Below are 56839 nucleotides of genomic sequence, written 5' to 3'. Positions count from 1 at the left end.
CAGATCCCGGACGGCCTCGGCGCTCATGAGCGAGACGATCCGGTGCGGGCCGCTCTGCAACTCCACCTGCGCCATCACCCCGTCGACCACGAGGTCGGTGACGATCCCGACGAACCGGTTCCGCGCCGAACTCTTCGTGCCGGAGGGGTCGTCGAGCTGCGCGCTGCGCCCCCGGATGTGCGCGGCGAGCTCGCGCCCGTCCACGACCGTGCGGCCGGAGGTGTCGGTCGACCGGGTGAAGGTCCCGCCGTCGACCATCCGCCGGACCGTGTCGTCGCTGACGCCGAGGTACCGCGCGGCGTCGCGGATGCGGAGCTTCGTCATGGTGATCGCACCATACCGGTGTGTGGAACTCTCAGTCTGGGCGACGGGTTCGTCGGGTGCCCGCCCAGCCGCTGCGGCTACCGTCGCCACCGTGACTGCACCACGGACCGGCACCATCAGCGTCCCCCGCTCGACGGGGATCGCGCCGGTCCGTAGCCGCTTCCGTGGGCTCGCGGGGAGCATCGCGACCGGCGTCGTCCGCACGCCGGAACTCACGATCGGCGCGTTGGGCGTCCTCGTGTGCGCGGCCTTCGCCTGGGTGCCGTCGCTCTGGTACGACGAGGCCGCGACCGTCACCAGCGCCCAGCGCACCTGGGCGCAGCTCTGGGCCGAGCTGCACAACGTCGATGCCGTGCACGGGCTGTACTACGCGCTCATGCACGTGTGGTTCTGGCTCGTCGGATACACGCCGTTCACCCTGCGCTTCCCGAGCGCCCTCGCGATCGGGGTGGCCGCCGGACTCGTCGTGGCACTCGGCCGACGACTCGGCGGCCGTCGGCTCGGCATCACGGCCGGACTCGTGTTCCTCGCGCTCCCCCGCGTCCAGTGGGCGGGTTCCGAGGGGCGGCCGTACGCCACCATCACGACCCTCGCCGTCTGCCTGACCCTCGTCGGGCTCACCGCCGTCCGCCGGACCCGCACCGGACGCAGTCTGCACTGGTGGGTGGCGTATGGGGCCCTCGCGCTCGTCGCCGTGACGTTCAACGTGTACCTGTCGCTCGCCGTCGTCGCGCACGCGGTCACCCTGCTCTGGACGATGCTCGTCCGCCGCGTGGAGGGCCGCCGCGCCACCGTCTCCCGGGGTGCACGCGTCCCGGGGCCGCCGCTCGTCACCGGTGGCGCCGTCCTGCGGTGGGCCGTCGCCGCCGCCATCGCGGCCGTGACCGTCTCGCCCGTGGTCGTCGAGATCGCGTCGCAGTCGAAGCAGGTCGCGTGGATCGCCGGCATCGGGCAGCGCACGGGCGCGCAGGTGTTCGCCACCGCCTGGTTCGGTGCCGTCGACCTGTACGCCGCGGTCGCGTGGGCCCTCATGGTGATCGGCGTCGCGGTCGCACTGTTCGAGGCGCACCGCCGCTCCGCGACCGTCCGTTCGCTCGTCCGCGCCCAGGCCGTCCGTGTCGCCGTCCCCCTCGTGGTGATCCCGACCGCCGCCCTGGTGCTCGCCACGGCGATGGGCAAGCACCTCTACTCCCCGAAGTACGCGACGCTGAGCCTGCCGTTCGTCGCCCTGCTCATCGCGCTGGCGCTGACGCTCGTCCGTCCGAAGGCGCTCCTCGCGGGCGCGGTGGCCGCCGCCCTCGTGCTGTCGGTGCCGACCGCCGTCGCCGTCAAGGAACCGCTCGCGAAGCAGGAGTCGACGTGGGCCCGCGCGGCCTCGATCATCGCCGCCGAGCGCAACAGCAACCGTGCCGACGCCGACGAGGGCGTCGTGTTCGGCAGTGTCTACGGCCACCCCGGCACCACGGCGGACATCATCCGGGTCTCGTACCCGGCGGCCTTCTCCGGGATGACCGACCTCGGCGTCCGCAAGGTCGGGGCCGACACCGGTGTCCTGTGGAACCAGACCGGGGAGCTCGCCACGAGCATCCCGAGCCGCCTCGACGACATCGACACGGTGTGGTTCGTCGGCGGGACCGTCACGGCGCGGAACATCGAACCGGAGACCGCGTCGGTGCTCGCCGCGAACGGGTTCACGGCGAAGCAGCACTGGAAGACGGGCACGGTCGTCATCACGGAGTACGTCCGCAGCTGACCGCGCGCCCGCGACCGCGCCCGACGGTCGTGCGCTCCCGGCGGCTAGTGCAGCACCCGCGCGCCGTGCACCGGGCCCGCGGCGCGCACCGCGACCACGCCCGCGGCGCTGAGCTCCACCTGCACCTCGAGCGCAGTGTCGCGGTCGGCGACGAGGAACGCCACCGTCGGCCCGCTGCCCGACACCAGTCCGGCGAGCGCACCCGCCTTCTCCCCGATCTCGAGGGTCGCCGCGAGCGCGGGCTGGAGGCGCATGGCCGGCGCCTGCAGGTCGTTGTGCAGGCAGTCCGCGAGCAGGTCGGGATCGCCGGCGCGGAGGGCCTGGAGCACGTTCGCCTCCACCACCGGGGTCTTCGGCGCCGGCGCGATGTCGGCGCGGTAGCGCTCGCGGTGTTCGTCGAGCGCCCGGTACACCGCCGGGGTGGAGAGCCCGTCGTCGCTCAGCGCGAGCACCCAGTGGAACTCGCCCTTGGCCAGGGCCGGGCTGAGCTCGTCGCCGCGCCCGGTGCCGACCGCGGTCCCGCCGGCGAAGGCGAACGGCACGTCGGCCCCGAGCTGCGCGGCGAGTCGCAGGAGTTCCTCACGCCCGAGGGCGGTCCCCCAGAGGGTGTCCACGGCGAGGAGCGTCGCCGCTGCGTCGGCCGATCCGCCGCCCATGCCGCCCGCCACCGGGACCTGCTTGTCGATCGTCAGCCGGACGCCCCCGCGGTAACCGGCTGCGTCGGCCACGAGCCGCGCAGCGCGGATGGCGAGGTTCGACTCGTCCACCGGCACGGCACTGGTGTCGATCGGGCCGGTGAACGCGACCGAGAAGTCGTCCGCGGGCTCGGCGGAGACGTCCTCGTACAGCGAGACCGCCTGGTACGCCGTCGCGACGTCGTGGTAGCCGTCGTCCTGCAGCGCACCGACCGACAGGTAGACGTTGATCTTCCCGGGGGCGCGCGTCCGCACACGGGTCGGTGCGGCCAGCGTGGTCATGCCTCCAACCTATCCCGACGCGGCAGCGGAGACGTCCGGTGCGACGGTGGAGCCGTCCGAAGCGACAGTGGAGCCGTCCGATGCGGCAGCCGCGAAGCCCCGGGCCAGGTCGGCGAGGATGTCGTCCACGTGCTCGAGGCCGATCGACAACCGGATCAGCCCGTCACCGACACCGGCGGCAGCCCGCTCCGCCGAGGTCATCTGCACGTGGGTGGTCGACGCGGGGTGCACGACGAGCGACCGGACGTCACCGATGTTCGACACGTGGTCGAACAGCTCGAGCGCCGCGACGAACCGGCGCCCCGCTTCCACGCCCCCGGCGAGGTCGAACGCCAGCACGGCGGACGGTCCCGCGGGCACGTACCGCTGCTGCAGGTGGTGCCAGGGCGACGAGGGCAGTCCCGCGTAGTGCACGTGCTCGACCTGCTCGTGGGCGTCCAGCCACGACGCCACGGTGGCGGCGTTCGACACGTGCCGGTCCATCCGGAGCGAGAGCGTCTGGATGCCCTGCAGCACGAGGAACGCGTTGAACGGGGCGATCGCCGGACCGAGGTCGGCGGAGAGCTTCGAACGGGTGCGCTGGATGAACGCGCGCCGCCCGAACTTCTCCGCGAAGTTCGTGTTCGCGAACCCGGACTGCTCGGTCGTCGCGAGCTGCGGGTAGGAGTCCGCGTGCGATGCCCAGTCGAAGTTCCCGCTGTCCACGATGAGTCCCGCGATCGCGCTGCCGTGTCCCGCGAGGTACTTCGTCGCCGAGTGCACGACGATGTCCGCGCCGTGCTCGATCGGCCGGACGAGGTACGGCGTCGCGATGGTGTTGTCGACGATGAGCGGAACACCGGCGTCGTGCGCCACACCGGCCACCCCGGCGAAGTCGAGGACGTCGCCGCGCGGGTTCGGGATCGACTCCCCGAAGAACGCCTTCGTCGACGGCAGCACGGCTGCCGCCCACTCGTCGAGGTCCGTCGGGTCCTGCACGAACGTGAACGAGATGCCGAGGTCCCGCAGGGTCGACGCGAACAGCGTGTAGGTCGCGCCGTACAGCGACGCGCTCGACACGACGTGGTCGCCGGCCCGCGCGAGACCGAGCACCGCCAGCGACGTCGCGGCCTGCCCCGACGCGAGCGCGAGTGCGCCGACGCCGCCCTCGAGGTCCGCGATCCGGCGTTCCAGTGCGGCCGCCGACGGGTTGTTCACGCGCGAGTACGTGTGGCCGGGTGCGTCGAGCATGAACCGCGCCGCGGCGTCCTCCCCCGACGGGTACACGAACGCGGCGGTCTGGGCGATCGGCGGCACGTTGGCGCCGAACCCCGGGTCGGCCGTGAACCCGGCACGGATCTGGCGGGTCTCGAACGCCCAGTCGTCCTCGGTGCTCACGAGACGGTCCCGGCTCCGGCCGGCACCACCGAGGGCCGGACGAGCGGGATGACCTGTTCCCCGAAGCGGTCCATCTCCTCGAGCTGCGGCGAGAACTGCAGCAGCAGCGTGTCCACACCGGCGTCCTCGAACTCACGGATCCGCGCGGCCACCTGTGCGGGCGTCCCGACGAACCCCGGGCGGAGACCGCGGTTCGACACCGAGTAGTCCTCGAGCGACGGCACGTGCTCGAGCTGCGACTTCGAGATGAAGTCCTGGTACGACTCGTACGCCTTGCCGTGCTGCACGTCGGTGATGCGCGCCAGCTCGGCCTGCGCCTCCTCCTCGGTCTCACGCACGATGACGTACGCCGCCATGCCGAACGCCTCGAACGGCGGCAGCCCCGCGTCGACGCGCCGCTGCTTCATCTCGGCGATCTTCGTGCGGAGTTCCTCGACGGTGCCGCCGTGCGTGACGTAGGCGTCGGCGTACCGCGTGATCGAGGACTTGCCGGCCTCGCTCTCCCCGCCCGCGTAGATGCGCGGCGTGACGCGCGGCTTCGGCTCGAGGTGGGCGTTCTCGACGTCGTAGTACTCGCCGTGGAACGAGTACGGCGTCTCGCGCCAGAGGCCCTTCATGATCTCCACGAACTCCGCGGTGCGTCGGTAGCGGTCGTCGTGCTCGGAGAAGATCCCGCCGTACTGCTTGGCCTCCTCCGCCCACCAGGCGCTCACCACGTTGAAGGTGAACCGGCCGCCGGAGATGTCGTCGATCGTCGCCGCCTGCTTCGCCGTCACGGCCGGCAGGTGGTAGCCCGGGCGCATCGCGGCCATGATCTCGAGACGCTCGGTCGTCGCCGCGATCCCGGCGGCGAGCGCCCACGCCTCGAGGCTCGGCGCCGCCGTGCCCTTGATGTCGTTGAGGTTGAGCTCCGGCACCAGCGTCAGGTCGAAGCCGATGCGCTCGGCGCGCTGCGCCAGACGCTTCACGTAGTCGAAGGTGACCGGCATGTGCTCGTTCTCGACGTTGCGCAGCCAGCCGCCGAAGAGCGGGGTCCAGTATCCGAATCGCACGGGGTGAGTTCCTTGGGGAGGTGGGGAGGGACGGACGGGAGGCACGGGGCGGGCCCGCACCGCGCCTCCAGTCCGGTGGTTCTTGTGTTCTCAGGCCGTGAGCTGCGCCGCGTACTGCGTCTCCAGCAGGCCACCGAGGTACCGCGCGATGGAGCGCGGGCCGGAGGCCGGCGCGGTCTCCTCGACGGCGGGGTTGTAGTTCGTGTTCGTGTTGATGTCGTAGACGACCGTGCGGCCGTCCGTGGTCTCCATGACCTCGACGCCCGCGATCTGGATGCGCTGGTCCGCGAGGAACGTGCGGAGCTGCTGGACGAGCGGGTGCTCGGCCGTGACCTCGGTGCGGACCTCGAACGCGTTCGGCCGGCTCGTCCCGGGTACGTCGCAGACGGCTCCCGCGATGACCTGCGGGATCTCGCACGCGTCGGCGGGGCAGAGCTCGAAGCTGCCGGCGCTCGTGTCCACGCGGACGGCGTAGACGAACTCGCCGCCGACGAACTCGACGCGGGTGATGAACGGCTCGCGGGCGGTGAGGTACTCCTGCAGCAGGGTGATGCCGTCGACCGGCTCCTCGAACTCGGGGCTGTCGACGTAGGCGCCGAACTCCGCGAGGGAGTCGAAGCGGCGAACGCCGAGGCCCTTGCCGCCCTGGTTGTGCTTCGTGATGAACGGGACGTCCCGGCCACCGGTGAAGTCCGCGGCCGCCTGCTTGAGCGTCGTCGTCCCGAAGACGGCCGTGGTGCGCGGCACGTCGAAGCCGGCGCCCGCGAGCAGCCCGTGCTGGGCGACCTTCGACACCTCGAGCTCGAGGACGTGACTGCCGCCCACGACCTGGCGTCCGGCGCGCTCGAGCCAGCCGAGGACCGCGCGGGTGTACTCCTTGCTGTGCTCGTGCCCGCGGGTGTGCGAGCTCGCCGACATGCGCGACCAGTACACACCGGGTGCGGGCTCGGCGCCGAGGTCGATCTGGCCCTCGGTGAGGAGGATCTCCTCGACGGGCACCCCCTCGGCCTCGAAGGCAGCGGCGAGCGGCGGGAACCACTCGGGGTTCTCGTGGATGACGTAGACGCGCGGGGTGCTCACCTCGCCACCCTAGGCACGTGACACCGGGAGGTGCCAGGTGTGTGACGCGGGGTTGCGTCAGCGGGCGAAGGTCTGCTGGCCGACGACGACGTTTCAGCGTTCGTATTTCAGTATTGTGGGCCGATGCGGCTCATCTTCCTCGACGAATCCGCCCGCGATCGGGCCTTCTCCTTCATGGGTGCGCTCATCGCGGACGCGGCCGCCGTGCGGTCGATCGAGAGCGGACTCGACGGCATCGCTCGTCTCGTCGAGGCCCACAGCTGCGGCGGTTTCGACAGTACTTCCGAGTTCCACGCAGTCGACATGTTCCACGGCAAGAACGACTGGAAGGACGTTCCACCCGGCTGGCGGGCCAAAGCGTGCGTGCTCGCGTCGAAGGTGATCGCGCGGTCTACTGCCACCTTCGTGTTCCGAGGGATCGACCTCGACGGGCACCGAGCCCGCTACCGGGAACACGCCTACCCCGTACACCTGCTCACGCTCGCCCAGATCCTGGAGGCGGTCGACGGTCAACTGCGTCGACTCGACCCGATCGAGCAACTCGGACTCGTCCTCGCCGACGACCACCACACTGCGGACGGCGCGCGACGAAGTCTGCGCGATTTCAAGGTGGAGCGAGCGCCTGGCTACACGAATCGTCCACTGACTCGAATCGCGGACACGCTCTACTTCGGACCGTCGCACGAGAGCCGGATGCTGCAGGCGGCGGATCTGGCGACGTTCTTCTTCAATCGCGAACGCACCGTCGAAGAACGCGACCACCGTTCCGCGACAACGGTGCGCACGATCACCGGGCACATTCGACGCATCACCGTGAGCGAGTACGTCTGGGACCCCAGGAAGACACAACGCCCCGCTCGAGGGCGGGGCGCTGGCTGGGTGCGGGAGGCCCGAGAGCGTCCTGCCCCTCGATGATAGCGGAGAGTCAGTGTCTCGGACTAGGACCGAGGCCCGACCGTGAAGGTCTGCTGGCCGACGACGCCGAGGAGCTCGAGCTTCTGCGCGTCCTCGCTGCCCGCGGGGGCCGTGAACAGCAGCAGCGCCTGCGTCTGACTGGTCGTGTGCAGCACCTGGCAGTCCACGGTGATGCGGCCGAGCTCGGGGTGCACGAACGTCTTGTGGTCCTCCCACCGGCCGGCCACCTCGTGCAGGGACCACAGCGCACGGAACTCCTCGCTGTTCGCCTCGAGGTCGGCGATGAGCTCGGCCGCCCTCCGGTCGCTCGGCCCCGCCGCTCCGACCGCTGCGCGGAGGGACGCCACCTGCGCGCGTGCGAGACGGTCGTGCTGCTCCGGCGCGTACTTCGCTCGCTCGTACGCGGTCATGAACCAGCGCCAGGGCTGGTAGCGCTGGTTCCCGGGCAGCCCCGTCGTCGTGCCGAGGAGCGCCGCCCCCAGTCGGTTCTCGACGAGGGTCTCGCCGAGGTCGTTCACGACGATCGCCGGGGTGTCCTCGAGCCGGTCGAGTACCCGGAGGATCGCGGGCTCGACGTGGTCCGCCCGGTGCACCCGCGCCGGGGCGTTGTGCCCGGCCAGGCGGAACAGGTGGTCGCGCTCGTCGAGACTGCAGCGGAGCGCCCGGGCGATCGCCGCCACCATCTGCTCCGACGGCTGCGGGCCGCGCTGCTGCTCGAGGCGGGTGTAGTAGTCGGCGGACATGCCCGCGAGGGCGGCGACCTCCTCGCGCCGGAGGCCCGGGGTGCGCCGGCGCTGCCCGGACCCGAGGCCGACGTCCTCGGGGCGCAGCAGTTCGCGGCGACGGCGGAGGAAGTCGGCGAGCGCGGGGCGGTCCATGTCCCTCATCGTGCACCGCGGCCGACGTCCGTGCCAGGGATCGGCGGTCCCCCGATGACCGCGCTCTGGTTCGGGCCATGGTGCCGGTGGATCGTGGACGTCATGGACATCACGAACTCCACCGTCTTCATCCCCGGCGCGACCTCGGGCATCGGCCTCGGCCTCGCACAGCGCCTGCAGGCAGCGGGCAGCACCGTCGTCATCGGCGGCCGGCGCCGCGCGCTGCTCGATTCCCTCCACGACGAGTACGGCTTCGGTACCGTCGAGCTCGACGTGACCGACCCCGCGTCGATCACCGCGGCGGCAGCGTCGGTGATCGAGTCCCACCCGTCGCTCGACACCCTCGTCACGATGTCGGGGATCATGCGTGCCGAGGACCTCCGCTCGTCGGCGCACCTCGACGACGCGCTCGCGACCATCGAGACGAACCTGCTCGGCACCATCCGGCTCATCGATGCGTTCCTGCCGCATCTGCTCGGTCGCCCGGCGTCGACGATCATCACCGTGTCGTCGGGGCTCGCCTACATGCCCCTCGCCGCGACCCCGACGTACAGCGCCACGAAGGCAGCGGTCCACTCGTACACGCAGTCGCTCCGGCAGCAGCTGGCCGGGTCGCCCGTGTCCGTGCTCGAACTCGTCCCGCCGGCGGTCGCCACCGACCTGATGGGCGAAGGGGTCGACTTCGGCGGGATGCCGCTCGAGGACTTCCTGTCCGAGGTGGTGTCACTCCTCGAGGCCGGCGCGTCGCCGGAGATCCTCGTGCAGAACGTGCTGCCGCTGCGGTGGTCGGAGCGCGACGGGACGCAGCAGCAGCTCATCGGGGCGCTGGCGTCGCGCGGGCACTGAGACGCGGGCCGCGGCGCCCGGGGCCGGCCCGGTCAGAGCCCTGCGAGCCACCCCTGCAGCTCCGCCTTTGCGTCGGGCATCCGGCCCGGACCGACGAGGCGCTCGCGCTGCGTCGCGATCCGGACGGTGTCGGCACGGGAACCGTCCTCGGTGGTGACGAGCACGGACTCACGGTCGGGGAACGTCCAACGGGCCGACGGGCGCTTCCCACCGCGGCGCTCGGACGTCGGAGCGAACCCGAAGGCAGCGGAGAACACGGGCACGATCCGGTCGAGCACCGCCTCGCGCTCCCCCGGCACCTGCCGCGACGCCGAGACCGCGAACGTGCCGTCCGAGCGTTGTCCGGGGATCCGCAGGCCACGGGACTGCTCGTAGCCGATCGTGACGCCCTGGGCCCACCACGGCTCCACGCCCTCGTCGACGAGCCACGCCGCGATGGCCGGGTGTCCGATCGTCCGTCCGCCGATCCCGTCGATGCGCTCGTACCAGTCGTCCGGCGACCTGCCCGTGGCAGCGAGCACCCGGTCGGCGGCCATCCCCTGCGAGTGCGATCGCACCGTCCCGTCGGTCATGCCGACATCGTAGGGGCGGTGCGATCGCATCACGCTCGCCATCAGTTCAGGTGCCGGGCAGCGGTCGTCGCGAGCTACTCCGCGGCGGCGAGGACCGTCCGGCCGAGGCGCACGAAGTCCTCGGCGCTGAGCGCTTCCCCACGAGCGGTCGGGTCGACCCCGGCAGCGGTGAGGAGCTCCGAGGCACGAGCGCTGCCCGCGAGGACCCCGGAGAGGCTCTGGCGGAGCATCTTGCGGCGCTGCTGGAACGCACCGTCGACGAGGGCGAACACCTGCGCCCGGAGGGCTTCGTCGCCCGGGGGCTCGTGCCGGTCGAACCCGACGAGGACGCTGTCGACGTTCGGCACCGGCCAGAACACCTGCCGGCTGACCTGTCCGGCGATCGACCACGAGCCGTACCAGGCGGCCTTCACACTGGGCGCTCCGTAGACCTTGCTGCCCGGGCCGGCGGCGATCCGGTACCCGACCTCGGCCTGCACCATCACGAGTGCCCGCTCGATCGAGGGGAAGGTCGCGAGGAGGTGCAGCAGCACGGGCACGGAGACGTTGTAGGGCAGGTTCGCGACGACGTGCGTCGGCGCTTCCGGCAGGTCCGTCGCGGTGATCGCGAGCGCGTCCTGGTGTACCACCTCGAGCCGTGCGTCCGGCTGCATCGCCGACACCGTCGCGGGCAGTTGCGCGGCGAGGCGCCCGTCGATCTCCACGGCGGTCACGGACGCGCCGGTCTCGGTCAGCCCGAGGGTCAGCGAGCCGAGCCCGGGACCGATCTCGAGCACGCGGGAGTCCGTGGCCACCCGCCCGGATGCCACGATGCGTCGCACGGTGTTGGCGTCGTGCACGAAGTTCTGGCCGAGCTTCTTCGTCGGGGTGACGTCGAGCTTGGCGGCGAGGTCCCGGATCTCTGCCGGGCCGAGCAGCGCGCCCACGGCTACTCGTCGACCGTCACGGGCTCGGCGTCCCACGCACCGTAGACGAGTTCGGTGTTCGACGCGATCTGCGCCGCGAGCATCGAGGCGTCCGTGCCGAGGGTCTCCGCCATCGACCGCAGTGTGAGCGGGATGAGGTACGGCGCGTTCGGGCGGCCACGGAACGGCGTCGGGGTGAGGAACGGCGCGTCGGTCTCGACCATGATCAGGTGCCGTGGCGCGACCCGGAGTGCCTCGCGCAGCGGTTCGGCGTTCTTGAACGTGACCGTGCCGGCGAAGGACATGTACCACCCGCGTTCGGCGCAGAGTCGGGCGAGGTCGGGGCCGCCGGAGAAGCAGTGGAAGACGGTCCTGTCGGGAGCGCCGACGCGGTCGAGCACCTCGACCACGGCGTCGTGCGCGTCCCGGTCGTGGATCGTCAGCGCGAGGTCGTGCTCCTTCGCGATGCGGATGTGCTCCTCGAACGAGCGGATCTGGGCGTCGCGTCCGTCCTCACCCGTGCGGAAGAAGTCGAGCCCGGTCTCCCCGATAGCCCGGACCCGGGGCAACGCGGCCAGTCGCTCGATCCCGGCCAGGTGCTCGTCCAACAGCCCCGAGGCGTCGAGCACCGGCGCCTCGTTGGGGTGCAGCGCGACGGCAGCCAGGACACGGGGTTCACGAGCGGCGATCCGTGCCGACCACTCCGAGGTCGCGAGGTCGGTGCCGACCTGCACGACCCCGCGCACGCCGACGCTGGACGCGCGCCCGAGGTGCTCGCGGTACTCGAGCGGCCCACCATCACCGACGCCGTCGGCGATCTCCATGTGGGTGTGGTTGTCGTACACGGGCACGACCAGTGCCTCCGGCAGGGGCGGGTAGGTCAGGTCGCGCTTGGACCCGCCCGATGACCCGTCGCCGCGGGACCGGACGTGGGCGCCAGCGTCGGTCACGCTGCGCCCTGTTCCACCTGCTCGATGCGCGGGAAGAGCCCGCTCTCGAGCGGCACCGCGGTGTCGGCGCCCTGCCACTCCCATGCACGGTCGACGCGCTGCTCGGCGATCGACCCACCGGCGCCGATCGACGCCCAGAGCTTCTCGGTCGCCTTCGGCATCACCGGGGAGATCAGGACCGCCACGGTCCCGAGGCCGCGGAGCGCGGTGACGAGCACGGTCGCGAGCCGCTCGCGCTGCGCGTCGTCCTTCGCGAGCGCCCAGGGCTCCTGCTCCGTGATGTAGCCGTTCAGTGCGTCGACGAGTTCCCAGATGGTGGCGATCGCGTCGTGCGGTGCGAACTCCGCGATGGAGGCGTCCGCGCGCTCGGTGACGGACTTCGCGAGGGCGTCGATCGCCTCGTCGGCAGCCGTCAGCGGTCCGCGCGCCGGCACGGCACCGTCGAAGTACCGGTTCAGCATCGCGACGATGCGGGACGCCAGGTTGCCGAAGCCGTTCGCGAGCTCGGACTGGTAGCGGGCGGAGATGTCCTCCCAGCTGAAGTTGCCGTCCTGCCCGAAGGTGATCGCGCGGAGGAAGTAGTAGCGGAACGCGTCCGACCCGAAGGTGTCGGTGATCTCCGACGGCGCGATGCCCGTGAGTTTCGACTTCGACATCTTCTCGCCGCCGACGAGCAACCAGCCGTGACCGAACACGCGCTTCGGCACGGGGAGTCCGGCCGCCATGAGCATCGCGGGCCAGATCACCGCGTGGAACCGGGCGATGTCCTTGCCGACGATGTGCACGCTCGGCCAGAGCCGCTGGAACGCCTCGTCGTCGTCGCTGCCGTAGCCGAGCGCCGTGACGTAGTTGAGCAGGGCGTCGAACCACACGTAGAGGACGTGGTCACTGTCCCACGGGATCGTGATGCCCCAGTCGAAGCTCGACCGCGAGATCGACAGGTCACGCAGGCCCTGCTTGACGAACGAGATGATCTCGTTGCGGACGCTGTCGGGCTGGATGAACTCCGGGTTCGATTCGTACAGGTCGAGCAGGCGCTGCTCGAAGTCGGACATCCGGAAGAAGTAGTTGCGCTCGGACAGCACCTCGACGGGGATCGAGTGGATCGCGCAGACCTGCTGCCCCTCGTACGCGCCGGTGCCGGAGACCAGGTCGCTCGGCTGCTTGTACTCCTCACACCCGACGCAGTAGAAGCCCTCGAACTCGCCGGCGTAGATGTAACCGTCGTCGTAGAGCTTCTGCAGGAACGCCGTCACGCCGCGCTCGTGGCGCTCGTCGGTGGTGCGGATGAAGTCGTCGTTCGCCACGTCGACGGTGTCGAGGAGCGGCTTCCACGCCTCGGTCACGAGGCGGTCCGCCCACTCCTTCGGCGTGACCTCGTTCGCACTGGCGGTGCGGAGGATCTTCTGCCCGTGCTCGTCCGTTCCGGTGAGGAGCCACGTGTCGTCGCCGCGCTGACGGTGCCAGCGCGCGAGGACGTCCGCGGCGACCTCGGTGTAGGCGTGCCCGATGTGGGGCACGTCGTTCACGTAGAAGATCGGCGTGGTGATGCTGAACGAGGAGCCGTCGGACATGCGCACCATCCTACGGGCGGGCAGGAGCCGCATGACGCGCCCCGCGCGCGACCTGTGGAGAACCGGACGGGAGGTGCGGTGCGAGCCGGCACCGCGCCTCCCGTCCGACGTCGCTCGCGTCTACCGCGCCGCCAGCGCACCCTCGTAGAGGTCGCGTTTCGACAGCCCCGTCGCGTCCGCGACGGCTGCGGCCGCCTCCTTCATCCGCGACCCGGCGGCGACGCGCTCGAGCACCAACCGGACGCCGTCCTCGATCGTGGCGACCTCCCCCGAACCGGACGCCCCCTCGACCACGATGCAGATCTCACCGCGGACACCCTCGGCCGCCCAGGCCGCGAGCGACGCGAGGGTGTCTCGGCGGACCTCCTCGTGCAGCTTCGTCAGCTCGCGACAGACCACTGCACGCCGCTCGTCACCGAACCCCGCGGCCATGTCCGCGAGCGTGTCAGCGAGCCGGTGCGGCGACTCGAAGAAGACCATCGTCCGCTGCTCGCCGGACAGCGACGCGAACAGTCGCCGGCGCTCCCCGCCCTTGCGCGTCGGGAAGCCCTCGAAGGTGAAGCGGTCGGTGGGCAGGCCCGAGACGGCGAGCGCCATGAGCACCGCCGACGGCCCCGGGAGCGCGGTCACGGTCACCCCGGCGGCCGCGGCTGCCTCGACGAGGGGGAAGCCGGGGTCGCTGATGGCGGGCATGCCGGCGTCGGTGAGGACCACGACGTCCTCGTCCCGCGCCAGTTCGACCACCTCCGCCGCCTTCGCCCGCTCGTTGTGCTCGTGCAGTGCGATGAGCCGCGGACGGTTCTCGATGCCGAGCGCACGCATGAGGTGGATCGCCGTCCGGGTGTCCTCGGCGGCCACCACACCCGCGTTCGAGAGCGTCTCGACCAGCCTCCGGGAGGCGTCGCCGAGGTTGCCGATGGGCGTTGCTGCGAGGACGATCACCACCCCATTGTGGTCGCAGCGGGGTCATGGCGCCGATCCGTAGGATGCTCTGCGATGACCAGCGAGCTGACCGAACACCGCACCGCCGTCCCCGACGGGCCGGTCGGCTCCCGTCTCGACGACTGGTGGGGGCGTGTCCTCTCGGTGGGCTGGCGCGTCGCCGCCTGGCGCTGGGCCGGCCCGCTCGCGGTGACCCTGCTGGCCGCGGTGCTGCGACTGGTGGGCCTCGGCCACCCGCACTCGCTCGTGTTCGACGAGACCTACTACGTCAAGGACGGCTGGTCGATCGTGCACCTCGGGTACGAGGGCACCTGGCCGGGCAACCCGAACGACGACTCGCTGCCGACGACCGACGAGCGGTTCGCCGACGGTGAGACCACGCTGTTCACCAGCGCTGCGGAGTTCATCGCGCACCCGCCGCTCGGCAAGTACCTCATCGGCCTCGGCATGCTGCTGTTCGGTGCGGACGACTCGTTCGGGTGGCGCTTCGCCGTGGCGGTGCTCGGCATCGCCACGGTGTTCCTCACCGCCGTCATCGCCCGGTCGCTGTTCCGGTCGACGCTCATCGGCACGCTGGCCGGGTTCCTGCTGGCCGTCGACGGGCAGGCGATCGTGATGTCCCGCGTGACGCTGCTCGACGGGATCCTCACGTTCTTCGTGGTGCTCGGGTTCGGGGCGCTGCTGCTCGACCGGCGGTGGACCTCGCGGCGCCTGGACGCATGGGTCGCGCGCCGCGCGGCCTCCGGGCGCGACACCCTCTGGGGGCCGGTGCTCTGGTGGCGGCCGTGGCTGCTCGCGATGGGCCTGGCCCTCGGCCTGGCGACGGCGACGAAGTGGTCCGGCATGTACTTCCTGGCCTTCTTCGCCGTCTACTCCGTGCTGAGCGACATGATGCTGCGGAAGCGCGCCGGCGTCGAGTTCTGGTCGTCGAGTGCCTGGCTGCAGCAGGGACCGGTGTCGTTCCTGCTCACGGTGCCGATCGCCGCGGCGACCTACCTGGCGTCGTGGACCGGGTGGTTCGTGTCGAAGGACGGCTGGGACCGGAACTGGCTCGCGTCCGGCGGGCAGCGGTGGACCGGCGTCCTGTCCTGGGTGCCGGACAGCCTGCAGAACTGGTGGCACTACCAGTCCGAGATCTACGGCTTCAACATCGGGCTGCACACCCCGCACTCGTACCAGGCGAACCCGCTGCTCTGGCTCCTCATGCAGCGGCCGACGTCGATGTACTACGTCGGGACGAACGCCGGCCAGGACGGCTGCACTGCGACCCGCTGCGGCGAGGCGATCACGGGCATCGCGAACCCGTTCGTCTGGTACGCCGCGGTCGTCGCCACGGTGGCACTGCTAGTGCTCTGGATCCTGCGCCGCCGCTGGGAGTACGCCTTCGTCCTGATGGGCATCGCGGCCGGGTACCTGCCGTGGCTGCTCTACGTGAACCGGACGGTGTTCCAGTTCTACACGATCGCGTTCGAGCCCTTCATGGTGATGGCGCTGGCAGCGGCGATCGGGCTCGTACTCGGGTCACGGGACGATCCACGACCACGGCGGACCCGGGCGGTCGTGTGGGTCGGCGTGTACCTCGGGGTCGTCGTGCTCGCGTCGGCCTACTGGTTCCCGATGTGGACCGGCATCCAGATGCCGTGGGACTTCATCCGGTCGCACTACTGGTTACCGAGCTGGTTGTAGGCGCTCCGCGTCAGGTGGTCGGCCGCATCGCGCGTTCGAGCGCTTCGCGTCCGAGGGGCGTCCCGCTCAGGCGTTCCGGCGCGGCGGGCGGCATGACGCCGTCGATGAGGACCTGGGCGTACCGGCGCCAGGCGTACGGGTCGGTGTCGCGCGTGGCGTCGGCCACCGCGCCGAGCATCGTCGTGAGCAGCGGCAGGTCCCGGTAGTCGAACCCCACCCGCACCACTCCCGCCTGCTCCGCCCGGTGGATGATCTCGGTGACCTGGGCCTCGAGCCGGTCGCGCTCCTGCACGATCGACGGACGCGACGTGCCCGCCCGCACGATGGCGTCCGCGAGGGCCCGGTCCCGCGCGCGGAACTCGAACACGCCCATCAGGTAGACGCGGAGCGCTTCACGGGGGTCGATCTCCTCCGCAGCCCGGGCTGCCGCGTCGTTCAGCGCCTCGAACTTGGTGGCGAGGAGCGCCTCGATCAGGGAGTCCTTGTCGGCGAACCGGCGGTAGACGGTCCCGACGCCGACCCCGGCCTCGTGCGCGATGTCGTTGAGCGTGACCGAGATGCCGCGCTCCGCGAAGCACTTGCGGGCCGTCTGCAGGATCAGCTCGCGGTTGCGCGCGGCGTCGGCGCGGAGGGGGCGCTCGAGTCCGGGCGCGGAGTCGGTGGTGCTCACGGCTCCGAACCTAGTTGAACTTTCTGGGAATAAGTGGATGCGCACCTTCCGTTTCGGTCTACACTGATCGCAAACGGATGCGTCGCATCCGGTTAGACACCTCCTCTCACTGAAGCATCCGACGGCGCGTGCTTCGCCATCCCTCCAACCTTCTCGAAGGAGGCTGCCGTGACGGCAGAACAGACCGTGCCGACCCCGACCGGGGCAGCACCCACGAACCCAGGCACCACCCCCGACAAGGACAACCACCGCTGGATCGCCCTGGCGGTCATCGCCCTCGCGCAGCTGATGGTCGTGCTCGACGCCACGATCGTCAACATCGCGCTGCCCTCGGCCCAGTCGGACCTCGGCTTCGGCACCGACCAGCGCCAGTGGATCGTGACGGCGTACTCGCTCGCGTTCGGTTCGCTGCTGCTCCTCGGCGGACGGCTCGGCGACCTCTTCGGCCGCAAGAACACCTTCGTCATCGGACTCGTCGGCTTCGCGGTCGCGTCCGTGCTCGGTGGCCTCGCGGACTCGTTCGGTCTGCTCGTCGCGGCACGTGCGCTGCAGGGCGTGTTCGGCGCGCTGCTCGCCCCGTCCGCCCTCGGCATGCTGACGACCACCTTCCGCGACCCGAAGGAACGCGGCCGCGCCTTCGGCATCTTCGGGTCGATCGCCGGCTCCGGTGCAGCGATCGGCCTGCTCCTCGGCGGTGTGCTCACCGAGTACGCCTCGTGGCGCTGGTGCCTCTACGTGAACATCGTGTTCGCGGTGCTCGGCGTCATCGGTGCGCTCGTGTTCATGGCCAAGCCGCCGAAGGTCGAGCGGCCGCGCATCGACGTCGCCGGCGTGCTCACGATCACGGCCGGCCTGGTCGGTGTCGTCTACGGTTTCTCGAACGCCGAGACCAACGGCTGGGACGCCCCGCTGACGATCGTCATGCTGGCTGCGGGCGTGGTGCTCATCGCCGCCTTCGTGTTCATCGAGACGCGCGTCGCGCACCCGCTCCTGCCGCTGCGCGTCGTGCTCGACCGTGACCGCGGTGGCGCGTTCATCGCGATCGGCCTCGTCGCGATCGGCATGTTCGGCATCTTCCTGTTCCTGACCTACTACCTCGAGCAGACCCTCGGGTTCAGCTCGCTGCAGACCGGTCTGGCGTTCCTCCCGATGCCGCTGTCGATCATGCTGTCGGCGACGCAGATCGGTGGCCGCCTGCTCCCCCGCGTCGGTCCGAAGGTGCTCATCTTCGCCGGTGGTCTCGTCGCGTCGATCGGTCTGCTGCTGCTCCTCCGCACGGACGTCGACAGCTCCTACGCGGGAACCGTCCTGCCGGCGCTGATCGTCATCGGTCTCGGCATGGGCACGATCTTCTCGTCCGCGATGAACACCGCGACGACCGGCGTTGCCCGCTCCGATGCCGGCGTGGCCTCGGCGACGGTGAACACCATGCAGCAGATCGGTGGCTCGATCGGCACCGCCCTCCTGTCGACCATCTTCGCCGACGTCGTGAAGAACAGCCTCTCGGGGCTGTCCGCGGCGCCGACGAAGCTCCAGCAGGCGCAGGCGGTCCTCGACGGGTACCACGTGGCGTTCGGCATCTCGGCGGGCGTGCTCGTCCTGGTCGCCCTCGCCGGCGGGCTCCTCATCAACCGCCAGTCGGTGCGGCTCGCCAAGCTCGAGCACGCCAGCGCCGCGACGACCGGGAGCATCCCCGCCGCCGCGCACTGATCCCGCGCAGCGACTCCCGCGCAGCGAGCGGCCCGTCTCGGTTCCCGGGGCGGGCCGTTCGACGTCCGCAGGCCCGGCCCGTGCGGCCCGCTCGGCCCGGCCCCCTCGGCCCTGCGCATTGTTCGACGTTCCACCCGTCGATCGACTCGTGGCACGTCGGACCATGCACACGCAACGGCTGCATGCGCACAGACCGACATGACACCGGTCGATCGACTTGCGCGATGTCGGATCATGCACACGCAGCAGCCACGCCCCGCCGCCGCCGCACCTCGCCCCGCCGCGGCACCTCGCCCCGCTCCGGCCCGGCCCGGCCCGGCCCCGAATGCCGTGGGACGGAACCGGGGCCCGTTGCGCAGTGTGTCGGTTTCCCTCGCACACGTCAGAGGTGCCGATTATCGTGTGCGCCATGGCCCCCGTCCTGACCTCGCCGCTCGTGTCGACGCAGTGGCTCGCAGACCACCTCGGTGCTGACGAGCTCGTCGTGCTCGACGCCTCCGTGCACACGGTGGGGACCGGCCTCGAGACCACGTGGCAGTCCGCCCGGGACTCGTACGAGCAGCAGGGGCACGTACCCGGCGCCCGCTACGCCGACCTGGTCGAAGCGTTCTCCACCCCCGACGCCGACTTGCCGTTCACGCGTCCCGTCGCCGAGCGCTTCGAGTCCTCCGCGCGGGACCTCGGTGTGACGAACACCTCCACGGTCGTGATCTACGACGACAGCGTCGGCGAGTGGTCGGCGCGTCTGTGGTGGATCTTCCGCTCGTTCGGCTTCGACTCCGTCGCGGTCCTCGACGGTGGCTTCACCAAGTGGCGCGACGAAGGGCGACCGGTCCGGGTCGGGGCGCTCAGGACGTCGCCGAAGGCCACCGGCACGAGCACCGAGGTCGGCACCGGCTCGGAGGGCGGAGACACCGCGGCCTCGTTCCTCGCCGGGGAAGAGCGCCCCCTGTGGGCCGACCACGACCGCGTCCTCCGCGCCGTCACGGGCGAGCAGCCGGCGACGCTCGTCCTCGCGGCGCCGGAGTCGGCGCTCGGCACCGAGCACCCGCCGGTCGTACCCGGCAGCGCACCGATCGCGGTGGACGCGCTCGTCGACCCGGAGACGAACGCGTACCTCCGTGGGGCCGCTCTGCAGCAGGCCTTCGCGTCGGTGCTCGACGCGGACGAGATCGTGACCTACTGCGGGGTGGGCAGCGCGGCGTGCGTCGATGCACTCGCACTCACGGTGCTCGGGCACGAGAAGGTCTCGGTGTACGACGGCTCCCTCGTCGACTGGTGGCGGCACCAACCCGAGGCCATGGCCTCCTGAAGGAGCGCGCGCCCACCGGCGACGAGTGGCGAGCGCGGCGGGGACCCGCACGACTAGCGTTGACGTATGAGCACCAGACGCGCGGTCGTCCTCGGCGGTACCGGCGGGATCGGTTCGGCCGTCGCGCGCGAGCTCCTCGACGCCTCGGGGCGCGGCGGTGACGACTGGCGGGTCGAGGTCGTCGCACGCCGAGGTGGTCCGGCGGCGGACGCCCTGACCGCGGCGGGCGCGACGTTCGTCCCCGGTGATCGCCGCGACGCCGCAGTGCTGCGCGATCTCCTCCGTCCCGGTGCCGACCTGCTCGTGGACACGGTCGGCCTGACCCGTGAGGACGCGGCGCAGCTCCGGCCGTTCCTCGACGACGTCGGCTCCACCGTCTTCGTGTCCTCGAACGCGGTCTACGTCGACGAGCAGGGCCGGCACGCGAACTCCACCGACAAGCCGGTCTTCGGCGGTCCGGTCACGGAGCTGCAGCCGACCGTGCGTGCGGGCGACGGCGACCCGACCAGCCGCGACGGGTACGGCGCCGCGAAGGTCGCAGCCGAGCAGGTCCTCCTCGACCACGGCGCCCCGGTCACGGTGCTGCGACCGTCGAAGGTGTACGGCACCGGCATCGGCCGGCCACGCGAGTGGTTCGTGGTCCGGCGAGCGCTGGACGGCAGGGAGCGCATCCTCCTCGCCGACCACGGTCGCGGCGTCGACCACACCACCGCGGCCAGCGGCATCGCTTCCCTCGTGCGACTCGTCGCGGACGCTCCGGACCGCCGCATCCTCAACGTGGCCGACGACACGGCGCCGAGCGTGCTCGAGATCGTGCGGACCATCGCAGGGCACCTCGACCACGCCTTCGACGAGGTCCTGCTCGACGAGGAAGCCCCGGCGTTCGTCGGCACCACGCCGTGGTCGTCGCCCACACCGTTCGTCCTCGACACGGCGGCAGCTCGCTCCCTCGGGTGGGAGCCGCCGGCCTTCGCCGTGGCCGTCCGACCCGAACTCGACTGGCTCGTCGAGACGGCCCACGCGGTCCCCGCCGACGGCGACGTGCCCTGGGCGGCCGACCCGTTCTGGGACCGGCTGTTCGACTACGGCCCCGAGGACGCCGCCCTCGCGCTGCTGTCGCTCGGCCAGGGCTGACAGCAGCGTGTCCGGCACTGTCCCGCGCTCCGAGGTCCTCTTCATCGGGGGACGGTCGGGCGTCGGCAAGTCCACCGCCGCCGAAGCCCTCCACGACCTCCTCGTCGCCGCCGACGTCCGGCACGCGGTGATCGAGGGCGACCTGCTCGACCTCGCGCACCCAGCACCCCACGTCGAGTACCCGGAGGCGCACCTGGCGGAACGGAACCTCGCCGCGATGTGGGCCGCCTACCGCGAGCTCGGGCACCACCGCCTCGTCTACACGAACACCGTGTCGGTGCTCGAGCACGAGGGGCTCCGGCGGGCGATGGGCGACGACCCGCGCATGACGGCCGTGCTGCTCCGCGCCGACGACGACGTGACCTCGTCACGCCTCGCACGACGCGCGGGCGGGGTCGTCCCGGAAGCGCAGCTCGCGCACAGCGCGCGGACGGCCGGGAGGCTCGACTCGGCCTGCGGGGACCGGGTCACCCGGATCGACACGGACGCCATGGCCCCGGTCGACGTCGCGCGTCGGCTCGCCTCGCTGACGGGGTGGTTCCCCGCCTGAGGCTGTGGAGAACCGTGAACCCTCCACGGATCGCGCTCCCGACGCCCCTGCCCAGCGGCCGACGGGCACGCTGGACCGCATGAACGACAACCGCCTCGGCGCCTCGGTCAGCCCGTACCTCCGCCTGCACGCGGACAACCCCGTCGACTGGCGGGAGTGGGGACCGGAGGCGTTCGCCGAAGCCCGGGAGCGAGACGTCCCCGTGCTCGTGTCGGTCGGGTACGCCACGTGCCACTGGTGCCACGTCATGGCACGCGAAAGCTTCGCGGACCCGGAGATCGGCGAGCTCCTGCGCCGGGACTTCGTCTCGGTGAAGGTCGACCGCGAAGAACGCCCCGACGTCGACGCCAGCCTGATGGCCGCCGCGAGCGCGTTCACGCAGCAGCTCGGCTGGCCGCTGACGGCGTTCCTGACGCCGGACGGGCACGTGTTCTTCGCCGGCACGTACTTCCCGCCCTCGCCGGTCGGGCAGGTGCCGTCGTTCCGGCAGATCACGGCCGCGGTCCTCGACGCCTGGACCGAGCGACGGCACGAGGTCGACGCGAACGCGACTGCTATCGCGACGGCGATCCGGCAGGGTGCCGACGCGGACCGAGCCGCCCGCGACGGCGACGACGGAGCCGAGCCGCGCCTCCCGTCCGTCGACAGCATCCGGGCCGTCACCGACCAGCTCTCGCGGGCGGAGGACACCACCTACGGCGGCTTCGGAGGGGCGCCGAAGTTCCCGAGCGCGCCACTGCTGGAGTTCCTGTCCGACGTCGCGGCCGACGGCGATGACGAGGCGTCCGCCCTGCTCGACCGGTCCCTGCACGCCATCCGCTCCACGGAGCTGACCGACGCCGACGGCGGGGTCTTCCGCTACGCGACCATGCGGGACTGGAGCGTGCCGCACTACGAACGCATGCTCTACGACAACGCGGGGCTCCTCGCCGTCGCCGGTGCGGAGCAGGCGCGGGGCATCGCGGACTTCCTGCGGGACACCCTCCGGCGGGGAGACGGCGCGTTCGTCGCGGCGCAGGACAGCGAGTCGACGATCGACGGCCGACGCGTCGAGGGCGAGTGGTACCGGCTGCCGGTCGACCAGCGCGGACGGTTCGACCCGCCACCCCTCGACGACCAGGTGCTGACGGGTTGGAACGGCCTGGCGATCCGGGGCCTCGCGATCGCCGGAGCCCGGCACGGCGACGAGGGCATGATCGCGCTCGCCCGGGACGCCGCCGATGCGCTGCTGGCCGCCCACGTCGCCGACGGACGCGTGACGGTCCGGTCGAGCACGTCGCGCGGGGCGTCGGCCGCGCCCCCCACGATCGAGGACGTCGGGTTGCTCGCCGAGGGGCTGCTCGAACTCGCCCTCGTGAGCGGCGAGGTCCGGTACGCCGTGGTCGCACGCTCCCTGGTCGACGACGGACTCGCCGGCCGGTTCGACGTCGACCCGGTGCTGGCCGCCGCGGGGACCGCGACGGGTGAACAGCCCCAGACGGCCCTGCGCTCGGGGACGGTGGCGCTCGCCTCCGCGGCCGCCGTCCTCGCCGCCCTGACCGGATCGACGTCCTACCGGGCGCGCGCCACGGCGCTCGTCGCGGACCGGGCGACGACCGGCACCCAGCGGCCGCTCGGGCACGCCGACGCACTGGGCCTCGCGCTCGCGCTGCAGCGTCCGTCGCGCGAGGTCGTCGTCGTGGCCTCGGACCCGTCGGAGCCGCTCCGGCGCGCCGCCCGCGGGGTCCGACGTCCGGGTACGGTCGTCGCGCTCGTCACACCGGTGCAGGCGGCCGCGTGGTCCGACGCGGGGTTCGAGCTGTTCGAGGCCCGGGACACGATCGACCCCGCCGCGTACGTCTGCCACGACCGGGTGTGCGCCCTGCCCGCCCGGTCCGCCGATGAGTTCCGCCGTCAGATCGGGTGACGGTATCCTGGAATGCTCATGTCGACCACGCTGCCCGTCATCACGTACCCGCCCGAACTGCCGGTGTCGCAGCGGCGGGACGACATCGCGGCTGCCATCCGCGACAACCAGGTCGTCATCGTCGCGGGAGCCACGGGTTCGGGCAAGACGACGCAGCTGCCGAAGATCTGCCTCGAGCTCGGGCGTGAGCACATCGGTCACACGCAACCGCGCCGGATCGCGGCGCGGACCATCGCCGAACGCGTGGCCGAGGAGCTCGGCGGCGGGGAGCTCGGCGGGCTCGTCGGCTACCAGGTGCGGTTCACCGATCGAGTGAGTTCCGACACCCGCGTGAAGCTGATGACCGACGGCATCCTGCTCAACGAGATCCACTTCGACCGCGACCTGAAGCGCTACGACACGATCATCATCGACGAGGCGCACGAGCGGTCCCTCACGATCGACTTCCTGCTCGGGTACCTCAAGCGGCTGCTCCCCCGCCGTCCCGACCTCAAGCTCATCATCACGAGTGCGACGATCGACCCCGAGTCCTTCTCGAAGCACTTCGGCGGCGCACCGATCATCGAGGTGTCCGGTCGCACGTACCCGGTGGAGATCCGGTACCGCGCACTCGTGGCGGAAGACCCGGACGACGACGGTGACGACGAGTCCGACTCCCGCACGGCCGACCCGGGCACGGGCGCCGACGACCGCGACACGATGCAGGGCATCACCGACGCCCTCGACGAACTCGCGCGTGAGGACCCTGGCGACGTCCTCGTGTTCCTCTCCGGCGAGAACGAGATCCGCGACGCCCAGGACGCCATCGAGGGCAAGCGCTACCCCGGCACCGAGGTGCTCCCCCTCTACGGCCGCCTGTCCGCGGCCGACCAGCACCGCGTCTTCGAGCGCCGGAGCAGCCCGGGCGTCCGCCGTCGCGTGGTCCTCGCGACGAACGTCGCCGAGACGTCCCTGACCGTCCCCGGCATCAAGTACGTCATCGACACCGGCACCGCCCGCATCTCCCGGTACTCCCCACGCGCGAAGGTCCAGCGACTGCCGATCGAGGCGATCAGCCAGGCGAGCGCCAACCAGCGATCGGGCCGCGCCGGACGCACCAGTGCCGGCATCGCGATCCGGCTGTACTCCGAGGACGACTTCGAGCGCCGCCCGGAGTACACCGACCCCGAGATCCTCCGCACGAACCTCGCCGCGGTGATCCTGCAGATGATCTCCCTCGGCTTCGGCGACATCGAGGCGTTCCCGTTCCTGCAGCCGCCGGACTCCCGGGGTGTGAAGGACGGCCTCGACCTGCTCCGAGAACTCCGCGCCGTCGACGCCGCCGGCACGATCACGAAGACCGGCAAGCAGCTCACCCGGCTGCCGATCGACCCGCGGCTCGGTCGTATGGTGCTCGAGGCCGGCCGCCAGGGCGTCGGTCGCGAGGTGATCGCGGTGGTCAGTGCCCTGAGCATCCAGGACCCTCGCGAGCGTCCACTCGAGAAGCGCGCACACGCCGACCAGCTGCACGCCCGGTTCGCCGATCCGACGAGCGACTTCCTCACGCTGCTGAACCTGTGGAACCACATCGAGGACAAGCAGGACGAGCTCTCGTCGAGCGCGTTCCGGCGCATGTGCAAGGCCGAGTTCCTCAACTACCTCCGCATCCGTGAGTGGCAGGACCTCTACCGGCAGCTGTCCCGCGCCGCGAAGCAGGTCGACGTCCGGGTCGGGCAGTCCCGCTCCGACGACGGCGACGCCGTGCACCGCTCGCTGCTCGCCGGGCTCCTCAGTCAGATCGGCCTGCGCGACCGCGAGAAGCGCGACTACCTCGGCTCCCGCAACACCCGGTTCGTGGTGTTCCCGGGCAGCGTCCTCGCGAAGAAGCAGCCGGACGCCGTCATGGCCGCCGAGCTCGTCGAGACGAGTCGGCTGTTCGCCCGCACCGTCGGACGGATCGACCCCGCCTGGGTCGAGCCGCTCGCCGGAGACCTCCTCAAGCGCACCTACGGCGAACCGCACTGGGAGAAGAAGCAGGGCGCCGTCGTCGCCTACGAACGCGTCACCCTGTTCGGCGTCCCGATCGTGCAGCGCCGCCGTGTGCAGTACAAGCGCGTCGACGCCGAGCACTCGCGCGAGCTCTTCATCCGGCACGCTCTGGTCGAGGGCGAGTGGGACTCGCAGCAGGCGTTCGACCGCGACAACAGGCGGCTCCGCCGCGAACTCGAGCAGCTCGAGGAGCGCACTCGTCGTCGCGACATCCTCTTCGACGACGAGCGCGTCTTCGAGTTCTACGACGCCCGCGTCCCCGCGGACGTCGCGACCACCCGCGACTTCGAGGGGTGGTGGCGGAAGGCGAGGCGCGACCAGCCGGACCTGCTCACGATGCGCCGGTCGGACCTCCTGGACGAAGACGCGGCGTCGGCCGCGGAAGACGACGCCGAGTACCCGGCCCAGTGGCGCAGCGGCGACCAGCGCCTGGCGATCAAGTACCGCTTCGAACCCGGGGCGCAGGACGACGGGGTCAGCGTGCAGGTGCCGCTCGCGCTGCTCCCCCGCATGCGCGAGGAGGGCTTCGACTGGCAGGTGCGCGGCCTCCGGAAGGAGCTCGTCACGGCGCTCATCAAGTCGCTGCCGAAGCAGATCCGGAAGAACGTCGTGCCCGCAGCCGACTGGGCCGAGAAGATCGTCGCCGAACTCCCGGACGACGCCCCGACCGAGCCGACCGAGTCGTTCCGCGCCACGCTCGCCAAGGCGATCCAACGCATGACGTACGTGCAGGTCTCCGAGTCCGACTTCGACCTGTCGCGCGTTCCCGCGCACCTGCTGCCGACGTGGGCGGTCGTCGACGAGCGCGGGCGCCGCGTCGAGACGGGCAAGGACCTCTCGGCCCTGCAATCCAAGCTGAAGGACCGGACCCGGCAGAGCGTCGCCTCCGCCACCGTGCGCGGTGCGAAGGGGCCTGGAGGCGCGGCTCGCGTCGCGTCAGCCGGTGGCGGTCGTGCGCTCGAACAGTCGGGTCTCACCGCATGGCCGCCCGAGGACCTGCCGCAGGTGCTCGACACGAAGCAGGCCGGCGGCGTGATCCGCGCGTACCCCGCGCTCGTCGAAGAGGGAGACGGGCCGAAGGCGACCGTGGGGGTGCAGCTGCTCGCGACGCCGTCCGACCGCGCCGTCCGGATGCCCTCCGGTGTCCGCCGCCTCGTGATGCACGCGGTGCCGTCGCCGGTGTCGTACATCCAGTCGCACCTCACCGCGCAGGAGAAGCTCGCGCTCGCCGCCAGCCCCTACCCGTCGACCTCCGCGCTCTTCGACGATGTGCGCGCCGCGGTCGTCGACGCCGGGATCCGGCGGGCGCACCCCGACGGACTCCTGTTCACGAAGGCGTCGTTCGAGGCCGTCCGCGACGCCGTGTCCGCCACCGTGGTCGACACGATGTTCACCGCCGTGTCCGAGGTCGCCGCGGTCCTGGCCGCGCACCGGGCGGCGGAGCGGTCGCTCAAGCAGGCGAACTCGATGTCGCTCCTGCCGGCACTGACGGACATGCGCCAGCAGATGGAGCGGCTGGTGTTCCCGGGGTTCGTCTCGGTGGCCGGACTCGAACGGCTCCGGCGCATCCGGGTGTACCTGCAGGGCGTCGACGCCCGGGTGCAGAAGCTCCTGCAGAACCCCGGGCGCGATGCCGGCTGGATGCGCGAGGTCTCCGTCGCGACCGACCGCTACGTCGACGCCGGAGGGACCTTCCCGCCCGCCGCCGGGGCGCACCCGGAGCTCGTGCACGCACGCTGGATGCTCGAGGAGTTCCGTCTCAGTCTCTTCGCGCAGGAGCTCGGCACCGCCGAGACGGTCTCGCTGCAGCGCATCACGAAGGCCCTGACCGCCGCCCGCTGATCGGCTGAGCGAACCTGATCTGCCCCGCAGCGCACCCAACCGGTTCACGGCCTGGCACCACCGCATCGTCCTCGACACGCCCGACATCAAGAAATTTTGACGTGATATGATTCACGCTGGAATACTGCACTCCACACCACCGACGATGGGGAACGGGGCTTGCAAATGAATCGAACAAGCAGGCGATCACGCGCCACAAGGGCGCTGGCCTGGGCGCTTCCATCCTTCGCAGTCGCCGCTTTTCTGACCGCGTGCAGCTCAACCACCGCACCGGAGCCGCTGACGTCGACGAAGCCGGATCAGTTCACCGGCAAGACGCTGGAGTACGCCTTCGATCGCGTCGATCGGACTCGATCGCTCGTGTACGACCTGTCGGCATCGATCGTTCACAAGGAGCCGACGTACAACGACGGCTCTGCTCCGGACCAGTGGCTCATCGTGGCGAACTGCACCGCCGACAACGGAATCGGGCTCGGGATCATCCCGAAGGACGACGCCACCGGAACCATCACTCGGCAGGTCACGACACACAAGTACAACGCACTGCTCAGCGAGTGCTCCACGAAAGGGAATGACCGATGAAGAAGACGCTCGCTCTGGCCGCGGCTGCCGCGCTGACCACTGGCATCGTCCTGTCGGGTGCACAGGCCGCATCCGCAGCCGACATCGGTACCTACTCGAGCATCGGCACCTACAAGGTCAAGAACGTCATCAACAAGACTTCGTCGAAGGGGTACAACACGGGTCAGCGTCTCGCGTACTGCACCGTGGGAGTCGCGAACACCACCTGCACCATCTCGAAGACAGTGAGTGCCACGCGAACCATCGGGGTCGGACTCGACCTCAGCCGTTCGTTCGTCGCCGGCAAGCTGAACATCAGCTCCGCCTCAACGGTCGGCATCAGTGTGTCCTGCACTTCGCCGAAGCTCGCCAAGGGCAAGAGCTTCAGCGCGTACCCCCGCGGCACGCACTACACGTACAAGGTCACCTCGAAGACGTACCGCGACACCGGAAAACTGATCTCGTCGCAGACCTCCGGAGCGCTGAAGGCGTTCAACCCAGACCGCGGTATTCACTGCCTCTAGTGCAGGCCCTGACCGCCGCCCGCTGATCGGTCTAGGGTGTCGGCCATGATCGGCACACTCGACGGCATCGTCCTCGACTGCCCGGACCCCGGGGCACTCGCACGCTTCTACGCGGACCTCATCGGTGGTGAGGTCCGCGAGTCCGAGGACGACTGGGCCGAGCTCGTGCCCGATGTCCCCGGGCCCCGCCCGCTGCTCGCGTTCCAGCAGGTCGACGACTACCGCGCGCCGGAGTGGCCGGGGCAGCGGGTACCGCAGCAGCTCCACCTCGACGTGAAGGTCGATGACCTCGACGCCGGCGAGGCCGCGGTGCTGGCGATCGGCGCGACCGCGACCGGCGAGGGCGAGGACTCCTTCCGGGTGTACCTGGATCCGGCCGGGCACCCGTTCTGCCTCGTTAACCCGGGGTACTGAGCCGGACCAGCGTCATGCGGCCGCGACGGCGAGCCCCTCGACGACCTCGACGTGGGGCAGCTCGCCGAGCACGGCTCCGGGCAGGAACACCTTCGCTCCCCGCAGACCTGCACCGATCACCACCTCCGGGGCGTCGAGCACGCGGGAGTCGACGTACACCGGCCACGACGACGGCAGGCCGATCGGGGTGATCCCGCCGTACTCCATGCCGGTCAGCTCCACAGCCTGGTCCATCGGGGCGAAGCTCGCCTTCCGGACGTCGAGGAGCTGCTTCACGGTGCGGTTCACGTCGAGCTTCGTGGAGGCGAGCACGACGCACGCGGCGAAGCGGACATCGTCACCGCGCTTGCCCGCGACGACGATGCAGTTCGCGCCGCCCTCGAGCGGGAAGCCGTACGCCTCCGAGAACGCCGCGGTGTCGGCGAGCTCCGGGTCGATCGGGGCCGCCTCGATCTTCCCGAGCAGGTCGCTCGGCAGCGTGACGAGGGCCTCGGCGACGGGGATCGCGAGGAATCCGGTGGCGACCAGGGCGGGGACTCGTGCAAGCGTCGGCATTGCTCCACCCTACGGAGCGCACCCGCGCGGCGGCGTGGCTCGCCTTCCTCAGGCGCCGAGACCAGTCGCCGAGACCAGGCCATGATGGGACCATGACCGGTGGAACGACCGTCCGACGCGCCGCACCCGGCGACGCGCCCGCCATGGCACGGGTGCACGTCGAGTCCTGGCGCTCGACCTACCGCGGGCTGATGCCCGACGAACTGCTCGACGACGCGCAGTTCGTCGTCCGCCGCGAGCGGTTCTGGACCGCGGCGCTGACGGACGAGCGCTTCGCGGCGAACCGCGTCGCCGTGGCCGAGCACGAGGGCGAGGTCGTCGGCATCGCCATGTCCGGGCCCTCGACCGACAGCACCGACGCCGTGCAGCTGTACGTCCTCTACCTGCTCGACGGCCACCACGGCTCGGGTGCGGGGAGCGCGTTGCTCGACGCGGTCCTCGACGCCGGTGACGACGTCGTGCTGTGGGTCGCGGACCCGAATCCTCGCGCCCAGGCGTTCTACCGCAAGCGCGGCTTCGCGTTCGACGGCACCGAGCAGGCCGACGACGGTGTCCGCGAGCGCCGGATGGTCCGGGCGGCCACAGCGGCCCCGTCGGGCGTCTGACCGTGCCGGAACGCCGTCCCGCCTGACCGCGATCAGCCCGCGACGGGCGCCGGCGTCGGTGAAGGTGTCGCGGACGAGGGTGCGTCGGTCGGGGTCGGACCGGCCGAGGGTGTCGCGCTGGGCGACGGCGTGCTGGTGGGCGACGGCGTCCCCGTAGGCGACGGTGTCGCGGTCGGCACGGAGGACGGCGTCGACGACGGGGTCGGGGTCGGCGTCGACGACGGGGTCGGGGTCGGCGTCGGCGTCGGCGCGGGCGCCTTCACCGTGGTCCTGCGCCACTGCTTCGCCTTGGCGTCCCACACGATCTGCCCCGACGTGTACTTCTTGCCGGAGTTCAACACGACGTCACCGTTCGCCGGGGTCAGCAGCGCGGCGTCCACCGAGACGAACGGCGACACGGCGGACACCCGCTGCGACGCGGTCCGGGACACGAGGGCCCCGGCACGCTTGGTCGAGTCCACGACGACGCGCACCGGCGAGGCGGCGGCCGAGTTCAGACGGACGGCCGCTCCTGAAGCACCCGGCTGCGTGGTGTCCCGCACCGTCAGCTGTGCGGGTGCGCGGAGCAGCGCGAACGCACGACCACCCTGGTAGCCCGTCACGGTGATCGCCGTGCTGGTGGTCGCGTCGGCGTCGGCGGCCCAGATGGACCCGGTCGTGCGGGTGATGCGGGCGAAGGACGCCTTCGTGATCCGGTAGCCCTTCGCTGCGACGTCGATCGCGAACACGTTGCCGTCCCGTGCGGCGGACGAGTCGTCGCTGATCGCGAGGGTGCCGATCTTCGCTCCGGCCCGGACGAGCCGCACCGAGTCGAACTTGGACGCCAGGACCGGGCAGCCGACGCCGCTGACCGACACGGTGCCGACAGTGGCGAGGGCCAGTGCGACCCCCACGACGTTGCCCGCGCGGACCGACTTGTTCGTGAGACGACGCACGGTGACGGACGACGCCGAGGTCGCGGAGACCCGGACGATGCCCTGGGTCGAGGCAGGCGCTCCCGCGGGCCAGGTGACGTCCTCGACGACGAGGTTGCCGAGCGCTCCGACGGCGACGTTCACCGATGGTCCGGCGTTGCCGACCGCGCTGACGTCGGAGATCGTGCCCTCGAACCAGGTCGGGCCCGCGTAGTCGACGATCTGGACGGGCGACCGTCCGGTGACGGTGCCGGTGAGCCCGGACGCGGTGAAACGCCGGATGTGCCGCTGGACCCCGGCGGCACCGATGCCGGACGTGACCTTGAGGAGGCAGAGGCACGATTGGCCGTCGACGTCCTCGACGGTGACGTCCGTGATGTCGCCCTCGCAGTCGCCGAGTCGGGACCCGTTGTACGACTGCCCGTCCACGGTGGTGAACGCGACCAGGTCGTCGCCGGTCCGGACGCCGGTGACACGGCGAACGGCGATCGACGACGAGGGGCCTTGGAAGTGCACGCCGTCCGAGGCCGTGTCGACGAACGCGACGTCCTCGACGGTGACCTTCCGGACGTCGCCGAACGACACGGCGTACTGGCCACCCGTCTGCGCGCTCCCGGTCGAGTGGACGGTGAGGTCGGTGAGCGACACGCCGGAGGCCCGGCGGATGAGCAGCCCGTGCGACTGGGTCGTCTGCGAGAGGCCGTTCGCGTTGCGGTTCGTCCAGGTGCCGCCGGTGATCGAGATGTCCGAGTCGTCCGGCGGGAAGAGGTACGTGGTCGCGGCCGTCGCGGTCGACGTCGCGGGCACGTTCAGCGTCGCCCGGGTCGGCGACTGCACGGAGACGATCCGTCCGTACATCGACCCGGGCGCTCCGGCACGCTGGGCCCGAGGGCCGACGCCGAGGACCTGCACGGCACGCCCCACCGACGCAGCGCTGAAGACGGCCGCCTTCGTGGTGACGACGGTGGAACCGGCCTTCACGGCAGCGGTCGTCGTCGCGGTCGGCACGGATGCCTGGTTGCGGAGCACGTTGTCCGACGCGGGTCCGGTGATGCTCGCGGCGCTGGCGTCGAGGTGCGTGCCCGACGGGATCACGAGCGGTGCCGACAGGACGATCGTGCCGCGGAGCACCCGGGCCCCGCCGGCCGCCAGCCAGGAGTTGACCGTGGCCGTGCTCGTACGCGGGGTCACCGCCATGGTCGTCGCGTCGAGCGCCCAGGAGGGACGGGCGGTGGTGATCGCCGTCGCCACGGCAGTGAACGCGCCGACGGCGGCGAGACCCAGCGCGCGACGACGCGAGGGCAGGGTGGAAGGACGGGTCGCGAGCCCTGACATGGTGGTTCCGTCCGTCGCCGCTACGGGCGCTCCGGGCCGTGCTGCGACGGCGGACTGATGGGTACCACGTCACGCTAGCGAGCCCGGCACCGCGCTCCGAGCCCACGTTCGGGGTACGACGGCTCCGGGCGGGCCCGGTCGGACCCACCGACGGACTGGAGGCGCGGGGCAGGCCGACACCGCGCCTCCAGTCCGACGCCCCGCACGTCGGACGGCTCGGCCGACCGCTGCCCTCTACGCTGGCCCCCATGACGATGCAGTCGGCACCGGCACCACGGAGACGGATCGGGCTCGTCGGCGCCGGTGGCATCGCGCTCGCGCACATGCCCGGGCTGCTGCGCCTCGGCGACGTCGTGGTGCACTCGAAGGACGGAGCGGGGGAACTCGCCGACACGTTCGCCGACGCCGCTGCATCCGCGGGCAGGACGGTCACGGTGGCGGCCACGCTCGAGGACCTGCTCGCCGCCGTCGACGTGGTCGACGTGGTCGTCCCCACGCCCGCGCACGCGACCGTCGTCCGGGCAGCACTGGCCGCCGGCAAGCACGTCGTGTCGGAGAAGCCGCTCGCCCGCACCGACGCCGACGCCGAGGACCTCGTCGCCCGGGCCGCGGCAGCCGATCGACAGCTCTACCCGGCCCACGTCGTGCGCTGGTTCCCCGCGTACCGGCGACTGCACAAGGCGGTCACCACGGGCCTGCTGGGCGACCTCGCCGTCCTGCGCTTCTCGCGGTCCGGGGCCTTCCCGTCCAGGGTGCCGTGGTTCGGCGACCGCACGCAGTCCGGCGGCGTCGTGATGGACCAGATGATCCACGACCTCGACATCGCACGGTGGGTGGCCGGTCCGGTCACGAGGGTGTCGGCCGTGAGCGTCCGCACCGGCACCGATGACGCGCCGGTCGAGGAAGCGCCGGTCGAGGCCGCGCACGTGCTCCTCACCCACGCGTCCGGGGCGATCAGCCACGTCGCCGGACTCTGGGGACCGCAGCACCTGGCGTTCACGACGGAGTACTCGGTGACCGGCACGCTGGGTAGCCTGTCGCACTCGTCCCTCGCCGAGGAGGACACCCGCAGTGACCTGGCCGCCCCGACCACGGTGGACGGCTTCCTGCCCGCGGTCGACCCCGCCGAGGACCCGTACGCGCTCGAGCTCGCTGACTTCGTCGCCGCGTTCGACGGCGAACCGCTCCCCCGGGTCACCGCGGCGGACGGCGCCGTCGCGGTTCACATCGCGAACGCCGCCCTCGCCTCGATCGAGTCCGGCCAGCCCGTGGAGGTGTCGCTGTGACGCTCCGGGTCGGCGTGCTGTCGTTCGCCCACACGCACGCCATCGGGTACCTGTCCACCCTCGCCGCGATGCCCGACATCGAGGTGCGCGGGGCGGACCCCGACGGGGTGTCCACCGGCACGGCGATCGGCGAGCTCCGGGGCGCGGAACTCGCCGGTGCCCTCGGCGTCGGGTACGCGAAAACGTACGAGGAACTCCTCGCGTGGGGTCCGGACGCCGTCGTCGTGACGAGTGAGAACGCCCGGCACCGGGAACTCGTCGAGCTCGCCGCGGCCGCCGGCGCGCACGTGCTCTGCGAGAAGCCCCTCGCCACCTCGTGGGAGGACGGCCTCGCCATCCGCGACGCCGTGCACCGCGCCGGGGTCACGCTGATGATGGCGTTCCCGGTCCGCTTCGCGTCGGCCTTCGACCGTCTCCGCGCCGCGCACGACTCGGGGGCGCTCGGAACGGTGTTCTCGGTGCGCGGCGCCAACAACGGCATGCTGCCGCTCAGCCGGGACTGGTTCACCGATCCGGCCCTGAGCGGCGGCGGCGCGATCGTCGACCACGTCGTCCACATCGCCGACCTGCTCGACGGCCTGACCGGGGCGACCCCGGTGTCCGTCACCGCGGTCGCGAACCGGGTCCTGCACGCGGGACGTGCGCGCGCTGAGACCGCGGGGCTCGTGACGGTGACGTACGACAGCGGGATGGTCGCGGCGATCGACTGCTCGTGGAGCCGCCCCGACTCGTCGCCGGTCTGGGGCGGGTTGACCCTCGACGTCGCGGGGACCGGCGGCACGGTGTCCGTCGACTTCTTCGGCGCCGCCGCCCGCGGACTCGACGCGGTCGGCGGGCGGCCGATCGAGCTCCGGTACGGAGCCGACCACGACCTGCCGATGCTCCGCACGTTCCTCGGCGCGGTGCGGTCCGGCACGCAGCCGCAGCCCGACGTCGAGGTCGGTCTGCGGACGCTCTCGATCGTGCTCGCCGCGCAGGAGTCGGTGCGGAGCGGACGGACGGAGTCCGCCCGGCGGGCGTGAGACGGGAGGCGCGGAGCGGGCCCGCACCGCGCCTCCAGACCGACGGACGGCCCGACGGGGCATGCTGGACGCATGACCTTCGAGCAGCACGCACAGTCGTTCGGAGCCGCGGCCGACGCCTACGAGCACGGACGCCCCGGGTACCCGGACGAGGTCGCCGCCGGTCTGGTCCCCGACGGGGCACGGCTCGTCGTCGACGTCGGAGCGGGCACCGGGAAGTTCACCAGGACCCTGGTCGGCCGAGCAGCCGAGGTCGTCGCCGTCGAGCCGGACCGGGCGATGCGGGAACGGCTGACCGCCGTCCTGCCGGGCGTCCGTGCCCTCGACGGCACCGGCGAGGCGATCCCGCTGCCGGACGGATCCGCCGACGCCGTGACCTTCGCGCAGGCATGGCACTGGGTCGACCCCGCACGCGGCGCCGTCGAGGTCGCACGGGTGCTGCGTCCGGGCGGCGTGCTCGGACTCGTGTGGAACGTCCGCGACGAGACGCGGCCGTGGTCGCAGCGCCTCGGAGCCCTCATGCGGCAGCCGGAGTCGAGGGTGATGGACTACGGCGCCCCCGTGGTGGGTGCCCCGTTCGACGACGGCGAGTACGAGCGCTTCCACTGGGCGCACGAGCAGGAGCGATCGGCGTTCCTCGACATGGTCGCCTCGCGGAGCTACGTCATCGTCCGGCCGCCGGCCGAGCGCACGGCACTGCTCGACGCGGTGCAGCGGCTCCTCGACGTCGACCCGGACACCGCGGGCCGCGACACCGTGCCGGTCGAGTACACGACGCACGTGCACCGGTACGTGCGTCCCTGAGCCGCCGCCCGCGCTACGCTCGTGGCGATGCGCGCGACCGTGCGGGACGTGGCCGCCCTCGCCGGGGTGTCGCCGAAGACCGTCTCCAACGTGATCAACGGCGGTGTCGTGGTGCGCCCGGAGACACGGGCGCGTGTCGAACGGGCGCTCGCCGAACTCGACTACGTGCCGAACCTCTCCGCCCGCGGGCTGCGCAACGGCCGGTCCGGAGCGATCGCCCTGACGCTGCCCGAGATGGCGAGCGCCTACTCCGCCGAACTCGCGCAGTGGTTCGTCGAACTCGCCCGTGAGCGCGGGTGGACCGTGCAGCTCGACCAGACCGCGAACGACCCGGCCCGGGAACGCGACCTGGTGTCCCGCGTCCGGGCGCACCTCGTCGACGGACTGATCCTCAACCCGGTGTCGCTGAGCGCGAGCGTGCTGGCCTCCGCGGAGGGGCTGCCCCCGACCGTCGTGATCGGCGAGGTCGAACCCGAGCACGTCGACCAGGTGCACGTCGACAGCCGGACGGCCGCGGAGCAGGTCACCGCGTACCTGGTGTCCCGCGGGCACCGGCGGATCGCCATCGTCGGCGCGGCCCGGGAGTCCGCCGCGACGGCCACGAGCGTCCTGCGGGAGCGCGGGTACCTCGCCGGCCTCGAGGGCGCCGGCATCCCGGCCGACGGGACGCTGCGGGTGCCGCTGCCGTCGTGGACCACGAGCGCTGCGGCGTCGGCGTTCGCGGAGTGGCTCGACGAGCACCCGCTGCCGGACGCCGTGTTCGCGTTCACGGACTCGATCGCGTTCGGGGTCCTCCACGTCCTCGCCGCCCGCGGCGTGCGGGTCCCCGACCAGGTGAGCGTGATCGGGTTCGACGACGTCGACGGTGCCGCCTACGCGATCCCCGCGCTCAGCACGGTGTCGTTCGACCGGCGGGCGTTCGCGACGGCGGCCCTCGACCTGCTCACCCGCCGGATCGAGGACCGGGACGCGCCGCCGGAGACGGTCGTGATCCCGCACCGGATCGTCGAGCGCGCGAGCGTCGCGTCCCGCTGACACTTGCGCGGGCCCCGGCCCGGCCCCGGCTCTTGTGACGAACGGCGCGTACGCTGCGCGGCATGACCGCCGCCGACCCGTCGATGCCGACGCTCGCCGCCACCGTGTTGCAGTCCCCCGAACCGATCGCGCTCGCCCGGTTCTACGGAGCGCTGACGGGGTGGACCGTGTACGAGGACGCCCCGACCTGGGCCCGTATCCGTCCGGCCGACGGGCCGGGGCTCTCCGTGCAGTACGAACCCGCGTACGTGGCCCCGACGTGGCCCGGGACGGAGGACGCACCCGGTATGCAGCTGCACCTCGACTTCCAGGTGGAGGACCTGCCGGCCGCGGTCGCCCGGGCCGAGGAGCTCGGCGCTCGCCAGGCGGCGTACCAGCCGCAGGAGGACGTCCGCGTCCTGCTCGACCCCGACGGACACCCGTTCTGCCTGTTCCTGCCCGGGGCGTAGGCGCTCCGGCGCCCGTCGCTCAGCCCGAGCGGTCACCCGGCTCCGACGCGTCCGCGGACGCCGGGTCCGCCGGGGCCGGGTCCGCCGCCGCCAGCACGGCGGCACGGGTGCGCGGGTCGCCGAGGATCCGGAAGTGGCCCCCGACGGGCACGCGCACGTTCGTCGCCCCGGCGAGCGCGCTGCCCTCCGGGATGAGCGTGTCGAACACCCCGTACACCGACGTGATCCGCGCGTTCGCGTCGAGTTCCCGCGCCAGCGCGGCGAGCACCGGATCCGCCGACCGGAACACCCGCAGGTGGCGCACCGGAGCGAGTCGCGCGTAGCCGGAGCCCCCGAACGGCGTCGACACCGCGACCATCCGGTCGATCCGTCCGTGGTCGTCGAGCCGGGTCATGGCGTACTTCCCGATCAACCCGCCCTTGCTGTGCGTCACGAGGAGGACGTTGTGCAGGTCGTGCTCCTCGAGGTACGCCAGGACCTCCTGCGCAGACTCCGGCACGGGACGCAGGTTGTGCCGGAGCACCGGCAGCACGTGCACGGGGTGACCGCGGTCGTGCAGCGCGTCCATGAGCGGTCGCATGAAGTGCCAGGTCTCGTAGACCCCGGGCACCACGACGACGGGCTGCCCGTCCCCGCTGCGGTAGTCGTCCGCGGTGGTCGGCCCGAGACTGCGGAGCTGCCACCGGATCGCGTACCACCAGTCGAGTGCGGCCCACCACCCGCGGCGGATCAGGGAGATCCGGACGGGAGGCGCGGTGCGGTCAGCGGGGGCGGGTCCGGTCCCGGACGTGGTCGCCTCCGTCACCCCGATGCCTCCAGCGTCTGGACCCGTCGGAACTCGTCCACCAGCCGGGCCAGGGCGACCGGCTGGTGCTCCTGCACGTGGTGCGGCCCGGGCAGTTCGACGAACGCCCCGCGGCGCGCGAGCGTGGCGAGCCGCTCGCCCCAGTCGTGCCGTGCGATCGGGTCCTCGGAGCCCCGGACGACGAGCACGGGTTGCCCGAGTCGGGGCACGGTGTCCTCGATGCGGTGCCGGAGCATCGGTCGGAGCTCGCGCAGGTACTGCGGGACGCTGCGGAGGTAGTCGGTGCCGACGACGCCGTTCATCCGCAGCCCCTCGACGAGGCAGTCGCGCGCGAGGTCGGCGCCCTGCAGCAGGGCGGACCGTCTGCCCGCGGTCACGACGGGTCCGACGAGGACGACCGAGCCGACGATGTCCGCGTGGAGACGGGCGGCCTCGGCGACGACCTGGGCGCCCATCGACTGCCCGACGAGGACGAGTTCGCCGGCCCCGCGGGACGCGACCGCCCGGACGACCAGGTCGCCGAGCTCCTCCATCGAGAGACGTCGACCCGGGCCACGCAGACCGCCGAACCCGGGCAGGTCGACGCTCACGGTGCGGTGGCCCGCGGCGAGCGCCCGCTGCGATCGTCGGAAGGACCGGTGGGACATCCCGATGCCGTGCACGAGCACGACCGTCGGTCCGAGCGCGTCGCGGAGGCGCCCCGCCGGTGCCAGGGTGTGCAGGCGCACGGCGTTGCCGTCGATCTCCACCGTCTCGGTCCTGGCACGCACACGGCGAGGCTACGCGGCGTTGCACAGTGAGGCGTCAGCGTCGTCATCGGCAGCGCATAGGCAACCGGTGTGCACTCGTCCCATGACCGACAGCACCCCCACGAACTCCTCGGACCGCGGCGACGCGCACCCGGTGGACGCACCGTCGAACCGTTCGTACCCGACCGGCCCGGCCGGCTGGGGAGCGGCTCCGACGCCCACCTCGACCTCGACGCTCGACGCCCCGGCGCCCGCGGGCCCGTACATCGCGAGCGCCCCGGCGGACCCGTACGCGACGCAGCACCCGTCCGCGACGTCCTGGAACCCCGGCGCCCCGAACGGCGCGACCGCCTGGTACGGCGCCGCGGCGACGACGAAGCGCAAGCGCGGACCGAAGCCCCCGTGGTTCTGGCCGGTGGTGGCCGTGGCCGTCGGGCTCGCGGCGCTGCTGGCCGGCGGCGGCATCGGGTTCGCCATCGGTCACGCGATCGGCAGCGGCTCCGGCCAGTCGACCACGCAGGTCCCGGGCACGAACGGCGGGACGAACCAGTTCCCCGGCGGCGGCACCGGCCAGTTCCCCGGCAACGGGACGCAGGGCGGCACCGGCACGGACGGCGGCACCGGCACCGGTAGTGGCACCGGCACCGGGACAGGCACCGGTTCCGACACGAGCGGTTCCACCTCGAACAGCTGAGCGCTACGCTCCGAGCATGCGCAAGGTCACCGCTGGGCTCTTCACGTCGGTCGACGGCGTCGTACAGGACCCGTACGAGTTCCAGTACGACAGCTTCGACGACGAGCTCGGGGCCGGCATGGGGGCGTTCATGGCCCGCACCGACACCGTGCTCCTCGGGAAGAACAGCTACCTCGAGTGGCCCGCCCACCCCGAGGACCCCTTCGGGCAGTGGATCAACCCGATCGAGAAGTACGTCGCCTCGACCACGCTCGGCGACGACCTGGCGTGGGAGAACAGCACGCGTGTCCCGGGCGACCTGGACGACTTCGTCCGCGGACTCAAGCAGCGGGACGGTGCCGACATCGCGGTGTGCGGGAGCATCAGCGTCGTCCGGCATCTGCTGTTCGCCGGACTCCTCGACGAGCTGCAGCTGATGGTGCACCCGGCGATCGCGGGGTCCGGTCGCAAGCTCTTCGAGCCGACCGACCCGGCCACGCGCCTCCGGCTGGTCGACAGCACCGTGACGAGCAAGGGCAACGTCGTGAGCACCTACGCGAGGCTCGACGCCTGACGGACCCGCGCCGCGCCTCCCGTCGGATCACTCGCTGAACCGCGCGTACCCTCGGTGGTGACCATCTCACCATCCGAGGAAGCCGGAGTCAGCATGCCCCAGGACACCCGCCCGCACGTCGTCATCGTCGGCGGTGGATTCGCCGGTGTCGCCGCCATGCGCGAGCTCGCCGACGCGCCCGTGCGGGTGACCCTGGTCGACCGTCACGTCTACAACATGTTCCAGCCGCTCATGTACCAGGTGGCGACGGGCGGGCTGAACGCCGGCGACGTGACCTACTTCCTCCGCAGCCTCCGGGCGAAGCAGGCCAACGCGGAGTTCCGCCACGGCCTGCTCACCGGCATCCGACCGGAGGAGCGCGTCGCCGAGATGTCCGACGGCGAGCACCTGCACTACGACTGGCTGATCCTCGCGAACGGCGTGAACACGAGCTACTTCGGCACGCCCGGTGCGTACGAGTACGCGTACTCGATGTACTCCCGCTCCCAGGCGCTGCGGATCCGCGACGAGCTGTTCACCCGCCTCGAGGAAGCCGCCGCGAACCAGGGCCCCGACGAGATCAAGATCGTCATCGTCGGCGGTGGTGCGACCGGTGTGGAGATGGCCGGCGCGCTCGCCGAGCTCCGCGACCAGGCGCTCGAGGGCGCCTACCCGGAGCTCGACAAGGGCGCCATCACGATCACGCTCGTGCACCGCAGTGGCGAACTCCTCAAGCCGTTCGCGCCGCGGTTGCGCCGGTACGCGGCGAAGGTGCTCCGGAAGCGCGGGGTGGTGCTGCGCCTGAACACCGGGGTGTCCGAGGTCAAGCGGGACGGCGTCATGACCGCCGACGGCGAGTTCATCCCCGCATCGCAGGTCATCTGGGCGACCGGTGTCGCAGCCCACAAGGAGGTCTCGGGCTGGGGCATGCCGCAGACCCACGGCGGACGCATCCAGGTGAACGACGACCTCAGCGTGAAGGGCGTCGAGCGGATCTTCTCGGCCGGTGACATCGCCGCGCAGGACGACGCCCTCGCGCAGCTCGCCCAGCCGGCCCTGCAGGGCGGCCGGCACAGCGCGAAGCAGATCAAGCGCCTGCTCGAGGGCAAGCCGACGGAGCACTTCAAGTACTTCGACAAGGGCACGATGGCGACGATCGGCACGAACGCCGCGGTCGCACAGCTCCGCGGCGGCATCACGATGGTCGGGCCGGTCGCCTGGGCCGCGTGGGTGGTCGTGCACATCGCGTCGCTGCTCGGCAACGGCAACCGGCTGTCGACGCTGTCGCACTTCTTCGTGCGCTACCTCTGGTTCATGCGGAAGCGGGCGATCCCGATCGTCGGTGACGTCCGGCCGGTCCGACCGAACGGCGACCGCGAGCCGGAACCGTGGCAGATGCAGAAGGCGGAGTAGCCCCGGACGGTCCGCCGTGCCGGACGGGAGGCGCGGTGCCAGGTGGCACCGCGCCTCCCGTCCGTGGTCCGGCGCAGCGTGTCAGGCGACCCGCACGTCGAAGTAGGCGCCGGCGGCGATGTCCTCGAGGAGACCGGGGCCGGTGGGCTCCCACCCGAGGAGCGCCCGCGTCTCGTCGGACGTCGCCGACATCTCCATGCCGAAGAACTGACCGATGAACCCGAAGTGGTCGACCGCGTCCGCCGGATCGATCGACGTCACGGGCAGGCCGAGTCCCTCGCCGATGGCCTCGGCGATCGCGCCCGTCGGGACCCCGGTCTCGGCGACGGCGTGCAGGCGTGTGCCCGCCGGGGCCTGCTCGAGTCCGAGCCGGACGAGCCGCGCGGCGTCGGAGACGTGCACGGCGGCCCAGCGGTTCGTGCCCTCGCCGACGTAGCCGGAGACGCCCTTCGCCCGGGCGGCGGCGGCGATGAGGGCGATGAACCCGTGGTCGCCGGTGCCGTGGGTGGTCGGGCTGAACCGGGCCGCGATCGTGCGGACGCCCTGATCGACGAAGTCGAACGCACGGTTCTCACTTCCACCGCGCATGCTGTCCGGTCCGACGAAGGGGTTCGGGTCTGCTTCCTCGGAGGGGCGGCCCTGCGCGAGTCCGGCGACACCCGAGGCGAGGACGAACGGCCGGTCGGTGCCGACGAGTGCCTGGCCGATGGTCTCCACCGCGGCGCGCTCGCTGGCGTTGGTCGCGGCGGCGTTCGCCCAGTCGTGCTTGTTCGCGAGGTGCAGGACGGCCTCTGCCTCGGCCGATCCCCGGCGGATGGTGTCGAGGTCGTCGAGGTCGCCGCGGAGGACGGTGACGCCCTTCGCCTCGAGCGCGGCGGCGGAGGCGTCGGAACGGGCGAGTCCGGTGACGGTGTGCCCGGCGGCGAGGAGGTCGTCGACGGTGTGGGAGCCGATCCAGCCGGAGGCCCCGGTGACGAACACGTGCATGTGCTTTCCCTTCACAGGTGTCCACGACGGTGATGTCATGAACCGACATCACGGTAGCACTCGATGTCAGCCGCTGTCATCAGTAGACTGCGGACATGGCTCGATGGCAACCCGGAACGCGCGAACGACTGCAGGCGACCGCGCTGCAGCTCTTCGCATCGCACGGGTACGACCAGACGACCGTCGCCGAGATCGCCGCCGCGGCCGACGTCACCGAGCGGACCTTCTTCCGGCACTTCGCCGACAAACCCGAAGTGCTCTTCGCCGGACAGGACGACTTCCTCGGCATCTTCACCGGCCCGATCGAGTCGGCACCGGCCGACACGGCACCGTTCGACCTCGTGCGCCTCGCGCTCGACGCGAGCGGAGCGTTCTTCCCCGACGAGCGGCGCCCCTGGTCGCGCACCCGGCAGGGCATCATCGACGCCCACCCGGCCCTCGGGGAACGCGAACTCGGCAAGCTCGCGACGCTCAAGGTCCGTCTCGGCGAGGTGCTCCGCGACCGCGGCGTTCCCGAGCCGGCGGCGACGATGGCCGCGGAGACCGCCGTCACGGTGTTCCACCTGTCGTTCGCCCAGTGGATCGCCGAGGGCGAGGACCGGTCGTTCTCCGCGATCGCCCACGAACGACTCGACGCCCTGACGAACCTGGTGCACCCCGCTCGTTGAGACGTCTCTTGGTTTCTGCGGGCATCCTGTAACGATCCGGTCACGGCTCGACGATCCGTGGCCACGATCAGATCTCGCAGGAGGCGTCCGTGGCGACCACCACGCTCTCGCCGGAGCGGACCCGAACGACATCCGCCCCGGCCGACACCGACGGCAGGGCTGCACGGCAGACGCCTCCGCCGCCGCTGACACACCGCGCGCCGGCGCTCGACGGCCTCCGCACGGTGGCGATCCTGATCGTGATCCTGTACCACCTGCACGTGCCGCAGTTCGAGGGCGGCTTCATCGGCGTGACCGTCTTCTTCGTCCTCTCCGGGTTCCTCATCACGACCCTGCTGCTGGGCGAGAAGCGCCGCACCGGGCGGGTCCGGCTCGCTTCGTTCTGGACGAAGCGACTCCTGCGGCTGTACCCCGCGCTGCTCGTGCTCGTCGTCGTCGGGCTCGCGCTGTGGAACTGGGTCGGCGACTACAAGGGCGCCTCGTTCTCCCCCGGCGAGGCAGCGTTCATCGCCCTGAGCTACACCGGCAACCTCTTCCGCTCGTACTGGGACACCACGCAGGGCGTCTTCGCGCACACGTGGAGCCTGTCGATGGAGGAGCAGTTCTACCTCGTCTGGCCGCCCGTCCTCGTGCTCCTGTTCGCGCTGCGCTCCCGCCGGCGCTGGCTGATGACCGGGCTCGGCGTGGTCATCGTCGGGGCGGCCGCGGCGTCGTGGTCGAGCTACCGGACGCCGAGCGGCGGCGCGACGCCCGACGTGTACTTCTCCCCCGTGCTCGGCGTCGTGCCCCTGGCGACCGGGTGCCTGCTCGCACTGCTGCTCGACGACGAACGCGTCCGGACCTGGGCATCCGGGATCGCCGGACACGTCGGCACCTGGGCCGGCGTCGGACTGCTCGCCGCGATGCAGTTCTGGATCGACGACGACTGGACGCGGCACGCATGGTCGTTCGGCGTCGTGCTGCCGGCGACCGGGCTCATCTCGGCGCTGCTCATCGGCGGGTTGATCTCCGTGCGCTCCCCACTGTCCGCGGCGCTCGCGTGGACGCCGATGTCCTGGTTCGGCCGCCGCGTCTCGTACTCGGCGTACCTCTGGCACCCGCTCGTGATCGCCCTGCTCGGGACCTTCGCGATCGGAGCCTGGGGCACGGTGTGGCTCGTCGGTACGGCGCTGCTCGTCGCCGTCGGTGCGGCCTACGCGGTGGAGGTGCCGGTCGAGAGGCTGCGCAAGCGGTTCCGTGAGGCCCGCCGGCTCGTCGCCGCGGACCGCTCCGCGCGACGGAACGCCGACGCGCCCGTGCCCGTCGGGGGCGACGCGCGCACGTCCCGCTGACGGTACCGGGCCCACGGTCGGGCTCCCACCTGACGGGCCCCGGGCCGGACCTGCGACGGACGGGAGGCTCGTGGCGGTGCCGCCACGAGCCTCCCGTCCGTCCTCCGGCGTGTCAGCGCCGGGTACGACCGTCCTCGTCGAGGTCGATCTCCTCGTGTGCGACCTCCTCGGAGACCTGCTCCTGATCGGTGACGGTCTCCTTGCCGACGCGGACCCGCTCGACCGGGACCGTCTCCTTGTCGACGACGACGCGTTCCTCGTTGAGGGTGACCGCGTGCTCCTCCTCGGACAGCTCGGGGCCGTCGGTGGCGGCATCGACGTTCGCGTCCGTGATCGGCTCGCTCTCGACGCGCAGTTCCTCGTGCTGCACCGGCACCGTCACGTTCTGCTGCTCCGTGACGATGTGCTTCCGGAGCCGCGCCCGGCCGCTCTGGACGTTCTGCGTGCCGACGTTGAGACGTTGCTCCGAACGCGTCATCGCGTCGTCGGTGTCCTCGCCGGACACGTCGTGCCCGGCGCCGCGGACGCCGTCCGTCCCGATTCCGCTGTCGTCGGTGCTGGTGGTCGTGGAGCCCGCGCCGGCGACGAAGTCGTCCGTCCCGGTCCGCGTGCCCTGGTCGGTTCCCGTGGTGATGCCGGAGCCCAGCCCGTAGTGGTCGAACAGGCGGTCCTGCTCGTCGTCCGCGAGTTCGCCGTCCGCGTCGATCCGGGGAGCGTCCTTGATGGTGGCCTTGTCGTACCGGACCCGGAGTTCGTCACCCGTGACGTCCGCGCCCTCGAGCGGGACGAACGACTCCGAGGTGCCGAAGAGGCCCGTGGCGACGCTCGCGAAGAGCGGCCGGCCGTCCGTGTTGTCGACGTAGACCTGCTTGACGGTCCCGACCTTCTCGCCGTTCGGGTCGACGACCTTCGCATCGAAGACGCTGTTCACGTTCGTGTTGTCGATCATGTGCTTTCCCTTCGTGGTGCTGGTGTGTACGTGGTGGAGCTCGGGCTCACCGGCCGAGGCCGACGCGGTCGACCCGGCGGTGGTACCGCATGCCCGCCAGGCCGCCGAGCACGGCGCCGACGAGGCTGATGATGGCGACGACGATGGCCGTGATGACGCCGGTGAGCGTCAGGGTGCCCTCGTCGACGGGGATGCGCGGGAAGCTGTTGACGTTCCCGAGCACGTTGAACTGCGCGCCGGCGACCGCGGTGACGATCGCCACGACGATCGCGATGACGACGGCCCAGATCCACACGGCGATGCCCTGCTTGGCGCCGGCGAAGCGGGCCATCCGTCCCGCGACGTACCCGCCGCAGAAGTACGCGACCAGGAGGATCACCGCGAGCACGATCGCCCCGACGATGCCGATCACGTCGCCGTTCTTCGAGACGTCCTTCGCCGCGTCGTCGACGTTCCCGCCGTTCTGGCCGAGGCCGACGCCGGCACCGACCGCGCTGAGGACGGCCGTGAGGATGATCGCCGTGCCGGTGGCCGTGAGCCATCCGAAGAACGCCGAGCCCCACTTGAACCCGGAGAACTCCTCGCGCTCGCGGTCGAGGACTGATTCGCGCTGCGTCGCTCCCCGCTCGGCAGGGACCGCGTTGCCGGCCGCGGGCACGTCCCCGGTGCGAGGAGCGGCCGCGGTGGCGCCGTCCTCGCGGCCGTCGTCGTTCAGCGGCCGCGTGCTGTCACTGGGTGTGCTCATGGTGTACCTCCCGAACGTCGGCGATCTGGACAGCCGTGACACAACTCCGGCGTCCATGTGGGCGCGGACATGGTGTCCGCGGAACGCGATCGGCCGCGCCGCCGTCCGTAGGCTCGGTCCGTGACCACGGAGCGAGTCGACGTCCTCGTCGTCGGCGGCGGACCCGTCGGCCTCTTCGCGGCGGCGCTCCTCGCGACCCGCGGCATCGACGTGGCCGTGTGGGAACGCCGCTCGGCGGCGCCGACCGGTTCCCGCGCGATCGGCATCCACCCGCCGTCGCTCGACGCCTTCGCCGCCATCGGTCTGGACGGTCCCGTGCTCGCCGAGGCGACCCGGGTCCGGAGCGGGGTGGCGCGGAGCCGCGGTCGGGAGCTCGGCGCCCTCACCTTCGATCGCGCCTCGGCCGCGCACCCGTACGTCGCGACGCTCGACCAGCACCGCACCGAGACCCTCCTGCGCGAGCGCCTCGCCGCGGGGTCGCCCACGGCACTCCGCACCGGCACGACGCTGACCGGGCTCGAGCGGCACCCCGACCACGTCGTCGCGACGGGCGTGGGACCCGACGGAGCGGCGGTGTCGGTCCGGGCCGCGTTCGTCATCGGCGCGGACGGCGCACGCAGCACCACCCGCGACCTGCTCGGCGTCGGGACGACGGGACGGGACTACCCGCACCGCTACGTCATGGGCGACTTCGCCGACGTCGAGGACGCGGGTGCTCGGTCGGCGGCACTGGTCGACGTCGGACCGGCGGGCGTGGTGGAGTCCTTCCCCCTCCCCGGCGGTCGTCGACGCTACGTCGTCCTGGTCCACGAGGAGGGGTTCCCCGTCCACACGGGATGCACCGCGAGCGCTGCCGGCGGGGACGCGGCTCGGCTCGCATCGATCGTCGCCGCCCGCACCGGCGTCGCACCGGACCCGACGACCTGCACGATGCTCAGCGGCTTCCGCGCCCGACGGCGGACGGCGGACCGGGTCGGCGTCGGTCGCGTGGTGCTCGCCGGGGACGCCGCCCACGAGATCAGCCCGATCGGCGGGCAGGGCATGAACCTCGGCTGGCTGGACGCCGCCGAGCTCGCGCCGCTCCTCGCCGACGCGGTGCGCTCCGGGACGTCCGGCCCGTGGCCCGGGTACGCCCGTCGCCGCCAGGCCGCAGCCCGCCGCGGGGCACGGCAGGCGGAGGTCAACATGGCGCTCGGCCGCCCGCTGGGCACGGTCACGACGATCGGACGGGAGGCGCTGCTCCGGACGGCCCTGTCCCTCCCGACCGCGGACGGGCTGGCCGGGATCTACGCGATGCGCTGGGCCTGACGACTCACGCGACGAGGCGCGCGCCGGCGAGACCGAGCTCGACGACCAGGACCAGCGACGACGCCATCACGAGCCGGAACAGGGTCCGCGAGGCGCGTCCGGCCGACACCAGCCGGATCCCCGACACGGCGAGGACGACCACCACGACGGTCCCCACCACCGCGAGCACGACGCCGACGCCGCGGACGGGATCGTCGCCGAGCAGCTGCCCGCCGAGCACGAGCAGCGCCGCGACGACGAGCGCCCCGAACGCCACGACACCCGACGGCCGGAGCCCCAGCCGGTGCGGGAACCCGCGAACCCCGGTGGCCGCGTCGTCGACCAGGTCGGGCAGGACGTTCGTGCAGTGGATCGCGACGCCGAACACCGCTCCCGTCGCGATCGCCCATCCTGCCGGCCACTCCCCGCCCGGCCCGGCCGAGACGGCGACGACGGGCAGGAGTCCGAACGCGACGACGAACGGCACGACGGACCACACCGTCCGCTTGAGGCCGGCGTCGTAGGCCCATCCGGCGCCGACCAGCACGAGGTGCGCGACGGCCGCGACCGGGCCGAGGAACAGCGAGAGCAGCACCGCGGCGGCAGCGGTGAGGAACGCCGCGGTCCGGACGGTCCCGACAGCGATGAGGCCCTGCGCCACGGGTTTGTCCGACCGCCCGACGGCCCGGTCGCGATCGGCGTCGATCCAGTCGTTCGCGAGGCCGATCGACAGCTGCCCGGCGACCACCGTCAGCGCCACGAGGACGACCAGCCACGCCGGGTGCCCGACGGCGGTGGCGATCACCGCGGCCAGCACCGCCACGGTCACCGTCGGTCCCGGGTGCGACGAGGCGAACAGCAGGCGCAGGGTCGTGGGCCTGCGGGTGACGGTCACACCGGCCAGCGTACGGAGGGGCGGCTGCGCGCCGGCGCCGGTCCACGATGCGAGCGGACCTTCGGCGGCCCCGAGCGCTCAGCGATGTGTTCGTCTGGTGTTCCGGATGATCTGCCAGATCGCCACCGCGACGACGGATGCGCCGACGACGACGATGCTCCAGAGAGCGGGGACACCCACCGCTGGACCGGACGTGCAGACGCTCTCCCCATCCCCCCGTGCCGCGTCGGCACAACTCCCCACCTGGTACAGGGCGCAGAACAGCACGATCACGATGGTGACGACGGTCACCGCGTACCAGGCGGCCACTCGGTTCATCTCGCACCCTCCCCTCGGTCGTGCACGACACGGTGCGGGCCGAGCCTGACGCACTTCGGCGTCGAACGCCAGGCCGTCGCAGCCCCGGTTCGTGTCGGAGCCGTGCCGACGACATGATGGAACAACGCCATCACGAGGAGGATGACCCATGCCCGAGCTTCCGGTCGTGTTCGAAACCGGCTCGATCGTCGCGCTCGTCGCGATCCTGCTCGCGGACCTGTTCGTCGTCGCACGTCGATCGCACGTGCCGACGGTGAAGGAGTCGTCGCTCTGGGTCAGCCTCTACGTCGGGCTCGCACTGCTCTTCGCTCTGGCCACGCTGGTCTTCGCCGGAGGAGAGCCGGCCGGCCAGTTCCTCGCCGGGTGGCTGACCGAGTACAGCCTGAGCATCGACAACCTCTTCGTCTTCGTCATCATCATGGCGAGGTTCTCGGTCCCGAAGCAGATCCAGCAGTCCGTCCTGATGATGGGGATCATCATCGCGCTGGTCCTGCGAGGAGTGTTCATCCTGCTCGGAGCCCGGCTGATCGAGGACTTCTCCTGGATCTTCTACGTCTTCGGCGCATGGCTGGTTTGGACGGCGATCCAGCAGCTCCGAGAGGACGACGACGCCGCCGAACAGCAGGACACCTTCATCGTCCGACTGTTGCGACGTCGGATCCGCATCACGGACACCTACGACGGGATCAAGCTGCGCACGGCCCACGACGGCGTCCGTCACCTCACCCCGATGCTCATCGTCCTGCTCTCGATCGGCACGACCGACCTGCTGTTCGCACTCGACTCGATCCCCGCGATCTTCGGCATCACCGAGAGCGCCTTCATCGTGTTCACGGCGAACGTCTTCGCGCTCATGGGACTCCGGCAGCTCTACTTCCTGCTCGGCGGTCTCCTCGAACGGCTGGTCTACCTGAAGTACGGCATCGCGCTCATCCTCGCGTTCATCGGGGTCAAGCTCGTGCTGCACGCGCTCCACGAGAACGAGGTGCCCTTCATCAACGGCGGTCGATCGGTGTCGTGGGCGCCCGAGATCACCACGTGGATGTCCCTCGCCGTGATCGTCGCCGCGATCGCCGGCGCGACCGTCGCCAGTCTCGTCCGGATGCGACTCGAACGATCGGTCGACGGGCAGGAGCAGCCGACGCGTCCCGCGCCCTGAGCCGCCGCTTCATGTCTGCATCATCGCAGGTGCACGGCGGCGGCGGACCACACCCGACGCGAGCGCGATGCCGAGCAGCACGACGAGTCCCCCGACCGGCTCGTTCCACCGCACGTGCTCCCCGAGGACCAGCACGCCGAGCACCACCCCGACCACGGGGGTCAGGTAGGTGACCGTCGAGGCACGGCTCGCACCCCACGCCTGCACCAGCCGCGTGTTCCACGCGTAGGCCAGCCCCGTACCGACGCAACCGAGTGCGACCATCGCCCCCACGATCCTCCAGTCCAACTGCACCGGCCCGGTGGCGACGACGGGCGCGACGAGCAGGAGCAGCCCGGAAGCGAGCGTGAGCTGCACCGTCGCGAGCGTGACCGGGTCGTACGCACTGCCGACCGCCACGCGCCGCAGGTAGGCGAGTCCGATGCCGTAGCACGCGGTCATCCCGATGAGCGCGACCTGTCCCGGCACGCTCGCCAGCACCGCCGGGTCCCCGAGCACGTCCCACGGCCCCACCAGGACGAGCACGCCGACGATGCCGAGCACGATCCCGACGACCTGCCGGCCGCGGAGCCGTTCGGACGGCACGAGCACGGCGAGGGCGGCCATCGTCATGATCGGCGTCGTCGCGTTGTAGATGCTCGCGAGGCCGGACGGCACCGTCTGCTCCGCCCACGCCATGAGCGATGACGGCACCGCGTTGAGGAACACGGACACGACGAGCAGGTGACCCCACACCCGAGGTTGCCGGGGCCAGCGCCGGCGGGTCGCGAGCAGGACCAGCACGAGCGTGACGGCTCCGAGGACCGTGCGCACCGTCGCGACCTGCTGCGGTGCGAGCCCGTCGAGCCCGATCTTCGCGAACAGGAAGCTCGAGCCCCAGGTCAGTGCCACGAGGAGGTAGAGGATCGCGTTCATGTGGCCTAGTGTCGACACCCACGGCGCATGCGGCAAACGCATGCCGCTCATGGCCGGATGAGGAAGACGCATGACCGTCTCGGTGCCCCAGCTCCGCGCGTTCGTCGCCACGGTCGACGCCGGTTCCTTCACCGACGCCGCGGCGCGGCTCGGCGTCGGACAGTCCGCCGTGTCCCACGCCGTCGCCGGCCTGGAGCGCGAGGTCGGCGGACCGGTCGTCCGGCGCGGCGTCTCCGCCGTCACCACGCCGCTCGGCGAGCGTCTGCTCGCCCACGCCCGCAGCGTGCTCGCCTCCGTCGACGCCCTGGAGGCAGTGGTCCGGCCCGCCACGGCGCGCGGCACCGTGCGGCTCGCCGCCGTCCCCACCGTCTGCCAGGGCCTGCTGCCGCGGCTCCGCGAACTCTGGGCGGTCACGCTGCCGGACGTGGACGTGCAGGTCTACGAGGGCGACGACGACGAGATGCCCGAGTGGCTCGAGGGCGGCACCGTCGACGCGGCCGTGCTCGTCGACCCGAGCCCGATGCCCCCGGGCGGGGTCGTCGTCGCGCAGGACGAGATGGCCGCCGTCGTCCGCCGGGACCACCCGCTCGCGGACCTGCCGGCGCTGACGCTCGACGACCTGCACGAGGACGGTCTCGTCTCCGGTGGCGGTGGCTGCGAGAACCAGATCCAGCGGCTGCACGAGCTCGACGGACAGCCCTTCCGGTACGCCCACCGGGTGCGGGAGATGAGCACGATGTTCGGGATGATCGAGCGGGGCGAGGGCGTGTCGATCGTGCCGACCCTCGGGCGCGTGATGCTCCCGCCGGACCTCGTCATGGTGCCGATGGCCCGCAGGCTGTCACGGACGCTCGTGCTGAGCGGACCGTCGTCCCGCGAGTGGCACCCGCTCGCGAGGGCCCTCGTCGACGCCGTCTGACCGCACGGACGCCGAACGGATACGGGTACCGACGTCATCATCGCCCCGCCTCCCCATCTCACTGGACAAGCGACCACGGTGGTCGCTTCCTCAACCCAGGGAGAACACCATGCGCAAACGCATGCTCGCCGTACTCGGCTGCACCGTGGCCGCCGTCACGATCGCGCTCGCGGCGCCGGCCTCCGCCGTCACCGTGACGCCGTCGGCGGACCAACCGAACACCGTGGCGCCCGGACAGACCGCCGAGGTGGGCGCGGTCGTCTACAACCAGTACGGTTCAGCCCAGTCCGGTGGCGTCGCGCTCTACCTGACGGCCCCGGAGAACTCGACGTTCACCTCCGACACCGTCATGGGCGAACAGATCATCGAGGGGGTCCGACAGGGGCGGACCACGCTCTTCTCGAACTGCGTCCGGTCGAACGCCGACACGCAGATGCGCTGCTCCGGCACCCTCACCGTCCCGGCGGCCGGGAACGGGAAGCTCAGCGGCGTCGACATCACCACGACGATCCGCGTGTCGACGAACGCCGCGCCCGCGACGACCTACACCGCCGCGGGAGGCTTCAACCTCTCGAACAGCGGCAACGGTCAGATCTCCGGCGGCGGCGCGACCATCGCGTTCACCACCGCGTCCGCCGTCCCGACACCGGTGTTCGGCGCCCTCCCCCGGCTGGCAGCGGATGCCGTGGGAACCGTCGGTCTCGCGATCGTCCTCGACGCGCGGGCGCTTCTCGGCCAGCGGTGACCGTCCGTCGTGCGGGGCGGGGAACCGCCCCGCACGACGGCCCGCACCGGCGACGACGAAAGGGAGTCGACATGACGAAGAACAGCCGAGAGCGCGCCGATCCCCTCGCGATGGGCGCGGGACGGTTCGGCGCCACGTACATCAACCCGTACCGGGTGTTCAACGAGCGCGACGAACGGCTCGACCGGATGTTCGCCAACCAGCGGCACATCGGCATCACGACCGCGATCGTGCAGTGGACGGCGCACATCTACGAGGACGGCTCCGCGAGCACGACGTACCCGGCGGGGCCGTCCACCGGGTTCGGCGCGTTCGACACCGTCCTCCCGCGCCTCCTCGATTCGGCGGCCCGTCACGAGGTCGACGTCTGGCTCGGTCTGGCGGTACGACCGGACGTGTTCGACAAGCCCGACACCATGGACTCGGACGCGGTGTTCGAGAACGATGCGCGCGTCGACCACCTCCTCGCCACGGACCTCCTGGACCAGTTCGAGGGGAGGTTCGTCGGCTGGTACCTGCCGAGCGAGCCCGGGTTCCAGAGCGTCGTCGACCAGCGCGTGCAGGCGAAGCAGACCGCGTTCCTCAGCACGGTGACGTCCGGACTCAAGTCGATCGCACCGGAGCTCCCGATCATGATCTCGCCGTGCATTCCGCGGGCGATCGAGGGCGGCCGGTCCGGCGTGTGGTTCATCGAGCGGCTCATCCCGATGATGAACGGCGCCGGCGTGGACGTCTGGAACCTGCAGGACGGGTTCTGCATGACCGCTTGGACCCCTGCGGAGAACCTGGAGATGCTCCGCGCGGGAACGGCAGCGGCAGAGCGAGCCGGAGCGACGGCCTGGGCCACGCTCTACACGCCGGGCCCGGGCGACGACGGCCGGTTCGACTTCCCGTCCCTCGCGGAGAACCTCGACGTCGTCCGGGAAGCCGGACTGCCCCTGACGACCTGGACGTTCGACTCGGCCCTGAACCCGGACCCGTCGGTCCCGGACGCGGAGGCCCGTGCCGAGATGTGGCATGCCTACCTCGAGCACCTCGGAGCGACGCGGGACGGCGTCACCGGGAAAGCGTGACCGTCACCCGTCCCACCCGACGGCGTCGTGCCGCCCGTCCGCCGCCAGCCGGCGGGCGGCCTCGCGGGCCGCGTCGAGCATCACCGGACACTGCCCGCATCGGTCGAGGTGCTCGTTCATCCGGTCGAGCTGGCGGCCGCGGAGCTTCCCGCGCACGTACCGCGCGAGGTTCTCGACCGCCCACAGGTGCTCGCCTTCGGCACGGTCAGCGCGGATGTGGGAGTCCACCCACGCGGTCCGGAGCCCGTCGCGGGCGCGAACGGCGAGTGCCGCGACGGCGTTCGGCGCGAGGCCGAGCCGCGCGCCGACCTCCGCGAGCGACGCACCCTCGACCTCGGTGGCCCAGAGCACGTCGCGCCAGCGGTCCGGGAGTCGTCGGAACGCCGCCATCGCGAGGTCGAGGTCGTCGCGGTGCGCCTCGGCACCGATGTCGGCAGCGACCGAGATCACGCGCTCGACGTGTTCGTCCAACTCGACGGGCCGCTTCGCCCGCGACCACTCCTCGCCGATGTGCCGCACCGTGGTCGCGGCGTAGGCGATGAACGACTCGCGCGGCCCGTGTCCTGCCCGGATCGCACGGTAGATCCGGAAGAACGTCTCGGCGGTGACGTCGTCGACGTCGTGGGCCGTCAGTCGTGCGACGAGCGATCGCACGCGTGGCGCATGCCGACGCCAGATCTCCGCGAACGCCTCCGGCTGTCCGGCTCGTGCCAGGTGCAGGAGGTCGTCGTCGGCCCGAGCACGCCACTCCATCGGTCCTCCGTCTCGTGTGAGACTTCAGCATTTCACATCTTCCGTGTGGCGTGTGAACGTCGTTCGGTCGTTCCGCGTCATCGGGGTCGCGGCGGTGCCTCTCCTCCCTGCAGGAGCGCGCGATCCGTCCGGGAACGCTGCATCGACAGGAGGGCGTCATGTACGCAAACGGCTGGAATCTGAGTGGCGGCGGGGCGGCCGTCGGCGGGGCGCTCGCGTTCACCGGTTTCGATCTGACGGGTGTGCTCGTGCTCGCGTGCGCGGCGTGCCTGGTCGGCTGTCTGCTCCTCCTCCGGACGCGCCTCGTCCGACGGGAGCGTCCGGCCCAGCGACAGGGGGCGGGTCGGTGACGGGCCCGGGCCGGATCGCAGTCGTCGCCGGCACCCGCCCGGAGGTCATCAAGCTCGCTCCGGTCGTGCGCCGCCTCGGTGACGACGCCGAGGTCGTCCTCACGGGCCAGCACCACGACCCGGAGCTCCTCGGCCAGCATCTCGGCTCGGCGCTCCCGGACACGCCGGTGAGCATGCTGGCACCGCTGCTCGAGGGGTCGCACCGCGTCGGGCTCTGGGCCGACCAGCTCACGCACCGGTTCCGCCGGGTCCGTCCGAGCGCCGTGGTGGTGCAGGGTGACACGGACTCCGTCGTCGCCGGGGCCATGGCCGCCAGGGCCGTCGGCGTGCCGATCGTGCACGTCGAGGCGGGTCTCCGCTCCCACGACCTCTCGATGCCGGAGGAGGTGAACCGCCGCTACCTCGCGCTCGTCGCGGACGTGCACTGCGCTCCGACATTCGAGAACGAACGGAACCTGCTCGCGGAGGGCGTCGGTGGCGACCGGATCCTCGTGACCGGCAACACGATCGTGGAGGCCGTCCGTGAGTCACGCCGTGCCGACGTCACCGACGTCGATCGCTGGCTGCCGCCCGGCATCGTGCGCGGCGAGTACGTGCTCGCGACGATCCACCGTCCCGAGAACACGGACCACGAGACCGCCCTCCGCCGAGCCCTGACCGGTCTCGCCGAACTCGACGTGCCGGTCGTCCTCGCCGCGCACCCCCGCACGCGGGCCGCGATCGAGCGTTCGGGGTGCAGCCGCCTCGCGGCTCGGCTCGTCGTCCGGACTCCGCCCGACCACGGCTTGTTCCTGACCCTCGCGGAGCACGCGCGACTCGTGGTGTCCGATTCCGGCGGCGTCCAGGAGGAGAGCACCGTCCTCGGCTTCCCGCTCGTCACGGTCCGCCGGAACACGGAACGTCCCGAGAGCCTCGCGGCGGGGTTCAACAGACTGGTGACGCCGCTCGACGACCTCGGCGCGGTCGCGAACGCGATGCTGCGCGACCCGAACCTCCGCGAGCGACTCCGCAGACAGCCGAGCCCGTACGGCGACGGACACGCGAGCGACCGGATCGCCCAGATCTGCCGGGACGGGGTCCTCCCGGCGTGGACCGCCGCATGACCGCCGTTCGCGCGGCGGCCCGCCCCAGGCCTCGACGAGACGTCCCACACGCTGGATCGGGCTCGTGACCGTCGGGGCGATCGTCGCGCTCGTGGTCCTCCAGTCGGCCTACCGCACCGCCGAAGCACGGGGAGCGGGACTCGTCGCGGGTGCCGCTCTGCGGACCCCCGTCTGGATCAACGGACCGACGTTCTACCTGGGGTCGGGCACGCACATGCAGGGTTTCCAGGTGACGATCGAGTGCACCGGGCTGGTCCTGCTGCTCCCGGTCCTCGCGCTCCACGCCGTCATCACGATGCGGGGTGGACCGTCGGTCGTCCGTGCTGTGACGGCCCCCGTCGCGGCCTGGCTCGTGATCAGCATCGCCAACGTGGCCCGCATCGCCTGGATCGGCATCGCGACGCAGAGCTGGGGGTTCCGCGACGGGTACGAACCCGCGCACGGGGCCGTCGGCGCCATCATCGGCATCTCCGGGTTCGCGTGTGGCACGACGGTCCTCCTGCTCATCGACCTCGCCGGTCGGACCGACCGCGGAGCGCGGTGATGACGCTCGCGCTCCTGAACGCCCTGGCGACCGCGATGGCCGTGGCGTTCATCGCGTACGTCGCGTTCATCCTCGTGCCGTTCCTCCGGCACACACCCGACCCGGTCGCGGACCCGGAAGCGTTCCAGTTCCACTTCCTGGTGCCCTGTCGCGACGAGGACGCGGTGATCGGTGCGACGATCACCACCGCCCGGACGAGGTTCCCGTCGGCGCACCTCTGGGTCATCGACGACGCCAGCGAGGACGCGACACGGGACATCGTGCTCGAGGCCGCCCGGACCGACCCGCGGATCCACCTGGTGGCGCGATCGCTTCCGGACGCGCGACGCGGCAAGGGCGACGCCCTGAACGCCGCGTACCGGCAGCTGCTCGAGTCGATCGGGCCGGGGACGGACCCGGACCGCGTGATCGTCGGCGTCGTCGACGCGGACGGCGAGCTCGACCCGGACGCGCTGCCGGTCGTGGCCGGGGCGTTCGAGGACCCGCGCGTCGGCGCGACCCAGGTGACGGTCTGGATGAAGAACCGTGCCGATCCGACGCCGTTGCCGGGTCGAGGGCGGTGGCGGAACCGCTTCGGTCACTGGCTCGTCACGATGCAGGACCTCGAGTTCCGCACCGTGATCGCCGGCATGCAGTCGCTGCGGGCCCGCACCGGAACCGTCGGCCTCGGCGGGAACGGCCAGTTCGCACGGCTGTCCACGCTGCAGCGGATCGCGGAGCGCAACGGCACGCCGTGGCACGGGGCACTGCTGGAGGACTACGAACTCGGGCTGCACGTCCTGCTCGCCGGCTACCGGATCCGCCACGTGTACGACGCCCACGTCTCGCAGGAGGCGCTCCCCTCCCTCCGCCGGCTGATCACCCAGCGCACGCGATGGGCGCAGGGCAACATCCAGTGCCTCCGCTACACGCCGCGCATCATCGCGTCACCGCACTTCTCGACCGCCGGCGTGCTCGAGGCGATGTACTACCTCCTCCTGCCCTACTTCCAGCTGATCGGCATCGGCGCCGTCGTGACGCTCACGGTCTCGTCCTTCCTCGGACCGGCGACGGAGGCGCCAGGACCGGGACAGGTGGCAGCACTCTTCGTCTTCGCACTCCTGCCGTTCGCGGTGTGGGGACCCGTCTACCGGGCCCGCTGCGAACCGGGACGCGGAGGCGCGCTCTCCGGCGTCCTCCTCGGGATCGGACTCTGGGCCTACGTCTTCTACATGTACGTCTGCATCCTGCGCGCGTTCGTGCGTCTCGCGCTCCGACGGAACGGCTGGTCCAAGACACGGAGGAACGCCGAGCGCGTCGGGCGCGTGCGGGGCTCGGTCGCGGTGGAGCGATGACCGTGACCACCACCGTCGACGCTGAGCCACGTCCGATGCCGTCCCGGCAGGATGGAGTGATGGCCGAGACGCACGCGAAGACCT

56 protein-coding genes (2 of these 56 only partly in view) are annotated in these 56839 nt (G+C 71.6%); 33 read left to right on the top strand and 23 right to left on the bottom strand.

Features of this window, described 5'->3' with window-relative positions:
* On the bottom strand, positions 1-324 hold the 5' portion of the coding sequence (locus HP507_RS13130; RefSeq protein WP_175352238.1) for a TOBE domain-containing protein. The gene continues 111 nt to the left of window position 1, outside the view; 324 of the gene's 435 nt are visible here — the first part of the coding sequence; its start codon is at positions 322-324; its stop codon lies beyond the left edge, outside the window.
* 91 nt (positions 325-415) lie between these two features.
* On the opposite strand from HP507_RS13130, the gene HP507_RS13125 reads away from it, so the two are divergent.
* Positions 416-2077: a glycosyltransferase family 39 protein gene (locus HP507_RS13125; protein WP_175352237.1), complete on the top strand. Its 1662-nt coding sequence runs from the start codon at positions 416-418 to the stop codon at positions 2075-2077.
* Positions 2078-2121: 44 nt separating this feature from the next.
* Here the strand turns inward: HP507_RS13125 and HP507_RS13120 are convergent, their stop codons facing one another.
* The 4 genes from HP507_RS13120 to HP507_RS13105 form a co-directional block, all read right to left on the bottom strand.
* A complete protein-coding gene (locus tag HP507_RS13120; protein WP_175352236.1) occupies positions 2122-3054 on the bottom strand; it encodes a 4-(cytidine 5'-diphospho)-2-C-methyl-D-erythritol kinase in 933 nt (310 codons plus the stop codon).
* Positions 3055-3063: 9 nt separating this feature from the next.
* On the bottom strand, positions 3064-4431 hold the full coding sequence (locus tag HP507_RS13115; RefSeq protein WP_175352235.1) for an O-acetylhomoserine aminocarboxypropyltransferase/cysteine synthase family protein: 1368 nt from the start codon (positions 4429-4431) through the stop codon (positions 3064-3066).
* A complete protein-coding gene (locus HP507_RS13110) occupies positions 4428-5483 on the bottom strand; it encodes an LLM class flavin-dependent oxidoreductase (RefSeq protein ID WP_175352234.1) in 1056 nt (351 codons plus the stop codon). Before HP507_RS13110 ends, HP507_RS13115 begins: the two co-directional genes overlap by 4 nt.
* Before the next feature lie 90 nt (positions 5484-5573).
* Positions 5574-6563, bottom strand: coding sequence for an ATP-grasp domain-containing protein (locus HP507_RS13105; protein ID WP_175352233.1), 990 nt, complete (start codon positions 6561-6563; stop codon positions 5574-5576).
* 123 nt (positions 6564-6686) lie between these two features.
* Here HP507_RS13105 and HP507_RS13100 point away from each other — a divergent pair, with 123 nt between their 5' ends.
* Complete coding sequence (locus HP507_RS13100) at positions 6687-7478, top strand: DUF3800 domain-containing protein (RefSeq protein WP_175352232.1); 792 nt, start codon at positions 6687-6689, stop codon at positions 7476-7478.
* Positions 7479-7501: 23 nt separating this feature from the next.
* Here the strand turns inward: HP507_RS13100 and HP507_RS13095 are convergent, their stop codons facing one another.
* On the bottom strand, positions 7502-8356 hold the full coding sequence (locus HP507_RS13095) for a helix-turn-helix transcriptional regulator (protein WP_175352231.1): 855 nt from the start codon (positions 8354-8356) through the stop codon (positions 7502-7504).
* Positions 8357-8458: 102 nt separating this feature from the next.
* Here HP507_RS13095 and HP507_RS13090 point away from each other — a divergent pair, with 102 nt between their 5' ends.
* Complete coding sequence (locus HP507_RS13090) at positions 8459-9202, top strand: SDR family oxidoreductase (RefSeq protein WP_175352230.1); 744 nt, start codon at positions 8459-8461, stop codon at positions 9200-9202.
* Between the two features lie 32 nt (positions 9203-9234).
* On the opposite strand, the gene HP507_RS13085 is transcribed toward HP507_RS13090, so the two are convergent.
* From HP507_RS13085 to rsmI, 5 genes are all read right to left on the bottom strand, one after another.
* Positions 9235-9774 carry a hypothetical protein gene (locus HP507_RS13085; RefSeq protein WP_175352229.1) on the bottom strand — a complete coding sequence of 180 codons (540 nt, stop codon included), beginning with the start codon at positions 9772-9774 and terminating at the stop codon, positions 9235-9237.
* A gap of 74 nt (positions 9775-9848) precedes the next feature.
* A complete protein-coding gene (gene rsmA, locus HP507_RS13080) occupies positions 9849-10700 on the bottom strand; it encodes a 16S rRNA (adenine(1518)-N(6)/adenine(1519)-N(6))-dimethyltransferase RsmA (RefSeq protein WP_175352228.1) in 852 nt (283 codons plus the stop codon).
* A gap of 2 nt (positions 10701-10702) precedes the next feature.
* Entirely contained in the window at positions 10703-11629 is a 927-nt protein-coding gene (locus HP507_RS13075; protein WP_175352227.1) for a TatD family hydrolase, read from the bottom strand.
* On the bottom strand, positions 11626-13203 hold the full coding sequence (metG, locus tag HP507_RS13070) for a methionine--tRNA ligase (protein ID WP_175352226.1): 1578 nt from the start codon (positions 13201-13203) through the stop codon (positions 11626-11628). The genes HP507_RS13075 and metG overlap by 4 nt, the downstream gene beginning before the upstream one ends.
* Before the next feature lie 120 nt (positions 13204-13323).
* A complete protein-coding gene (rsmI, locus tag HP507_RS13065; protein ID WP_175352225.1) occupies positions 13324-14145 on the bottom strand; it encodes a 16S rRNA (cytidine(1402)-2'-O)-methyltransferase in 822 nt (273 codons plus the stop codon).
* Positions 14146-14199: 54 nt separating this feature from the next.
* Here rsmI and HP507_RS13060 point away from each other — a divergent pair, with 54 nt between their 5' ends.
* Positions 14200-15831, top strand: coding sequence for a dolichyl-phosphate-mannose--protein mannosyltransferase (locus tag HP507_RS13060; protein ID WP_175352224.1), 1632 nt, complete (start codon positions 14200-14202; stop codon positions 15829-15831).
* Positions 15832-15841: 10 nt separating this feature from the next.
* Here the strand turns inward: HP507_RS13060 and HP507_RS13055 are convergent, their stop codons facing one another.
* Entirely contained in the window at positions 15842-16501 is a 660-nt protein-coding gene (locus HP507_RS13055; protein WP_175352223.1) for a TetR/AcrR family transcriptional regulator, read from the bottom strand.
* A 168-nt stretch (positions 16502-16669) separates the two neighbouring features.
* Between HP507_RS13055 and HP507_RS13050 the strand changes: the two genes are divergently transcribed.
* From HP507_RS13050 to HP507_RS13010, 9 genes are all read left to right on the top strand, one after another.
* Positions 16670-18211, top strand: coding sequence for an MFS transporter (locus HP507_RS13050; protein WP_175352222.1), 1542 nt, complete (start codon positions 16670-16672; stop codon positions 18209-18211).
* Between the two features lie 409 nt (positions 18212-18620).
* On the top strand, positions 18621-19523 hold the full coding sequence (locus HP507_RS13045; RefSeq protein WP_175352221.1) for a sulfurtransferase: 903 nt from the start codon (positions 18621-18623) through the stop codon (positions 19521-19523).
* Between the two features lie 66 nt (positions 19524-19589).
* Positions 19590-20657: an NAD-dependent epimerase/dehydratase family protein gene (locus tag HP507_RS13040; RefSeq protein WP_175352220.1), complete on the top strand. Its 1068-nt coding sequence runs from the start codon at positions 19590-19592 to the stop codon at positions 20655-20657.
* A gap of 7 nt (positions 20658-20664) precedes the next feature.
* The gene (locus tag HP507_RS13035) at positions 20665-21207 is read left to right on the top strand and encodes a DEAD/DEAH box helicase family protein (RefSeq protein WP_175352219.1); all 543 of its coding nucleotides are present in this window, start codon (positions 20665-20667) and stop codon (positions 21205-21207) included.
* A gap of 79 nt (positions 21208-21286) precedes the next feature.
* On the top strand, positions 21287-23113 hold the full coding sequence (locus HP507_RS13030; protein ID WP_175352218.1) for a thioredoxin domain-containing protein: 1827 nt from the start codon (positions 21287-21289) through the stop codon (positions 23111-23113).
* An 18-nt stretch (positions 23114-23131) separates the two neighbouring features.
* Complete coding sequence (gene hrpA, locus HP507_RS13025) at positions 23132-26983, top strand: ATP-dependent RNA helicase HrpA (RefSeq protein WP_175352217.1); 3852 nt, start codon at positions 23132-23134, stop codon at positions 26981-26983.
* Positions 26984-27148: 165 nt separating this feature from the next.
* Positions 27149-27565 carry a hypothetical protein gene (locus tag HP507_RS13020; protein ID WP_175352216.1) on the top strand — a complete coding sequence of 139 codons (417 nt, stop codon included), beginning with the start codon at positions 27149-27151 and terminating at the stop codon, positions 27563-27565.
* Positions 27562-28068, top strand: coding sequence for a hypothetical protein (locus HP507_RS13015; RefSeq protein WP_175352215.1), 507 nt, complete (start codon positions 27562-27564; stop codon positions 28066-28068). Before HP507_RS13020 ends, HP507_RS13015 begins: the two co-directional genes overlap by 4 nt.
* Positions 28069-28113: 45 nt before the next feature.
* Positions 28114-28482, top strand: a complete 369-nt coding sequence (locus tag HP507_RS13010; RefSeq protein ID WP_175352214.1) for a VOC family protein — start codon at positions 28114-28116, stop codon at positions 28480-28482.
* Between the two features lie 12 nt (positions 28483-28494).
* Here HP507_RS13010 and HP507_RS13005 read toward each other — a convergent pair whose 3' ends face one another.
* Positions 28495-29037, bottom strand: a complete 543-nt coding sequence (locus tag HP507_RS13005) for a YbaK/EbsC family protein (RefSeq protein ID WP_175352213.1) — start codon at positions 29035-29037, stop codon at positions 28495-28497.
* Between the two features lie 92 nt (positions 29038-29129).
* On the opposite strand from HP507_RS13005, the gene HP507_RS13000 reads away from it, so the two are divergent.
* The gene (locus HP507_RS13000) at positions 29130-29642 is read left to right on the top strand and encodes a GNAT family N-acetyltransferase (protein ID WP_175352212.1); all 513 of its coding nucleotides are present in this window, start codon (positions 29130-29132) and stop codon (positions 29640-29642) included.
* A gap of 32 nt (positions 29643-29674) precedes the next feature.
* On the opposite strand, the gene HP507_RS12995 is transcribed toward HP507_RS13000, so the two are convergent.
* Positions 29675-31891 carry a right-handed parallel beta-helix repeat-containing protein gene (locus HP507_RS12995; protein WP_175352211.1) on the bottom strand — a complete coding sequence of 739 codons (2217 nt, stop codon included), beginning with the start codon at positions 31889-31891 and terminating at the stop codon, positions 29675-29677.
* 248 nt (positions 31892-32139) lie between these two features.
* On the opposite strand from HP507_RS12995, the gene HP507_RS12990 reads away from it, so the two are divergent.
* From HP507_RS12990 to HP507_RS12970, 5 genes are all read left to right on the top strand, one after another.
* Positions 32140-33177: a Gfo/Idh/MocA family protein gene (locus tag HP507_RS12990; RefSeq protein ID WP_175352210.1), complete on the top strand. Its 1038-nt coding sequence runs from the start codon at positions 32140-32142 to the stop codon at positions 33175-33177.
* Positions 33174-34199: a Gfo/Idh/MocA family protein gene (locus tag HP507_RS12985; RefSeq protein ID WP_175352209.1), complete on the top strand. Its 1026-nt coding sequence runs from the start codon at positions 33174-33176 to the stop codon at positions 34197-34199. The genes HP507_RS12990 and HP507_RS12985 overlap by 4 nt, the downstream gene beginning before the upstream one ends.
* A 72-nt stretch (positions 34200-34271) precedes the next feature.
* Complete coding sequence (locus HP507_RS12980) at positions 34272-35003, top strand: class I SAM-dependent methyltransferase (RefSeq protein WP_175352208.1); 732 nt, start codon at positions 34272-34274, stop codon at positions 35001-35003.
* Positions 35004-35030: 27 nt separating this feature from the next.
* Positions 35031-36038: a LacI family DNA-binding transcriptional regulator gene (locus tag HP507_RS12975; protein ID WP_175352207.1), complete on the top strand. Its 1008-nt coding sequence runs from the start codon at positions 35031-35033 to the stop codon at positions 36036-36038.
* A 62-nt stretch (positions 36039-36100) separates the two neighbouring features.
* The gene (locus tag HP507_RS12970) at positions 36101-36487 is read left to right on the top strand and encodes a VOC family protein (RefSeq protein ID WP_254701100.1); all 387 of its coding nucleotides are present in this window, start codon (positions 36101-36103) and stop codon (positions 36485-36487) included.
* A 19-nt stretch (positions 36488-36506) separates the two neighbouring features.
* Here HP507_RS12970 and HP507_RS12965 read toward each other — a convergent pair whose 3' ends face one another.
* A complete protein-coding gene (locus HP507_RS12965; protein WP_333781362.1) occupies positions 36507-37292 on the bottom strand; it encodes an esterase/lipase family protein in 786 nt (261 codons plus the stop codon).
* A complete protein-coding gene (locus tag HP507_RS12960) occupies positions 37289-38062 on the bottom strand; it encodes an alpha/beta fold hydrolase (protein ID WP_175352206.1) in 774 nt (257 codons plus the stop codon). The genes HP507_RS12965 and HP507_RS12960 overlap by 4 nt, the downstream gene beginning before the upstream one ends.
* An 82-nt stretch (positions 38063-38144) precedes the next feature.
* Here HP507_RS12960 and HP507_RS12955 point away from each other — a divergent pair, with 82 nt between their 5' ends.
* From HP507_RS12955 to HP507_RS12945, 3 genes are read left to right on the top strand one after another with little or no spacing between them, the layout of a single operon-like run.
* Entirely contained in the window at positions 38145-38735 is a 591-nt protein-coding gene (locus HP507_RS12955) for a hypothetical protein (RefSeq protein WP_175352205.1), read from the top strand.
* Between the two features lie 16 nt (positions 38736-38751).
* Positions 38752-39288 carry a dihydrofolate reductase family protein gene (locus HP507_RS12950; protein WP_175352204.1) on the top strand — a complete coding sequence of 179 codons (537 nt, stop codon included), beginning with the start codon at positions 38752-38754 and terminating at the stop codon, positions 39286-39288.
* Positions 39289-39345: 57 nt separating this feature from the next.
* Positions 39346-40680, top strand: coding sequence for an NAD(P)/FAD-dependent oxidoreductase (locus HP507_RS12945; protein WP_271207271.1), 1335 nt, complete (start codon positions 39346-39348; stop codon positions 40678-40680).
* Between the two features lie 81 nt (positions 40681-40761).
* Here the strand turns inward: HP507_RS12945 and HP507_RS12940 are convergent, their stop codons facing one another.
* Positions 40762-41667 carry an SDR family oxidoreductase gene (locus HP507_RS12940; RefSeq protein ID WP_175352203.1) on the bottom strand — a complete coding sequence of 302 codons (906 nt, stop codon included), beginning with the start codon at positions 41665-41667 and terminating at the stop codon, positions 40762-40764.
* Positions 41668-41762: 95 nt separating this feature from the next.
* Here HP507_RS12940 and HP507_RS12935 point away from each other — a divergent pair, with 95 nt between their 5' ends.
* Complete coding sequence (locus HP507_RS12935; RefSeq protein WP_175352202.1) at positions 41763-42335, top strand: TetR/AcrR family transcriptional regulator; 573 nt, start codon at positions 41763-41765, stop codon at positions 42333-42335.
* A gap of 89 nt (positions 42336-42424) precedes the next feature.
* On the top strand, positions 42425-43666 hold the full coding sequence (locus HP507_RS12930) for an acyltransferase family protein (RefSeq protein ID WP_175352201.1): 1242 nt from the start codon (positions 42425-42427) through the stop codon (positions 43664-43666).
* Between the two features lie 112 nt (positions 43667-43778).
* On the opposite strand, the gene HP507_RS12925 is transcribed toward HP507_RS12930, so the two are convergent.
* Together HP507_RS12925 and HP507_RS12920 are read right to left on the bottom strand one after the other, a co-directional pair.
* Positions 43779-44615, bottom strand: coding sequence for a DUF2382 domain-containing protein (locus HP507_RS12925; RefSeq protein ID WP_175352200.1), 837 nt, complete (start codon positions 44613-44615; stop codon positions 43779-43781).
* Between the two features lie 46 nt (positions 44616-44661).
* Positions 44662-45360 (bottom strand): hypothetical protein, encoded by a 699-nt coding sequence (locus HP507_RS12920; RefSeq protein ID WP_175352199.1) that lies wholly within the window; start codon positions 45358-45360, stop codon positions 44662-44664.
* Positions 45361-45480: 120 nt separating this feature from the next.
* Here HP507_RS12920 and HP507_RS12915 point away from each other — a divergent pair, with 120 nt between their 5' ends.
* Positions 45481-46668 (top strand): FAD-dependent oxidoreductase, encoded by a 1188-nt coding sequence (locus HP507_RS12915; RefSeq protein ID WP_175352198.1) that lies wholly within the window; start codon positions 45481-45483, stop codon positions 46666-46668.
* 4 nt (positions 46669-46672) lie between these two features.
* Here HP507_RS12915 and HP507_RS12910 read toward each other — a convergent pair whose 3' ends face one another.
* Positions 46673-47542, bottom strand: coding sequence for a UbiA family prenyltransferase (locus HP507_RS12910; protein WP_175352197.1), 870 nt, complete (start codon positions 47540-47542; stop codon positions 46673-46675).
* 78 nt (positions 47543-47620) lie between these two features.
* Entirely contained in the window at positions 47621-47860 is a 240-nt protein-coding gene (locus HP507_RS12905) for a hypothetical protein (RefSeq protein ID WP_175352196.1), read from the bottom strand.
* A 148-nt stretch (positions 47861-48008) separates the two neighbouring features.
* Between HP507_RS12905 and HP507_RS12900 the strand changes: the two genes are divergently transcribed.
* Entirely contained in the window at positions 48009-49019 is a 1011-nt protein-coding gene (locus HP507_RS12900) for a TerC/Alx family metal homeostasis membrane protein (protein ID WP_175352195.1), read from the top strand.
* A gap of 9 nt (positions 49020-49028) precedes the next feature.
* On the opposite strand, the gene HP507_RS12895 is transcribed toward HP507_RS12900, so the two are convergent.
* Positions 49029-49934 carry a DMT family transporter gene (locus HP507_RS12895; RefSeq protein WP_175352194.1) on the bottom strand — a complete coding sequence of 302 codons (906 nt, stop codon included), beginning with the start codon at positions 49932-49934 and terminating at the stop codon, positions 49029-49031.
* Between the two features lie 70 nt (positions 49935-50004).
* Between HP507_RS12895 and HP507_RS12890 the strand changes: the two genes are divergently transcribed.
* The 3 genes from HP507_RS12890 to HP507_RS12880 all read left to right on the top strand — a co-directional run bounded on the left by HP507_RS12890 (position 50005) and on the right by HP507_RS12880 (position 52671).
* Positions 50005-50853 carry a LysR family transcriptional regulator gene (locus HP507_RS12890; protein WP_175352193.1) on the top strand — a complete coding sequence of 283 codons (849 nt, stop codon included), beginning with the start codon at positions 50005-50007 and terminating at the stop codon, positions 50851-50853.
* Positions 50854-50962: 109 nt separating this feature from the next.
* The gene (locus tag HP507_RS12885; RefSeq protein ID WP_175352192.1) at positions 50963-51598 is read left to right on the top strand and encodes a hypothetical protein; all 636 of its coding nucleotides are present in this window, start codon (positions 50963-50965) and stop codon (positions 51596-51598) included.
* Between the two features lie 71 nt (positions 51599-51669).
* A complete protein-coding gene (locus tag HP507_RS12880; protein WP_175352191.1) occupies positions 51670-52671 on the top strand; it encodes a DUF4434 domain-containing protein in 1002 nt (333 codons plus the stop codon).
* 3 nt (positions 52672-52674) lie between these two features.
* Here the strand turns inward: HP507_RS12880 and HP507_RS12875 are convergent, their stop codons facing one another.
* Positions 52675-53424, bottom strand: coding sequence for an RNA polymerase sigma factor (locus tag HP507_RS12875; RefSeq protein WP_175352190.1), 750 nt, complete (start codon positions 53422-53424; stop codon positions 52675-52677).
* 346 nt (positions 53425-53770) lie between these two features.
* On the opposite strand from HP507_RS12875, the gene wecB reads away from it, so the two are divergent.
* The 4 genes from wecB to HP507_RS12855 form a co-directional block, all read left to right on the top strand.
* Entirely contained in the window at positions 53771-54877 is a 1107-nt protein-coding gene (wecB, locus tag HP507_RS12870; RefSeq protein ID WP_217508781.1) for a non-hydrolyzing UDP-N-acetylglucosamine 2-epimerase, read from the top strand.
* Between the two features lie 64 nt (positions 54878-54941).
* Positions 54942-55421 carry an archaeosortase/exosortase family protein gene (locus HP507_RS12865; RefSeq protein ID WP_175352189.1) on the top strand — a complete coding sequence of 160 codons (480 nt, stop codon included), beginning with the start codon at positions 54942-54944 and terminating at the stop codon, positions 55419-55421.
* Positions 55421-56755, top strand: coding sequence for a glycosyltransferase family 2 protein (locus tag HP507_RS12860; protein WP_175352188.1), 1335 nt, complete (start codon positions 55421-55423; stop codon positions 56753-56755). Before HP507_RS12865 ends, HP507_RS12860 begins: the two co-directional genes overlap by 1 nt.
* Before the next feature lie 59 nt (positions 56756-56814).
* Positions 56815-56839 carry the 5' portion of a fructosamine kinase family protein gene (locus HP507_RS12855; RefSeq protein WP_175352187.1) on the top strand. 788 nt of this gene lie beyond the right edge of the window, so the window shows 25 of its 813 coding nt (coding positions 1-25); it begins with the start codon at positions 56815-56817; its stop codon lies beyond the right edge, outside the window.

The organism is Curtobacterium pusillum, from assembly GCF_013359865.1.
GTDB lineage: Bacteria > Actinomycetota > Actinomycetes > Actinomycetales > Microbacteriaceae > Curtobacterium > Curtobacterium pusillum.
The sequence above is the reverse complement of the archived record's forward strand: the minus strand, read 5'-3'. Positions and strand labels throughout refer to the sequence as shown.

Bases quoted from the DNA above. Each gene is read 5' to 3' on its own strand.
- HP507_RS13120 (WP_175352236.1), bottom strand. From the start codon at position 3,054: ATGACCACGCTGGCCGCACCGACCCGTGTGCGGACGCGCGCCCCCGGG.
- HP507_RS13100 (WP_175352232.1), top strand. From the start codon at position 6,687: ATGCGGCTCATCTTCCTCGACGAATCCGCCCGCGATCGGGCCTTCTCC.
- HP507_RS13095 (WP_175352231.1), bottom strand. From the start codon at position 8,356: ATGGACCGCCCCGCGCTCGCCGACTTCCTCCGCCGTCGCCGCGAACTG.
- HP507_RS13090 (WP_175352230.1), top strand. From the start codon at position 8,459: ATGGACATCACGAACTCCACCGTCTTCATCCCCGGCGCGACCTCGGGC.
- HP507_RS13085 (WP_175352229.1), bottom strand. From the start codon at position 9,774: ATGACCGACGGGACGGTGCGATCGCACTCGCAGGGGATGGCCGCCGAC.
- metG (WP_175352226.1), bottom strand. From the start codon at position 13,203: ATGTCCGACGGCTCCTCGTTCAGCATCACCACGCCGATCTTCTACGTG.
- HP507_RS13060 (WP_175352224.1), top strand. From the start codon at position 14,200: ATGACCAGCGAGCTGACCGAACACCGCACCGCCGTCCCCGACGGGCCG.
- HP507_RS13045 (WP_175352221.1), top strand. From the start codon at position 18,621: ATGGCCCCCGTCCTGACCTCGCCGCTCGTGTCGACGCAGTGGCTCGCA.
- HP507_RS13040 (WP_175352220.1), top strand. From the start codon at position 19,590: ATGAGCACCAGACGCGCGGTCGTCCTCGGCGGTACCGGCGGGATCGGT.
- HP507_RS13030 (WP_175352218.1), top strand. From the start codon at position 21,287: ATGAACGACAACCGCCTCGGCGCCTCGGTCAGCCCGTACCTCCGCCTG.
- hrpA (WP_175352217.1), top strand. From the start codon at position 23,132: ATGTCGACCACGCTGCCCGTCATCACGTACCCGCCCGAACTGCCGGTG.
- HP507_RS13020 (WP_175352216.1), top strand. From the start codon at position 27,149: ATGAATCGAACAAGCAGGCGATCACGCGCCACAAGGGCGCTGGCCTGG.
- HP507_RS13015 (WP_175352215.1), top strand. From the start codon at position 27,562: ATGAAGAAGACGCTCGCTCTGGCCGCGGCTGCCGCGCTGACCACTGGC.
- HP507_RS13010 (WP_175352214.1), top strand. From the start codon at position 28,114: ATGATCGGCACACTCGACGGCATCGTCCTCGACTGCCCGGACCCCGGG.
- HP507_RS13005 (WP_175352213.1), bottom strand. From the start codon at position 29,037: ATGCCGACGCTTGCACGAGTCCCCGCCCTGGTCGCCACCGGATTCCTC.
- HP507_RS13000 (WP_175352212.1), top strand. From the start codon at position 29,130: ATGACCGGTGGAACGACCGTCCGACGCGCCGCACCCGGCGACGCGCCC.
- HP507_RS12995 (WP_175352211.1), bottom strand. From the start codon at position 31,891: ATGTCAGGGCTCGCGACCCGTCCTTCCACCCTGCCCTCGCGTCGTCGC.
- HP507_RS12990 (WP_175352210.1), top strand. From the start codon at position 32,140: ATGACGATGCAGTCGGCACCGGCACCACGGAGACGGATCGGGCTCGTC.
- HP507_RS12980 (WP_175352208.1), top strand. From the start codon at position 34,272: ATGACCTTCGAGCAGCACGCACAGTCGTTCGGAGCCGCGGCCGACGCC.
- HP507_RS12975 (WP_175352207.1), top strand. From the start codon at position 35,031: ATGCGCGCGACCGTGCGGGACGTGGCCGCCCTCGCCGGGGTGTCGCCG.
- HP507_RS12970 (WP_254701100.1), top strand. From the start codon at position 36,101: ATGACCGCCGCCGACCCGTCGATGCCGACGCTCGCCGCCACCGTGTTG.
- HP507_RS12955 (WP_175352205.1), top strand. From the start codon at position 38,145: ATGACCGACAGCACCCCCACGAACTCCTCGGACCGCGGCGACGCGCAC.
- HP507_RS12950 (WP_175352204.1), top strand. From the start codon at position 38,752: ATGCGCAAGGTCACCGCTGGGCTCTTCACGTCGGTCGACGGCGTCGTA.
- HP507_RS12940 (WP_175352203.1), bottom strand. From the start codon at position 41,667: ATGCACGTGTTCGTCACCGGGGCCTCCGGCTGGATCGGCTCCCACACC.
- HP507_RS12935 (WP_175352202.1), top strand. From the start codon at position 41,763: ATGGCTCGATGGCAACCCGGAACGCGCGAACGACTGCAGGCGACCGCG.
- HP507_RS12925 (WP_175352200.1), bottom strand. From the start codon at position 44,615: ATGATCGACAACACGAACGTGAACAGCGTCTTCGATGCGAAGGTCGTC.
- HP507_RS12920 (WP_175352199.1), bottom strand. From the start codon at position 45,360: ATGAGCACACCCAGTGACAGCACGCGGCCGCTGAACGACGACGGCCGC.
- HP507_RS12905 (WP_175352196.1), bottom strand. From the start codon at position 47,860: ATGAACCGAGTGGCCGCCTGGTACGCGGTGACCGTCGTCACCATCGTG.
- HP507_RS12900 (WP_175352195.1), top strand. From the start codon at position 48,009: ATGCCCGAGCTTCCGGTCGTGTTCGAAACCGGCTCGATCGTCGCGCTC.
- HP507_RS12895 (WP_175352194.1), bottom strand. From the start codon at position 49,934: ATGAACGCGATCCTCTACCTCCTCGTGGCACTGACCTGGGGCTCGAGC.
- HP507_RS12890 (WP_175352193.1), top strand. From the start codon at position 50,005: ATGACCGTCTCGGTGCCCCAGCTCCGCGCGTTCGTCGCCACGGTCGAC.
- HP507_RS12885 (WP_175352192.1), top strand. From the start codon at position 50,963: ATGCGCAAACGCATGCTCGCCGTACTCGGCTGCACCGTGGCCGCCGTC.
- HP507_RS12880 (WP_175352191.1), top strand. From the start codon at position 51,670: ATGACGAAGAACAGCCGAGAGCGCGCCGATCCCCTCGCGATGGGCGCG.
- HP507_RS12875 (WP_175352190.1), bottom strand. From the start codon at position 53,424: ATGGAGTGGCGTGCTCGGGCCGACGACGACCTCCTGCACCTGGCACGA.
- HP507_RS12860 (WP_175352188.1), top strand. From the start codon at position 55,421: ATGACGCTCGCGCTCCTGAACGCCCTGGCGACCGCGATGGCCGTGGCG.